At 33.6% G+C, this 57671-nt stretch carries 48 protein-coding genes (2 of these 48 only partly in view); 6 read left to right on the forward strand and 42 right to left on the reverse strand.

The window, feature by feature from the left end:
- Both EG348_RS21235 and EG348_RS21240 read left to right on the forward strand, forming a co-directional pair.
- Positions 1–336, forward strand: the 3' end of a protein-coding gene (locus tag EG348_RS21235) for an ADP-ribosyltransferase domain-containing protein (RefSeq protein WP_123984920.1). The gene continues 1731 nt to the left of window position 1, outside the view; 336 of the gene's 2067 nt are visible here — the last part of the coding sequence; its start codon lies off the left edge, out of view; its stop codon occupies positions 334–336.
- Between the two features lie 2 nt (positions 337–338).
- Positions 339–593: a hypothetical protein gene (locus EG348_RS21240; protein ID WP_123984921.1), complete on the forward strand. Its 255-nt coding sequence runs from the start codon at positions 339–341 to the stop codon at positions 591–593.
- A 119-nt stretch (positions 594–712) separates the two neighbouring features.
- On the opposite strand, the gene EG348_RS21245 is transcribed toward EG348_RS21240, so the two are convergent.
- The gene (locus EG348_RS21245) at positions 713–1705 is read right to left on the reverse strand and encodes a helix-turn-helix domain-containing protein (RefSeq protein WP_123984922.1); all 993 of its coding nucleotides are present in this window, start codon (positions 1703–1705) and stop codon (positions 713–715) included.
- A 112-nt stretch (positions 1706–1817) separates the two neighbouring features.
- Entirely contained in the window at positions 1818–3143 is a 1326-nt protein-coding gene (locus tag EG348_RS21250) for a zinc chelation protein SecC (RefSeq protein WP_123984923.1), read from the reverse strand.
- Positions 3144–3264: 121 nt separating this feature from the next.
- Between EG348_RS21250 and EG348_RS21255 the strand changes: the two genes are divergently transcribed.
- On the forward strand, positions 3265–3741 hold the full coding sequence (locus EG348_RS21255; RefSeq protein WP_123984924.1) for a hypothetical protein: 477 nt from the start codon (positions 3265–3267) through the stop codon (positions 3739–3741).
- Between the two features lie 29 nt (positions 3742–3770).
- On the opposite strand, the gene EG348_RS21260 is transcribed toward EG348_RS21255, so the two are convergent.
- The 25 genes from EG348_RS21260 to EG348_RS21380 all read right to left on the reverse strand — a co-directional run bounded on the left by EG348_RS21260 (position 3771) and on the right by EG348_RS21380 (position 39691).
- Positions 3771–5720 carry a hypothetical protein gene (locus tag EG348_RS21260; RefSeq protein WP_123984925.1) on the reverse strand — a complete coding sequence of 650 codons (1950 nt, stop codon included), beginning with the start codon at positions 5718–5720 and terminating at the stop codon, positions 3771–3773.
- A 540-nt stretch (positions 5721–6260) separates the two neighbouring features.
- Positions 6261–7190 (reverse strand): hypothetical protein, encoded by a 930-nt coding sequence (locus EG348_RS21265; RefSeq protein WP_123984926.1) that lies wholly within the window; start codon positions 7188–7190, stop codon positions 6261–6263.
- Positions 7191–7569: 379 nt separating this feature from the next.
- On the reverse strand, positions 7570–7824 hold the full coding sequence (locus tag EG348_RS21270; protein WP_123984927.1) for a hypothetical protein: 255 nt from the start codon (positions 7822–7824) through the stop codon (positions 7570–7572).
- Between the two features lie 89 nt (positions 7825–7913).
- The gene (locus EG348_RS21275) at positions 7914–8201 is read right to left on the reverse strand and encodes a hypothetical protein (RefSeq protein WP_123984928.1); all 288 of its coding nucleotides are present in this window, start codon (positions 8199–8201) and stop codon (positions 7914–7916) included.
- 206 nt (positions 8202–8407) lie between these two features.
- A complete protein-coding gene (locus tag EG348_RS21280; RefSeq protein WP_228414886.1) occupies positions 8408–9469 on the reverse strand; it encodes an MBL fold metallo-hydrolase in 1062 nt (353 codons plus the stop codon).
- A gap of 347 nt (positions 9470–9816) precedes the next feature.
- Entirely contained in the window at positions 9817–10335 is a 519-nt protein-coding gene (locus tag EG348_RS21285; RefSeq protein ID WP_123984930.1) for a DUF2911 domain-containing protein, read from the reverse strand.
- 26 nt (positions 10336–10361) lie between these two features.
- The gene (locus tag EG348_RS21290) at positions 10362–12053 is read right to left on the reverse strand and encodes a sodium:solute symporter (RefSeq protein WP_123984931.1); all 1692 of its coding nucleotides are present in this window, start codon (positions 12051–12053) and stop codon (positions 10362–10364) included.
- A 100-nt stretch (positions 12054–12153) separates the two neighbouring features.
- On the reverse strand, positions 12154–14658 hold the full coding sequence (locus EG348_RS21295; RefSeq protein WP_123984932.1) for a PIG-L family deacetylase: 2505 nt from the start codon (positions 14656–14658) through the stop codon (positions 12154–12156).
- A 650-nt stretch (positions 14659–15308) separates the two neighbouring features.
- A complete protein-coding gene (locus EG348_RS21300) occupies positions 15309–16469 on the reverse strand; it encodes an aminotransferase class I/II-fold pyridoxal phosphate-dependent enzyme (RefSeq protein ID WP_123984933.1) in 1161 nt (386 codons plus the stop codon).
- 11 nt (positions 16470–16480) lie between these two features.
- The gene (locus EG348_RS21305) at positions 16481–17083 is read right to left on the reverse strand and encodes an acetyltransferase (protein ID WP_123984934.1); all 603 of its coding nucleotides are present in this window, start codon (positions 17081–17083) and stop codon (positions 16481–16483) included.
- A gap of 23 nt (positions 17084–17106) precedes the next feature.
- Positions 17107–17712, reverse strand: coding sequence for a sugar transferase (locus tag EG348_RS21310; protein WP_123984935.1), 606 nt, complete (start codon positions 17710–17712; stop codon positions 17107–17109).
- A complete protein-coding gene (locus EG348_RS21315; RefSeq protein ID WP_123984936.1) occupies positions 17705–18874 on the reverse strand; it encodes a glycosyltransferase family 4 protein in 1170 nt (389 codons plus the stop codon). Before EG348_RS21315 ends, EG348_RS21310 begins: the two co-directional genes overlap by 8 nt.
- 1 nt (position 18875) lies before the next feature.
- The gene (locus EG348_RS21320; RefSeq protein WP_123984937.1) at positions 18876–20201 is read right to left on the reverse strand and encodes a polysaccharide pyruvyl transferase family protein; all 1326 of its coding nucleotides are present in this window, start codon (positions 20199–20201) and stop codon (positions 18876–18878) included.
- Between the two features lies 1 nt (position 20202).
- Positions 20203–21114 carry a glycosyltransferase family 2 protein gene (locus EG348_RS21325; RefSeq protein WP_123984938.1) on the reverse strand — a complete coding sequence of 304 codons (912 nt, stop codon included), beginning with the start codon at positions 21112–21114 and terminating at the stop codon, positions 20203–20205.
- On the reverse strand, positions 21114–22277 hold the full coding sequence (locus EG348_RS21330; protein ID WP_123984939.1) for a glycosyltransferase family 4 protein: 1164 nt from the start codon (positions 22275–22277) through the stop codon (positions 21114–21116). The genes EG348_RS21325 and EG348_RS21330 overlap by 1 nt, the downstream gene beginning before the upstream one ends.
- A gap of 361 nt (positions 22278–22638) precedes the next feature.
- Positions 22639–23667 carry a RimK family alpha-L-glutamate ligase gene (locus EG348_RS21335; protein ID WP_123984940.1) on the reverse strand — a complete coding sequence of 343 codons (1029 nt, stop codon included), beginning with the start codon at positions 23665–23667 and terminating at the stop codon, positions 22639–22641.
- Positions 23664–24902, reverse strand: coding sequence for an oligosaccharide flippase family protein (locus tag EG348_RS21340; protein ID WP_123984941.1), 1239 nt, complete (start codon positions 24900–24902; stop codon positions 23664–23666). The genes EG348_RS21335 and EG348_RS21340 overlap by 4 nt, the downstream gene beginning before the upstream one ends.
- Positions 24902–26002 (reverse strand): right-handed parallel beta-helix repeat-containing protein, encoded by a 1101-nt coding sequence (locus EG348_RS21345; RefSeq protein WP_123984942.1) that lies wholly within the window; start codon positions 26000–26002, stop codon positions 24902–24904. Before EG348_RS21345 ends, EG348_RS21340 begins: the two co-directional genes overlap by 1 nt.
- A complete protein-coding gene (locus tag EG348_RS21350; protein ID WP_164463332.1) occupies positions 25999–27375 on the reverse strand; it encodes a hypothetical protein in 1377 nt (458 codons plus the stop codon). Before EG348_RS21350 ends, EG348_RS21345 begins: the two co-directional genes overlap by 4 nt.
- A gap of 37 nt (positions 27376–27412) precedes the next feature.
- Positions 27413–28705 carry a nucleotide sugar dehydrogenase gene (locus EG348_RS21355; protein ID WP_123984944.1) on the reverse strand — a complete coding sequence of 431 codons (1293 nt, stop codon included), beginning with the start codon at positions 28703–28705 and terminating at the stop codon, positions 27413–27415.
- Between the two features lie 21 nt (positions 28706–28726).
- Entirely contained in the window at positions 28727–29695 is a 969-nt protein-coding gene (locus EG348_RS21360; RefSeq protein WP_164463333.1) for an SDR family oxidoreductase, read from the reverse strand.
- Positions 29696–29697: 2 nt separating this feature from the next.
- Positions 29698–32037, reverse strand: a complete 2340-nt coding sequence (locus tag EG348_RS21365) for a GumC family protein (RefSeq protein ID WP_123984946.1) — start codon at positions 32035–32037, stop codon at positions 29698–29700.
- Between the two features lie 8 nt (positions 32038–32045).
- Positions 32046–32837 carry a polysaccharide biosynthesis/export family protein gene (locus tag EG348_RS21370; protein ID WP_123984947.1) on the reverse strand — a complete coding sequence of 264 codons (792 nt, stop codon included), beginning with the start codon at positions 32835–32837 and terminating at the stop codon, positions 32046–32048.
- 466 nt (positions 32838–33303) lie between these two features.
- On the reverse strand, positions 33304–35217 hold the full coding sequence (locus EG348_RS21375) for a polysaccharide biosynthesis protein (protein ID WP_123984948.1): 1914 nt from the start codon (positions 35215–35217) through the stop codon (positions 33304–33306).
- Between the two features lie 427 nt (positions 35218–35644).
- Entirely contained in the window at positions 35645–39691 is a 4047-nt protein-coding gene (locus tag EG348_RS21380) for a T9SS type A sorting domain-containing protein (RefSeq protein ID WP_123984949.1), read from the reverse strand.
- A gap of 1112 nt (positions 39692–40803) precedes the next feature.
- On the opposite strand from EG348_RS21380, the gene EG348_RS21385 reads away from it, so the two are divergent.
- The 3 genes from EG348_RS21385 (at position 40804) to EG348_RS21395 (ending at position 42787) form a co-directional block, all read left to right on the forward strand.
- Positions 40804–41397 (forward strand): hypothetical protein, encoded by a 594-nt coding sequence (locus EG348_RS21385; RefSeq protein WP_123984950.1) that lies wholly within the window; start codon positions 40804–40806, stop codon positions 41395–41397.
- An 83-nt stretch (positions 41398–41480) separates the two neighbouring features.
- Positions 41481–42200: an ABC transporter ATP-binding protein gene (locus tag EG348_RS21390; RefSeq protein WP_123984951.1), complete on the forward strand. Its 720-nt coding sequence runs from the start codon at positions 41481–41483 to the stop codon at positions 42198–42200.
- A 149-nt stretch (positions 42201–42349) separates the two neighbouring features.
- A complete protein-coding gene (locus EG348_RS21395; RefSeq protein ID WP_123984952.1) occupies positions 42350–42787 on the forward strand; it encodes a hypothetical protein in 438 nt (145 codons plus the stop codon).
- 50 nt (positions 42788–42837) lie between these two features.
- Here the strand turns inward: EG348_RS21395 and EG348_RS21400 are convergent, their stop codons facing one another.
- From EG348_RS21400 to EG348_RS21470, 15 genes are all read right to left on the reverse strand, one after another.
- On the reverse strand, positions 42838–44781 hold the full coding sequence (locus EG348_RS21400; protein ID WP_123984953.1) for an SPFH domain-containing protein: 1944 nt from the start codon (positions 44779–44781) through the stop codon (positions 42838–42840).
- Between the two features lie 303 nt (positions 44782–45084).
- The gene (locus EG348_RS21405) at positions 45085–45888 is read right to left on the reverse strand and encodes a patatin-like phospholipase family protein (protein ID WP_123984954.1); all 804 of its coding nucleotides are present in this window, start codon (positions 45886–45888) and stop codon (positions 45085–45087) included.
- Between the two features lie 172 nt (positions 45889–46060).
- Entirely contained in the window at positions 46061–47449 is a 1389-nt protein-coding gene (gene lpdA / locus EG348_RS21410; RefSeq protein WP_072410071.1) for a dihydrolipoyl dehydrogenase, read from the reverse strand.
- A 230-nt stretch (positions 47450–47679) separates the two neighbouring features.
- Positions 47680–47940 carry a hypothetical protein gene (locus EG348_RS21415; protein WP_123984955.1) on the reverse strand — a complete coding sequence of 87 codons (261 nt, stop codon included), beginning with the start codon at positions 47938–47940 and terminating at the stop codon, positions 47680–47682.
- A gap of 109 nt (positions 47941–48049) precedes the next feature.
- Positions 48050–50707 carry a glycoside hydrolase family 3 N-terminal domain-containing protein gene (locus EG348_RS21420; protein ID WP_123984956.1) on the reverse strand — a complete coding sequence of 886 codons (2658 nt, stop codon included), beginning with the start codon at positions 50705–50707 and terminating at the stop codon, positions 48050–48052.
- On the reverse strand, positions 50707–52149 hold the full coding sequence (locus EG348_RS21425; RefSeq protein WP_123984957.1) for an alpha-L-fucosidase: 1443 nt from the start codon (positions 52147–52149) through the stop codon (positions 50707–50709). The genes EG348_RS21420 and EG348_RS21425 overlap by 1 nt, the downstream gene beginning before the upstream one ends.
- A 253-nt stretch (positions 52150–52402) precedes the next feature.
- Entirely contained in the window at positions 52403–53296 is an 894-nt protein-coding gene (locus EG348_RS21430) for a TIGR01777 family oxidoreductase (RefSeq protein ID WP_123984958.1), read from the reverse strand.
- Positions 53297–53400: 104 nt separating this feature from the next.
- On the reverse strand, positions 53401–53856 hold the full coding sequence (locus EG348_RS21435) for an SRPBCC family protein (protein ID WP_123984959.1): 456 nt from the start codon (positions 53854–53856) through the stop codon (positions 53401–53403).
- Positions 53857–53868: 12 nt separating this feature from the next.
- Positions 53869–54681, reverse strand: a complete 813-nt coding sequence (locus EG348_RS21440; protein ID WP_123984960.1) for a DCC1-like thiol-disulfide oxidoreductase family protein — start codon at positions 54679–54681, stop codon at positions 53869–53871.
- Between the two features lie 5 nt (positions 54682–54686).
- Positions 54687–55055: a hypothetical protein gene (locus tag EG348_RS21445; RefSeq protein WP_123984961.1), complete on the reverse strand. Its 369-nt coding sequence runs from the start codon at positions 55053–55055 to the stop codon at positions 54687–54689.
- An 11-nt stretch (positions 55056–55066) separates the two neighbouring features.
- Positions 55067–55486 carry a hypothetical protein gene (locus EG348_RS21450; RefSeq protein ID WP_123984962.1) on the reverse strand — a complete coding sequence of 140 codons (420 nt, stop codon included), beginning with the start codon at positions 55484–55486 and terminating at the stop codon, positions 55067–55069.
- Between the two features lie 78 nt (positions 55487–55564).
- Positions 55565–55966, reverse strand: coding sequence for a hypothetical protein (locus tag EG348_RS21455; RefSeq protein WP_123984963.1), 402 nt, complete (start codon positions 55964–55966; stop codon positions 55565–55567).
- A 7-nt stretch (positions 55967–55973) separates the two neighbouring features.
- Positions 55974–56318, reverse strand: a complete 345-nt coding sequence (locus EG348_RS21460; protein WP_123984964.1) for a hypothetical protein — start codon at positions 56316–56318, stop codon at positions 55974–55976.
- Between the two features lie 70 nt (positions 56319–56388).
- A complete protein-coding gene (locus EG348_RS21465) occupies positions 56389–56892 on the reverse strand; it encodes a GbsR/MarR family transcriptional regulator (protein ID WP_123984965.1) in 504 nt (167 codons plus the stop codon).
- Between the two features lie 247 nt (positions 56893–57139).
- Positions 57140–57671: the end of a TonB-dependent receptor plug domain-containing protein gene (locus EG348_RS21470; protein ID WP_123984966.1), read on the reverse strand. Its footprint extends 569 nt past the window's final position; 532 of the gene's 1101 nt are visible here — the last part of the coding sequence; its start codon lies beyond the right edge, outside the window — the gene reads right to left on this strand; its stop codon occupies positions 57140–57142.

Genomic DNA, 57671 nt, shown 5'->3' on the forward strand with positions numbered 1-57671 from the left:
AGCTCATCAACTTTCTACAGATTAGAAAAAATGTCTCCTGAAATGCTGAGTAAAGAATATGCAATAGGTAAGACAGTTGAAAAAAGAAGCTTCACCTCCTCTACTTATGATTATACGGCAGCAGAAGAAATGATGTTTGACGATGCAGGTTTTAACGTATTAGTAAAAATTACAGGTAAAAACGGTAAGAGCATAGAAGCTACATCAAAAATACCTGCTGAAAAGGAAATACTTTTTAAGAGTAATACAAAGTTTATAGTTGAAGAAATTAAAGAAATGCCAAGTCCAATTAGTCCAAGTGAAAATATAATGTTTATTAAATTAGTTGAAAAATAAAAATGGAAGATATTAAAGAAAAAAAACAGAGATTGGAATACCTATTGTCAAGAAATGAAGTTTTAAGAGAAAAATTATTCTTTGGCGTTCCAAAAGATTTAGATAAATTCAAAAAAGATAATGAAATTGAATACAAAGAATACTATTCCAATACAGAAGAAATTCGAAAATTGAAATTAGAATTAATGACTCCAGAAGAAAAGCTAGAATATTATCGTCAAAAGGAAATGGCTAAAGAGAAATATAAAGACTCTTAATTTAATTAAATGAATTAGTCACGATTTAATCTGACAGTTATAAAAAATGATTGGTTCTACCGTATTATCAACATGGTAAAACCAATCATTTTTATTTTAAACCACTTATCAATAAATTCCTAGTTACTAATATCCTCGTTGATTATTTTTATTTCTTTTAATTCAGTTTCACCTCTAATGGGTTCAGAATTATCTGCATACACTTCCCATTTTATTGAGCTAGATGATTGCAAAATCTCTTTATTCAAACTTAAACTCTTTACTTTAAATTTCAATCGAGGCAATATCGGGTCGTATCTTGATGGTCCATATTTCTTTATCGTGTCAAAACCTGTAAATTTTACATCTACAACGTCTCTTATAGTATTATCACCAAAGTACTCTTCAAAATCATCACCTTGCTGTCCTTTATTTTTTGAAAGAAACTTTTTATTAAATATAAAGTAAGCATTAATATAGTTGGCTAATACTTTCCCATTATTTCGAGCATACACATTTAAAAATATATTTTCTTTAATTTCTTTTTCAGGCGATTGCGGTGTTAGAAAACTCATTGTTGGGTGAGGAAAGCCGTTATTTGTAGTAACTTCATAAGTATTTATAACAATTTCAAATTCCAATTCGATTTTAGGAAACTTATTTCTATTGAGTACATCCTTAATCTCATAATCGTACATAGGCTCAGAATTGAAATTAAATCTTTTATAATATTTTCTATCATTTGCTTGGTGTACAGTGTCACTTTTAGGGATTTCGACCACATAAACAACCTCATTAGGTTCATTAATGGTTATTGGAATTATATTTATTCCTTGAATTCTTGGGGATATTCTTCCTTGTATAATCTGCTCAATCCATTCTTTTGATATAGCATTTCTGTCTATAGGATCAATTTTTTCAGGAATATGCTTGTTAATTGAATCTTCCTTAATTCCATAAATAATAACGCCTCCGTCAGAATTTGCAAATGCTGATACATCTTTTGAAATCTCATTTGCTTTTTTTTCATTTTTCTCTAAAGAACCAGAAGCTTTATAGTCAAGATGTAGGTTCTCTTCAATTTTATTATTAATTAGTTCTTGTATCTTCTCTAAATTATAATTTTCTTTCATGCTATATAATTTATAATTATAAAAATCAATTAAGATTTCTAATAGATATTGTTCAATGTTTTTATTTATCTAATTTTTGTTTCTCATCGACATGAAGAGAATTTATGTTTGACTAGTATCCTAAATATTCTATTTTAGCAAAGAAAAAAGAATCTATTATTTTCCATATTCCTCCTGATTGTCCAAATACTAAGTTTTCATTTTGTTCATTTTCATATATCATCCGCAATAATATTTCTTCTACATATTCCTTTTCATTGAATAAGATAGTAATTATTACAACTATCTCGGTTATAGCTGGCGCTTTATGATCAATCGAAACTATTTCAAAATCTTTTAATTTTTTATTCTCGAAGATCTTTCTTACCCTTCCTGCTTCCTTTCCGAAGTTTACTTCTTTTGTGAAAAATGAAATTTGTTTGGCTATAGCACCATAATTATTGTTTTGCCAATTTATTAAAAAATTTATAGCATCTTTTTCAGGAGTAAAATCTTTGTAATCACCTAATGCGCCTTTTGAAGGGAAATCCTCACCTATTATTGGTTTCCTTTCTTTCCAACAGTTCATATAATTATCCATTTCTTTAAACTTCAACTGCCGTTCTTGATATTTAATAGTACTGTTTTTTAATTCAATAAGTGATTCTTTTAAATTTTGCTTTTTATTTTCTTTAGGTGGATTTTCTTTGTTTCTTTTTAGAGCTTTTGCCCAATCATTAATTGCAAATAGAGTCAGCCAAGATTTTGCAGCTACGTATTTATTACCATACGAAATATCCCTTCCATGTAGTATGCCATTTCGATATGGAAAAAATATTTCATCAGTAGTTGTGCCTTTTCTAGTTACATTTAGTATGTCTCGTAATTTCGAAAGCCCCGTACTATGTGCAGCAATAGAATCCCAAGCTGTTAAATCTGTATTTTCGGCAAAAAAACCTTTACTTTTACTTATGTCATTGACTGTGCCATCAATTATCATCAGTAGTAAAGGTATTGCTGAATAAAATTTCTTTGCTTTTGTATCTTCATAAGCCGCATTTATCAGCTCATTTCTTTTCCGAAATTCAGGTACTCCGTAGACTGACGAAACTAGCCAACTCATCTCTTCAGATGTGTAGTAATCCGCAAGTTTTTCTTCAGCAGTATTTAAGCTACCTGATTCAGCAAGCTGAATACATTCTAACATGAGGTTATGATTTATTGACTCATGAGCAATCCAGCCTAATTCACTAAAATATTTGTTAAAACTATCTGGACTTTTAGAAATTTCTTTGAACTGTTTTTCCAGATCCTCAAAATTTTCTAAAGCTCCTAAAACATTTTTAGCAGTCTTACTAAATGGCGCAAGGAGAGATGCAATTTGTTTAATTGCTTTTCCTCCTTTTATATTATTTCTAAATTCTTCAAATGAAGAATTATCTTCAATTTTATCACTCATTCGCAGGGTTTATATGCAATTAACTAATTTTAAAATTAAGAATAAAATTAAAACAAATCAAGCTATGAACTTGAACTATTAAATATTAATTTTACGCTAAACCTTTTATATATTAATTTCTATGACCGAATCCTTAAAAGCTATAATTGAGTCATCAAAAAATAATGAATTTGAAACCGAGATTACTTTAAATCAGGTTATTCAAGCTAAAAATTTGATCAATATTGAACCAAAAAATAAAATTGACCTTTTTAGTGTCATTTGCTCAATGAATCTTATTAATGCGGCTATAAAAAGTAAAAATTTTAAAGAAATGGTGTATTATGGTATGTTAAAGCCAAAGGTTTCTCAATTTTTAAAATATATTTTAGAAAATGAAAAGTTAAAATCTGAAGTCCAATTTTATATTGATAAAGCAGACAAATGCGCTTACATAGAAATTTACGATTTACAATTTGGATTTCATAATATAACAATAGATGAAAAGTTACAAAACTTTATTGAATCACCTGGTAACAATCCAAAACCTTGGAAAGGAATACGGCTTCAAAAAGTAGCGGGGGAACTATTCAACTATGCTATAAATAATAAGATCTGAAAAGAAAAAGTAATTTATAAACAATACAGCTAATTATTAAGTTTAGAAATTGCTAAGTCATCATCAATCTTCAACAATACTAAGACTAATAATTTTAAATATATAATATAAGCATGATCATGTTTCTCGGTATTTTCTGGAGTAGCTTGAGTACCGTGCAAATAACTATTTCTCAAATCCATACCATTAGTAAAATCGCTCTTATTCAAAAAGTAATTTAAATATGCTTGCTCAGGTTTTGAAAAAAGAGAAGAACCAAAATAAATCATATCTTCAGATATCATTTTTAGAACTTCCGTTTGAAAATCAGAAGGATAGTGATAATATGAACCCGCCTCGTTTTCTCTTAAATCTTTAATTATAAAAACTCTTGGTATGTTTGTTATTTGTAGAAAGCCATCATTATCTACAATTATCAACCCTTTCTCGATAAGATAATCTAATTGAGGTTTTTGATGTTCATGATAAGAATCAAATTTAACTTTTTCATTTGCAAGCAAGTCAAAAAAAGTAGTATAATTTTTCTCTAGAAAAGGCTCAACATAGGATAGACTCATTTGATCAGAGAAAAACAAATTTGAAAGAGATAAAACTTCATTACAATTATCATTAAAGTAGATATACTTGTTAATGTTTATACTAGGAATATCTTTTAATGCAGATGGTGAAGATGATATTTGAAGAAGCTCAAAATCTATGATTCCGTCCTCAACATAAAGCTTATATTGCTTTAATAAAGATTCAAATTCAGGTGCTAGAAATCTAACTTTTTCAAAATTTGAAATTGCTGATGAAACAGAAAAAGTTGCATTCTCAGCAAAATTGTACTTGTCTTGAAAAACATTTGTGAAAATAGATTGAAAGACTTTTTCCAAGGAAATATCTAATAAATTTAGCATTTGAATATAGCCGTGAATTTGTGCTTGGGAAGTCAATTCTGACAGAAAAAAACTTGTTCCAACTTTATAATCGTTTTGAGATTGAATACCCATTAGTCTTTCAATTGCCCCTATTTGGCTTCTTTTACTGACAAGATCAATTCTATTTTGTTCATCAACATACTCAAATAAATATTTAAAATTTTTAAATAAGGAATATGGATCAGTATTTTCTTTAATAAAATCTACACTATACACATAATTAACAGTATGATTAGCATCAATTGAACCTTCTTTTATTTTATCAGCACCCTCTTTAAAGCCAACAGTAACTCCATATTTAATACCTCTATTTCCAAGTAAAAATTTCTCAGTTTCGCTTTTATTCAAGCGTTTTGCTTTTAATCTCGTTTTATCATTAATTTTAAAATCATTCTTAGTTCGTACATTTTGAATCAGTTGGACATAATTTAAATTTGTATCGTTAGAATCTACATAATTGTCTATAATAAGTTCCTTATCTTCAATACTTAGGCTTTTTGGTAGAAAACTTTTCTTATGCTGAAAACTATTTTCCTTTTCATAAAAAGACAGTAAAATTTCAGCTGTTTTTGAATACATCAACAAGAAGTTCTTTATTTCGAGATCATAAAAGTTGACCAGATTTTTATGGGTCAAAAAAATGTTGATGAGATAAGGTTCATTTGAAAGAATACTTTCAAAATTGATTTTGGATATTTGATGAAATCCATTATGACTGTCAATTAACTCCCAAAATGAAACAACATAACTATGGATAATTTTTTCATGAAAACTAATTACATTTTCATCGTTTATACTAGCTATAAATTTTCCAATAATTCTATTATAGCTATTAGCTTTTTCTTTAAAATCACTAATTTCTTCCTGTGACCATTTATTTAAATATATACCGCTATCCAAATATTTTTTGATATTGTATAGCTCTAGAACGTCATTTATATCTGAATAATTTTCTTGTGTATCACTTTTAAGTTTATTTTCACCTTTAGAAAGTTGATGACCACCTGCCATATCTTCTTTTGAATAAAATACAACTCTATTTAAATCTGCGTTTCGCATACTATTGCTTATTTTTATTTGTGATAAATATACTATAGCTTCTTGTTAATACATTATGGTTTTCCGTAATAATCTCAATTTCATTAATACTAAACTTCTATCAATTCAAAAATTTTATAGTTACATTTATCTTAAAAGTGTTCTTAAGCTATCTACAGAAGTTTTTACAGTTTTATCATTCATTAGATCTTCCACTAAGAATATTGGTGCATTACTAGTTGATAAATGTATAAATGCCATTTCCTCAAAACTTAAATCTTCAATATGCTTTGATCGAAATTGTGTAGGAGCTATCATGTTAAAAGTTATTAGTAATTATTTCAAATATACGAGAAATTTCTTTTAATCATTTATAGTTTGAACGACATACAACTTACAATTTTCTGTTTTTTTTATATTTTACTTATACATATTTGTAGTCATATTCGGAGCATATATCCAATCTTACTTTATTATATCTTTTCTAAATCATATTTCATTAAATCATCCAAATCTTTTAATAGAGGATTCATTTCGAGAAACTTTTTGAACAATCTTTTTTTAGTTACCCCCCATTTGTACTTGTTCTTCATCAAGATCTTGCAGTAATTCAGTTTTTAATTTAGTATAATAAGACTGAACAGTCTTTGGATCTTTAATAGCTACTTTCGCCACGCTTTTTATAGTCATTTTTCCATGTAAACTAAAATCCCAATTTTTCATTATTTCTAAAAGCTCTGATTGAGTTTTATTTGTTCTGTCCTGATGAACTTTTTTAATATTCAATCGCCTTTTTTCAGTTGGTGTAAAATTTTTAGATGCATCATAAATAAACCTCCTTTCAGCATTCGGGATAGGTTCAACATCATTTAGGTTTTGATAAATCTTTGCTATTGTTGTCTCAATTTCACTGTTTTCAAGGGGCGGACTCATTTTACCATAGTTAACTGCGTACAAATATTTTAGTATCAAATCTTTTTCTGCTGCTTTATTCAAAGCAATTAACTGATATGCTATGCTTTTTAGGATATTTTCCCTTTCTCCTTCTAAAATTTTTCTGAATGGCACATATATTAATGAATATTCGAGTTTAGTCGTAATTCTACAAATGATTCTGCCATAAAAAGATTGAATTCGAAAGGAGCCTTGTACTTTATAGTTACCTGGTTTTAAATTGTCAAAGCTTCTATCGTATAATCTTCTTCTCATTTTCCATACAGTCCCATTTATCATACCGTTCCATGGCTCATCATAATAGTAATCCATCTGCGTTGCTTTCGCCTCCAATCTTGTCTGAGACTTCATTGTAAAATAATCTGTTCCAGAAAAGACCCATCTATCCTGAAGATCAGGATCTGATAGTATATCCCCCACTAAATCAAAACCTGCATCTCTAAAACCTACCTTTAATAAATAGATAGGATGCGGACAAGGATGCATAATATTGACGTTGAAAATATTTCCAGATCCATCAATGTAGTTTCTTTTCATTTTAGGAAGATTATTCTCAACTATACTATCATTAAAATATCCGTCAAAACTATCCCATATATCGTCAGAACCATATTTTTTGGTGAAAATTCTCGGAAAATTATAATTTGTTTGTGGCCATTTTTTCAGTACAATACCTTCCGCAAATGAATAGATATCACCGACAATTTTTTTATAGATGGAACAGCTTATTTCATATTCGCCCTCAAGAGGAAGATTTGAATTGGATATAAGAGGAGATTTTTCTTCTAAAACAATCCTTCAGTAGTTAAGTATTTCAATACATCTGTACTCATAATTATTTTTGTACAAATTTTGACAATTGCGAGCAATTGCTGTGTTACATTAAAAAAGCCTGTTAAAATAACAGGCTTCATTTTTATGCATCTTTCAATTTCCTGAGCAGATCAGGATGTTTGCACAATAATCTTAAAATCTTTCTGCTTGCAATGTGAAATTCTGATCTCAATAATTTTTCTTCCTGTGACAGATCTCCCGATTGTAAATTAGCATCTTCGAAAACATGAAAGATCATATCTTCCAATTCTTCAGGAGAATTTCCGATAATTAAATTTTGAAGTAATGTATAAACTTCGTTTTCAGCTTTAGCAGGTTGCATTAGTTCTTTTCTCATGATTTAAATCAAATTTTCGTGAGTAATAAGAACGAACAAGTTTGATATATGCTAATACAAAATTGCGCTGTATAACGTGGGTGGTAGTTTTATTTGTGTCCAAGGTTAAGTTCTTTCAATTCAAAATAGCATTTTTCACAAACAATTTTCATATCTGAATATGCCATTAAATTATCATTCCATTCTTCTTCTTTCTGTCTTATTAGTTCACAATCGTTACACCAAGCCCATAAATCATCACCTTCTTCTAGCGCCATGTTTTCCTGAGTTTGAAATAATTCTTCAAAACCAACTTTTTTTTCGCTGAGAATGTGTTTGCAAGTGAATGCTATTCTGTTTAATTTATGCTTACAACATTCTACGTAATTATCTTCCATAATTATGAATTAAATTATCTAACTTAATTTCGTTGTCGACCAGTTCTGTTATAACTAAAAACATTTTCAATTCTATGCAATACAACATAGTCAAAAAATTACCGCCAACGGTTTGGGGCTTTGCGATGGTAGGGCAATCGAAGAACTGTCGTTGAACTTTACAGTTTCGCCCCACTATTGCAAAACCGATGTTAGTGGCAGTTTTATTAATATGTTCTGCTTTCACCATCATTTGGAATAAATATTTTTTCAGAAAGTCCAATTTTTGAAATTTCATTTTTTAATTGATCTCGTGTTGTCGGGCAATGATTTACGGCTTCTAGATGATTTGCGATTACTTGATTTGGTGCATTTTTCACAAATTTCAAAATATCGTCCATTCTCATTAATAATGGTTGAAAAATATCTAATTGAGCCGTTCCACAAGCCACAACTGAAATTTCAGGTTTCAATTGTGTCAAAACGTTGTGTACGTCTTCTGTATAGATAGTATCAGCACTTAAATAAATAGACTTTTCATTTGGTAACTCAATATAAAAGCCCATTACATTTCCCATTGGTTTTGCTACAAATCCGTATCCGTGTATTGCTGGAATGCCTTGTATTTTACCATCAAAAAGAGGACTTTCTTTCCAATAATTAACTGTTTGAGATACATTTAATCCTTTTTTTCGCAATGTTTCTTCGTCCTTTATGCTACAAATAATAGGAATTTGTTTTGAGCGAAGAAAATTCTCTGCTTCTTTGTCTAAATGGTCTGGGTGTAAATGCGTTATTAAGCAATGGGTCGTCTTTTCGACTATGTGAATTGCATTATTTGGTAAATCTACAATAGGATTTCGTTGTGGCTTAAAACGGAAAAGGGTAAATGGTGGACTAGCAGTTCCTTTTTTTCCAAGCATTCGGTCTACTAAAATTACTTTTTCTCCGGTTTCAATTACCAAAGTTGCATTTCGCAAATAATGTACAGCATCCAATAAAGAAAAATGTAGATAATCAATCTTTTCTTCAATCAATTTGTCCATTAGAATGAATGTTTCTGGAAGTCCATAAATCTTTTGAGGCATTTCTTCTGGAGAAATTCTGTAACCGATTACGAAAGGATTATGAGCATATTCTGAAACTACTTTTTTCACTTCTCGAACAATTTCCAGACTAAGTCTTAATCGATTTTCTAGAGAACCTCCCCTTTGGTCATTTCTTTTATTGAAAAAAAGGAGAGATGAAATTCTGAAGTAAAAACCCGTGTGCTCAGTGAATTTCAACACCGTCAAAACCTGCTACGATTGATCTTATGGTAGTTTCTCCAAATGCTTTGATAGTAGAGAAATCACAATTCTATTTTTTAAACTAATTCCTTTATCAAATGTTAAAGGAGAGAATAATTTATTATATTTATTCATTACTTAAAATTCTTTTTTTACTAAATATTACCAGTCTTGCAAAGTTGGGCTGATAACAATATCATTCACGCTAACATTAGAGTCCTGTCGAGGTCAATTAATGAGACAACTAATAAATAGTTGTCTCATTTTTTTATCCATAAATATCTCTTTATCAAATTTTAAACAAAAAAATCCCAAATGAACGGGATTTTAATTTTTCATATTTACATTTATTTTATCTCTACAGGAACTGAGATTTTATCCCAATCCATTGTAAATCCATTACTGTTTATTTTATAAACTAAAGTTTCCTGTGTTGCTTGTAAAGCTTTTGTTTTAACATCAACACGTAAAGCATCTTTAGCTTCTTCGTATTTATAAGCGCCCCATTGTTTTGGCTCCTTGTTAAAAATCGCAGTCCAGGTTCCGGTTTCTTTAGGGATTAAGAAAAAGCTATATTTACCTGCAGAAAGCTTTTTACCCTGAACGGTAATGTCTTTATCGGTTTCGAAAGTCGTTGCTTCATTGGCTCCCGCACGCCAAACTTTACCATAAGCTTCTAAACCACCCCATATTGTACGCCCTTTAACTGAAGGACTGCTATAGGCAATTGTAATGGTTGCGTCTTTAATTTTTCCCGTTGCAGTAGCCGCAGGGCTGGCTGGTTTTTTAGTTTCCTGTGCAAATGCATTAAAGGAGATTGCCATTGTTGCAACAAGTACGGTTGCAGATTTAATCATTGTTTTCATAATATTTTTTGTTTATTGTTGTTCGTTTACGAATTTACTGCTTTCGGCTTATAAAACAATAACCCGATTGTCGAAAATATAATTACTGCCGCTGCCCCGATTACGTTTAGCCAAAGGAAAGAAACGATATCGAACTGATAAACGGCAATTACAGCAATTTCTGATAAGATTGCAGAAATAAATACAATCGCTCCGTTGACTTTTTTATAGTAAAATGCGACAAGAAAAATCCCCAATATCGGACCGTAGAAAAGAGAACCTAATACATTGACCGCTTCAATAAGGGAACCCATCTGAGTGGCAAACATAGCTACGCCGATTGAGAAAATACCCCAAGCCAAAGTGTGCAGTCGACTGTACTTCAATTCGGTTTCATCATCAGGAATTTCTTTTTTAAATATCAAATGAACATCTTTTAATGAGCAAGCGGCAAGGGAATTCAGCGCTGCGGAAATTGAACCCCAGCTGGCCAGAAAAATGACGGCGAACAGTAAACCTATCATTCCTACAGGCAGGGTATTTTTTACGAAATAAAGGAAAATATAATTGGTATCCGTTTTCTCCGCGTTGTAGTTTGAATTATTGATTGCTTCTTCTACCCTTCCGTGCAAGTCTTTTACCTGAGTTTGTGTGTTTTTAAAATCCTCTATTCTTTCTTTAAGTTGTGGAGATTGAGTTTCTTTCAATTGTAAAATTTCTTTCGATTCTTCGTTAAATTTTACTTGCAGATTCTGATGCTCTTTTTCAAAAATCGAAGCCTGTTCAGGTTGTGTTTCCTTTAGATGTTGATAAGAGCGTTCGTTAAAATAAATCGGAGCCGGTTTTAGAGAAAAGAAAGCGAAAAGCAAAGCACCGATCAGGAGAATAGCAAATTGCATCGGAATTTTAACCAATCCGTTCAACAGCAAGCCCATTTTTGCATTGGTATTGTCTTTCGCAGTAATATATCTCCCAACCTGACTCTGATCCGTACCGAAGTAAGAAAGTGCCAGAAAAAAACCACCAATTAGCCCGCTCCAAATATTGTATTTGTCTTTCCAATCGAATTCTGTGGTGATGACATTGAGCTTTCCGGATTTTCCTGCCAAATAAAGCGCATCTTTAAAACCAATTCCATTCGGCATATTTTGAATAAGTAAATACCCTGCAAAAGCCATTGTTCCCAGAATAATGAGAAACTGTAATTTTTGGGTGTGAGCGATTGCTTTTGCTCCGCCGACATAGGTATAAATCAACAGAATACCCCCTGTTAAAACATTGGTTAAGTAAATATTCCAGTTTAAAACGCTTGACAGGATGATACTCGGAGCGTAAATGCTGATACCTGTTGATAAGCCTCTCGAAAAAAGAAAAAGCAGTGAAGTAAGTACCCTTGTTTTTTTATCAAAACGGTTCTCCAGATATTCATAGGCCGTGTAAACATTTAAGCGCTGAAAAATTGGGATGAAAGTGATACAAATAACAATCATCGCCAAAGGCAAACCAAAGTAATACTGAACGAAACGCATCCCGTCTGTATACGCCTGACCAGGTGCCGAAAGAAATGTGATGGCACTAGCCTGCGTAGCCATAATACCGATCAGCACAATGTACCAAGGCATCTTGTTATCTGCTTTAAGGTATGATTCGTTGCTTTTTTGGCCACGACCGATGAATACGCCGTAAACCACTACTGCAACCAATGTAAAAATAAGAACTGTCCAATCTATAGTACTCATGCCCAAAATTTAGTAAACAAATAATAAAATGCGATCTGCAATACTAATGCAACTGCTAATAGTATGTACCAAATATTCCAATTTTTAAGTTGATTTTTCATCAGTTTTTCTGTGCAGATAAAAAGTTTAAAAATAAACGTGCCGCCCCAACATTTCCTGCAGGCAGCTGTCTGAAAAATGCCAACGGAGTATAAATAAAATTACCCTTCCCGTATTTGGCATATAAAGTTGATCCCTGCAAAGGCTGTTCACCTGTATCGTGCATTTCAAAAAGTGGTTCATACGCTGCATCCCATTGATCAGGGAAATAGGCGCCACGCTCCTGTACCCAACCTTTAAAATCATCCGCAGTAATTTTGTTCGGAAAGTTCAGTAATTTATGATTAGGATTTAAAAATTTAACCTCAGCATTTTCTTCGGTAACCCGCTTATTGGCAATCGTAAAATTATACATTCCCAATTGGTCAACCGTTGTATCTTGGTTGGTGTTATACTGCATCACCAAATTACCTCCGGCTTTTACATAAGACCATAAAAAAGGCATCCAACGACCCAACTTTTTCTCTGTGTTATTAGCACGAACACCCAATACGATAGCATCATATTGCGACAGCTTGTTTTGACTAACATTTGCTCCGGATTCATTTAAGCTGCCATAAAAATCTTCGTCTTTCAAGACATCTACCTGAATACCTGCAATGCGCAGAAACTCAGGAATGAAATCGCCCGCACCTTGTATGTAACCTACTTTTTTAACCTTCGCCTGAATATCGCCTTTCATGACAGTTACAGTTGCAGGCGTAAAATATTGTAAGGAAGGTAAATGCGGGTACTGAATTAATACCTGTTTTTTATTATAAGTAACTTCGTCTGCAATAAAATTGGCATCCAATTGCAAACGGGATGAGTTTATTGTGGCAAGCTTCGTTTTTGGAATAACGTAATCTATGGTAATATCTTTTCCATTGAGCGAACTTACATCAGCGCCGCCTAATCGTTCTCCTTTATACATAAGGTTTAGAACACCTTTATTAAAATTTTTGTTAGAATTAACTTTAAAATTTAAACTTAAATGCAAGTCTTCATTTTCTTTGGCTACATAAAGAGGTTGTGTAAATTTCAGTTCCAATGCAGGAACAATGCGCAACGCTTCTACCACATCACCACGTACCGGATCTAATTTCTTGAAAGATAAAGGAAGTTTAACCTGAAACTTTTCTGAACCTATTTTTAAATCAAGCAAAACATTCAGTGGTGATTCTGCTTCGGGCAAACCGATTAAAGTATTATTTGGAACAGAGAAAGTTGCTGCATTTGTAGGAGATTTTGCCAACCAGTAAGGTTCTGTGAGTGCTGCATCTGCAGGAATCTGAATTTTATGTTCAATGGTAATTAAAGAATCTTTTGAGAGTTTTCTGTTGAAAATTTCTGACTGATTTAACCATTTTACATTGTCTAAAACGACAGGATTTTCAGCTCTTGAAATCAGATTTAATCTGAAATTGTAGTTATCCCCTTCAACAGCTTCAGCCTGATTGGTAACTACCTCGCCCATAAACCCCGCACAGCTTAAAATGATATTGTCGAGTGCAGTAATTTTATCCTTTTTTAGATCTAAATCTTGTAGCGCCATTACCTTTTTTCGCAAAACAAGCAAAGCGGGCAAGCTCAAGTCAGGTTGATTAAAATTGAAACCGGAAATAATTTTGTCCAGTGAATTGTCAATATCTGTGTTTCCTTTTGTAGTCCATGTTTTAACTATTCCATCAAAAAGTGTTGCTTTTGCTGGCTCACCGGCAACGTGACTAAAATATTCAGTTTTGATCCCGGCTACAGACTGTGTTCCCGCACCCTGACTTTTATGTAAACTTCTGCTTAATCCTGCCAATTCACCATAGCCCATTCCCAATTGCGCATCATATTGCCCAACGGTAACTTTCAATTGATTTTCAGCTGTAGTATTGACCGCGCCAAATCGGAAAGTATTCCACAATACGCGTTTTGGCTGCCATATAGTAACATATTTTAGTTGATTTGGAAAAGCTGTTTTATCGCCTGCCAGCTTAAAAGCTTTTTCCGCAACCACAGCCGAAGCTGCATGTTGTCCGTGACCTGCCGCAGCAGTAGGAGGAAAACGACAAATGATCACATCAGGACGGAATTTACGGATGACCCAAACTACGTCAGCGATAATGCTGTCTTCATTCCATTGTTTAAAGGTATCGGTCGTATTTTTAGAGAATCCGAAATCAATCGCCCGAGTAAAAAACTGCTGGGCGCCGTCTAACTTTCTTGCCTCTAAAAGCTCATGCGTTCTGATTAAACCCAATGCTGCCCCCTGCTCTGTGCCTAATAAATTCTGACCACCATCACCTCTGGTTAAAGACAAATAGCCCGTTTCTACATTTTGATCGTTGATTAACCAAGATAGCAACCCTGTATTTTCATCATCAGGATGAGCCGCAAGATATAAAACTTTAGGCAGTTGTTTCAGTGTTTTGAGTTCGCGGTAAATTTCAGATGATTTTGAGGGCCGAACCTGTTGGGCCGAACAAAAAACCGAAAAAAAGCCAAGGATAAATACAATGATTACTTTTTTGAACATTTGAATTTGCTTTTCGGGGCAAATATAAGTAAATCGTTTTTCTTTCAACCTTAAAAGAAAAGCAATGAGCAACTCAAAACATTCTATTATATTCTTCGTAAAATCTTTGTGTGAAGGTAAAAGACAATCAAAGCAAAATAAAGATCAACTATGTTAATTTCTATTGTTTTTAATGCTTAAAATTAAATCGCAAGAAGTTTCACCTATAAGAAAATTATCGGATAAAAACAGGTTTATAATTCTTATTTAATTTGACTCAGACGAACCAGGTCATTGATAAACGTGTTTGAAAATATACTCGTCTTGGTCACAAAACCGACATTTGAAGTTTCAACTCTCGTATGTCGGTTGTTTTTATTTTTTAATCCACTATTTCTTTCAATGAGACGACTTCTCCTTACTTTTAATACTTCGCACATCTTCGCGGCAGGAAACACACTAGCATATTCTTGATAAGTTTATACTTTGTGTCTCCTCCCCCAAAAAGATGCCTGCGACCTTTTTTAAAATACCTCGTTCAAGCTTTGTTTCTTCACAAATTTTTTCTGATCTTTTTCATACTCTTAAATATTTAGAGTATGAGAATCATTCCCTAACAAAGGGTAAAATTATAATCTATCAAACTAATGATAGCTAAATGCCAAATAAAATTATCGTAAAACTGAATGTTTCTTTTTATTTGGAAAGACTTCTGTCATAACTTTGGCAATTCTTTCTCTCTCATTATCCGATAAATTAGATCCTGAAGGTAGACATAAGCTATTTCCAAACAGGTTTTCAGCTACTTTTCCGCCATAATACGGTGCATCCTGGAATATTGGCTGCAGATGCATTGGCTTCCAGATAGGTCTGGACTCGATGCCTTCTTCCAGAAATGACAAACGCAAATCTTCACAAGTACGTAATGTCTTTGTTTCATCTATTGTAATAACAGATAGCCAGTGATTACTATAAAAATCAGCACTTGGCTCTGAAAACAAATCTACTCCGTCTATATCTTTACAGATCTCTGCATAAAACTTATGCATCTTTCTACGGCCTTGTACTCTATCATTCAAGACTTCCATTTGTCCTCTTCCGATACCTGCACTGATATTACTCATTCTGTAATTATACCCTATCTGAGAATGCTGATAATGTGGAGCATCATCCCTGGCCTGTGTAGAGAGAAATACCGCCTGATCCTTATCTTCCTGAGAGTGACATACCAATGCACCACCTCCTGAAGTAGTAATAATTTTATTACCATTGAATGATAAAATACCGAAATATCCGAAAGTACCACAAGCTTTTCCTTTATATTTGGAACCTAATGATTCGGCAGCATCCTCAATTAAGGGAATGTTGTATTCTCTGGCAACTGATAAAATTTCATCCATTTTTGCCGGCATCCCGTAAAGATGAACTACGATAATCGCTTTCGGTTTTTTTCCTTTTGCAATTCTATCTTCGATGGCTTCCTTTAAAGCTACCGGGCACATATTCCATGTATCTTTTTCTGAGTCTATAAAGACAGGAGTAGCTCCAAGATAGGCAATAGGATTGGCAGAGGCAGAAAATGTCATAGACTGACAGATCACCTCATCACCATGACCAACATTGCATTCGATTAACGCAAGATGTAAAGCGGCAGTTCCTGCAGAAAGTGCAGCTACTTTTACATTTTCATTTAAGAACATTTCCAAATCTTGTTCAAAACCATCAACATTTGGTCCTAAAGGCGCTATCCAATTTGTGTCAAAAGCCTCATTAATGTACTTCAATTCGTTTCCTCCCATATGGGGAGAGGATAACCAAACTTTTGATTTCATATTTTACTCTTCTAAATTTTTAAACTTCTACTTTTTATTATTTTACCGGGGTTGCCTACTACCGTACAACCATCCGGGATATCACTGATGATGACAGATCCGGCACCAATCGTACACCATTTTCCGATGTTTATCCCTTGTATGACATTCACCCCAATTCCAATATGGGTTCCTTCACCGACATGTACTCCTCCGGCCAATGCAGCATTCGGGGATATGTGTACAAAATCTTCGATGATACAATCGTGATCGATAGAAGCGTTTGTATTGATAATACAGTGCTTTCCTATCTTTACTACTGCATTTATAGTAACACCGGGCATCACGATAGTTCCTTCTCCCATCTTTACTCTTTTAGACACAATCGCCTTTGGATGAAGGAGTGTCATATAGTTGAACAGCTGATCCTGATCAACAATACTTTTTCTCACTCTGTTATTGCCTATAGAAATAAGTACTTCTATATCATGTGACGGAATTTCGTGAAGAACAGTATAATTCAGCACTTTATCTTCCGACAGATATTCATCGATGTAAGCATCAATTTTATACCCGCATTCTTCAGCGACTTCCGCCACTACTTTACCATGACCACTTGCTCCGTATAAATACATATTCTATCTACATTTAATTTAAATTAATTATTTCCCTTGAAAGCTTCTACCGTAGCTTGTTGCGCTTGGTTTATGCCTTCTTTTTTTATTACTTTTTTTAAAGTAAGGAACATCACTTTGCAATCTGTTGCAAACGATACATTATCTATGTACCAAATATCTAATTCAAATTTCATCGTCCAGGAAATGGCATTTCTACCATTCACCTGCGCCCAGCCTGTGATCCCCGGACGTATATTGTGTCTTCTTTTCTGAGATTCATTATATAAAGGAAGATATTGCGGCAACAGAGGTCTCGGACCTATCAGCGCCATGTCTCCTTTCAATACATTTATCAATTGTGGAAGCTCATCCAGGGAAGTCTGACGTATAAAACTTCCTATAGGTGTTAAGCGTTCCGAATCAGGGAGATAATTGCCCTGTACGTCTTTTTTGTCATTCATTGTCTTAAACTTGATGATATTGAATATCTTCTCGTTTAAGCCCGGTCGTGCCTGAACAAAGAATGGTTTACCCTGATTTGCGAAATACAGTAAGATCGTGACTACAATAAAAACAGGTGATAATACCATAAGTGCTGTTAATGCAATCAGAAAATCTATAACTCTTTTAAAAAAAAATTTATACACGAAAGTCTTTTTCTTTAATTAGTTTTTTATATTCACTCAATATGGCATTCCAAACTTCTGATTGCTCGTAACGAGATTCAATCATTGGTCGGGCATTCATTTTTAATTTTTTGTAATACTCTGTATCCGATTTCATTCTTTCCATTGCTTCGCTAAGCTTTTCACTATTTTTAACCGGAACTATCACTCCATTTTCACCTTCCACAATAATTTCGTTGCATCCGTTGATATCAGAAACTATACTTGGTAATCCCATTGCTCCCGCCTGCATCACTACATTTGGAAAGCCTTCACGATAACTTGGAAAAGCCAATACATCAGAAATCGCGAAATAAGGGCGAACATCCTTCTGAAAACCTGCATCTATAATGTCAAGATTGTTCTTAATTTCATTTAAAATATCTTCTGGCAACGGGTCTAATTCCTGTTCCAAAGGACCAACCAATAATAATTTAAATCGATGCTCTGCATTTTTTGTCTTATTTAGAAGAGAAAAAGCTTTAACCAATTCATTAATTCCTTTATCTCCCACCAAACGACCTACAAATACAAAAACAAAGTCTCCATTTTTAATATTTAATTCTTGCCTTAAAAGCTCCTTCTGAGCTTCGGAAACCTGGTCGGGTGAAAAATGTTCCAGATCAATCCCATTCACATTGCCATTCCCGATAACTTTTAAAGACTTTGAAGTTATTTTGTAATTAATTAAATCTTTTTTCACTCCTTCACCTTCCGGATAAATATGGGTGGCAGCCGAACATAATAACTGATCCATACCAATAAGAAGTTTCTTCACCGGCCCCTTCCTTGTGGGGAAAATAAGCCCAGTAAATGTGTGTATTCTTATAGGTACTCCCGCCATTTTCCCTGAAAGCATCGTTAAAAGCCCTGCTTTAGGCGTTATGGAATGTACAATGACCGGTTTTTCTTTTTTTAAAATTTTATATAATTTATAGAGTGAAGTCAAATCTTTTAAAGGGCTGATTCCCCTTTCCATATTTACTTCAATCGTTTTTATCCCTTCTCTCTGTTTTACTTCATCAAGCAATTGACCTTCAGAAGATATTCCTACAATATCATAAAATTCACTTAAGAACTTCAGTTGTCCTTTTAATAAAACATTTAAAGACAATGGTATTGTTGATGTCCGAACTATTTTCATATTAATACAAGGATTGAATATCTTTTATTAACCTGTTTCTACTGTCTGTCACCAAACTCATTGACTGATCCAACTGTGATTTTATAGTGTCATATTCTGAAATGGCCTTATCAAACATAGTAATCAGCAAATCCGACTGTACATCCTGAATCTGAACCACGTAATCATCCAAATTAAAATCTCCCATGATACCCAAAGCCTTATTACCACCGTATCCGATCGCAATGGAAGGAACTAAAGATGTCAATGAAAAGATAATCGAGTGAAAACGCGTTCCTATGAAGAAATAAAAGTTGGAATACAGTGCTTTCAATGTATCGCAAGGTAAATTTTCATTAATCCAGATGATATTCGGATCCTGAACCTTTTCAAGCAAATCTTTGATGGCGTTACGGTCGTCTTCATGAGAATTTGGTCCTAATGACTGATTACATAAAGCGACTTTGTATCCTTTACTCAACATATGTTTTGTAAGATCAACAACCGAGTCGATGTATTTTTTGTATAACCCTTCAGGATTTGATAAGCCAGGAAAACGCCAAGGCCTGATCGTAACTCCGACAATCTTATCTTCTGTTGTTAAATTATATTTCTCTAAAATCTTCAAAGCTTCTTCCTGACTTCCTTTTTCCAAGAAAAAACCAAGATCCATTTCTACAGGGATATTTTTTTCTAATAATTCTCCTAAACTTTTGGATGAAACATTCTCACGCGCATAAACTAAGTCCAGTTGATTGAATACTGTACGAACTTGTTGTTTCACCGTTAATCCTATAAACGGTCCATACGAATTAGGTAAAAAGACAACTTTCTTCCCTAATGCCTTCGCCAGTCTTACATAGAATAAAAAATACCACATTAAATAAGGCGCCGTTTTCTCACCATAAGCATGAATAAAACCTCCACCTTTTACAAAAATGGTTTTTGCATCATGAAACTGTTTTACCGTCTGATAGGTTTTATCATCAAAGTTTTTCTTAACTTTTTCAAGATCATTGCAGATTTTAATTAAATGTCTTGTATTCTTAAAATCCATTCCTGCATTTCTGATCTGCTTTAAAAGTTCAAATTTTGACTCTTTAATATGCTCTCCAGATTTATGCTGCCCTCTGCGGGGGTGTTTTAAAATATTATTTAATAATTTAAAGCCGTGTTCTTCAGACTGTTTGCACAACAATGCTCTTTCTTCTGCATTATCACCGGCATCCAAAATATATACCTCGTCATAAAGCCCGGTATCTTTGGCCAACCTCCAGCTTTCCCAGACCAATGCCTGATCACCTTTATTCAAATCTGTTACTCCGGGTACTATTATAGCATTATTCATTCTATATCAATTTTCCTTGTTTTATCCTTTGCGCATTTTGCTTTACCTTATAGTTGATGTATACATTCAGCAGTATTCCGAAAGGAATGGCGATGAGGGTATAAGTTTTGTTGGGGGAACCTTTAAAAAAATTCCATTTTTTGGCAAAAACACATGAGGATATATAATGTACTGAGTTCTTTAGTACTACTTTTTTATTAATCCCATACTTCATTTTCATTTTTCTGTATTCAATGAATGAATTGGGATTCTCTTTATATCTTTTGTATAATCCGTTGGACAATCCGTCCTGTTGGTATTCTATAATACAGTATATGTCATTTGAAAGAAGAAATTTATAATCCTGATCAATCAATGGAAATATCCAGCTTACTTCATGAAAAATCTCATTTTCAAAATATGGGTAAGGCAGATATTTTTTGTATTTTTCGGTATCAAAAATATATTTCTTGTCTCCTTTAATTTTATAATGATCTACTAAATCAGAATAGGTAGATTCTTTGATATCCGGTAAATGCTCACCTGCTACAGAACCGTCTTCATAAGCATCCAAACCGATAATTCCTGCAGAATTGCTTTTCTTATTGGTTTTCCAGAATTTTAATATTTTCCGTATCCCATCGTCAGGCATATAATCATCGGAATCTATACAGGTAAATAATTCAGTATCAATATAATCTAAGGCTAAAATCTGGGCTGCAAGTTTCCCTTTATTTTTCTGATAATGATATTGTATTTCGATCTTGCCTTCTTCTATCCAATTTTCAACTTGGGAAGCAGTATTATCGCTTGAGCCGTCGTCTACAATGATCCACTTAAAATCCGGATTGCTTTGATTGCACAAAGAGTCGTAAAGCCTTTTAAGAGTCTTTTCTCTGTTAAAGGTTGGGGTAAAAACTGTAATCGACTTCATTATTGACCCAGTTTTTTAAATATTTTATCAAACTCTTCAACCTGATTCTTTTTACCGTAATTATTGACAATCAACGATTTTCCATTGTTTGCAATGAATTCGTATAATTTTCTGTCATGATAAAGTTTACAGACGTATTCATAATAATCATCTACGTTATTATGAGTTGTGATATATCCTGTAAAATTGTGTAAAATGTAATCCGTAACGCCGCCTACAGGATTGGCAATAACCGGCATTTCAAAAGCCAATGCTTCCATGATGACACGCGGTAAACCTTCAGTATCAGACGGATGAATCAAAATATCACTATTTTTAAAAATACTGTAAGGATCTTTTTGATTCAAAAGAATCTCTACATTGTCATCAAGTTTAAACTGACTAATTTCATTACGGATCTTTTTCAAAAAATTCTCTGAAACGGGCGTATCATAAACTGCTCCCATTAAGATTATTTTAAAATTAATGTTGTTCTCTTTTAATCTTTTTGCCAAAGAAATAGACACATCCTGCCCTTTTGCCGGTAAAAAACCACCGCAATGCAAAATGACCATCGGATCATTATCCTTACGTTCTTCTCTGCTGTTTTTATATTGTTCAACTTTTGTTAAATCAATAGCATTTGGAACGACAAAAATCTTTTCTAAAGGAGCTAAACCTCCCGTATAGATCGCCTGTCTTGTGGATTGAGACACTCCGATAAAGTAATCGGAATTATACTTAAACATTAATTTTTTAAGAAAACCAATAGAATTATAAGCGAACCAGCCTCTTGCGAAATAGGCGATCTTATAATCCTTCCCTTTTTTTAAGATAGAGTTGGTTTTAATATTATTGATAATTACTACATCAGGTTTAAAGGTCTTCTGAAAATTATTAAATTCTTTTTTCAGTCTAAACCAATCCAATAGAAATAAAGTGATATTTACAAATATCTTAACCGGATTTTTGGAGCTGAAAATTGCAATGGGGGTATCATTTTTCTTTAATATCTTGATAGAGATACCATTAGCTTTTACATCATCAATAAATTCGTTGCAATTACCCCAGAAATCTACGATAACCGAATTATGCCCCTCTTCATTTAGTCTTTTAGCCAATTCTATAGTACTTTTACGAGCACCACCATGAATTTGAACGGCTTCAAGGAAAATTATATTCATTTTTTATATCACTTTAGTAATAATCAGATAAAAATTGAGGTTATAGTTTTTTTAAAGCTTGAATGAATAAATAATTACAATATTTTCAGAGTTATTAAGCTCTATAATGCTGCTCTTATTTTCATTAATTAAGAAGATTTCTTTTCAAATCTGTGTGGTCCGGCATCAATAGTGATAAGGTAAATTATATTTAGGAAACAAAACAATTTCACAAACGTAATGCTATAAAATTATATTTTTGATTCATATATTTCTTTATCTAAAACAAATATACAAAAAAAACAATATATCACAACTGATAGAATAAATTAACGTTTTAATTATTCTTAACACACTGATTGCTATGAAGAAAATTATTATTTCATGAAAAATCTTTTAAAAAATTATGAATAATTTCGTATTCTAAATTGACCTTAGATTCATTCCAATTCAAGGCTGTATCATAAAATCCTAAACACTGATCATAAACATAAGGCTGAAATCCGTAACTGATTTCTACCACTAATGGCTTATCCTTAGTATCAAATATAAAATCATACGCCACACATATCATATTAAGCTGTTTAGCTGCTTTAAAAGCTATTTCTACTGCATCCAAATTGAACGCACCCGGTGCAAACTCAAGCATTCCGCTGCCGGAAGCTCTAAAATCATTATCTCTTGTATTTCTTTTCAGATAAAAACATTTATCACCAATAACAATGAGCCTTATATCGTACGTCAGATTAGGAATAAACTCTTGAAAATAAACGTAGTTTCTCTGTTTTGGAAAGACTTTGTATTGTTTGTCCACAAAAATGCCTTTAAAACCCCATTTTACCACTCTCAGAAAATTATGTTGCGTTTTCTGTCTCCAGAACCTTTCGATAGTATCAGTAAAAACCGTCCAAGAATCGAAGGCTGCGAAACCACTTCCAAATGCCTGTTTTACTATCTTTCTCGCCTGTTCATTTGTTCTCACAAGCTTTACATTGATTGATCCTGCGCCTCCTTTTAATTTAAAAACTTTCGGGAACAATGTATTTTCTATATACTTTTCAGCTTCTTTCTGATGATAAAAAACATCTGCTTTTACCAATGGGATATCGAGTGCTTCCAAAAGATACTTTTGTGCCACTTTATCATCAAAATGCCAGTACGTATCTTCATTAGGAAACGTCTTTATACCGATCTGGTTGATAGACCTGAATAAAGTTTTTGCATGGAGCATATCCTCAAAATAATTCTGATTAAAGTGCCACATAAAATGCGTTACCTTATTCTCTTTTATCTGCTTAATAATATCGTTATCAAAAGCATTTAATAGCACATAAGGTATCTTCTTCTCTTCCAGATATTCAATCCAGCGATCAGAAAAACTTCCTTTACGATGATGTATTCCTATCTTCATTTCTTTCTGTTAAAAAATTTATAATATAATCCTCCACCCATCACACATCTTGCTAAAGACAAATTGATAGCAGCTCCCAATACAGAGTAAAAATGTATCAACGGATAGGCTAAAACAAACCCCAAAAGAGAAGCAAATAATGTGTTTTTCATTACCAGCTTATCTTCACGGTGTATGATAAAATAATTAAGTCCGAAAATATTATACAGTGTATAACCGAGCAGCCCTATCGCTAATATTAATAGTACCCAAAAGGCATTATCGTAGCTTATATTCAAATACCAGAAGATTACTTTATTTAAAGCTAAAACCCCGATTATCATTACACTTATGGTAACCAACATCATTTTTTTATACCATTGAAATGCATCTTTTTTGCGATTTAAGAATGGGAAAAAAACACGGGAAAGAATTTCAATTAACGTTACAATCAGATTTACTACCGTTAAAATAGCCTGATAAATACCCACCAATTTGGCTGTTCCTAAAATTCCCAATAAGAAAGTGCTGGTATTATTGTATAACGTTGGCACAAACTGATTGATGAAAATCGGCGAATTAATTTTAATCGTTTTAATGACTGTTTTATAGGGCAGAAGGATAAATTTCAGCTTATATTTCTTTACTAATAAATATTGCCCCACTAAACCAGCTCCAATATATCCGGCACTCTGCAAGAGTGGATAGATCCAGAAATCACTTTCTTTTTTAATGAAAATAAAAACACATAACGTGAAAAAAAGTTTAATTCCTAAATTTAAATATGTGATATAACGCATTTTTTCAATGCCCTGAAAAAACCATTCAGGAAATAATACGTATCCTAATAAAAGTAAGCTTGTATAGAAATAAATTTCTTTGTTTTCCCAAAACGGAGGATATAAAAAGACTGCTATAGCAATTAAAATCCAGGAAAGTAATAAGAACAGCGTTTTAATGGTTAAAACTTTACTGTAAATAATATTCAGCTTTTTCGGACTGTCTCTATTGAGAGCCACATCACGGGTCGCTGTAATTCTAAAGCTAAAATCAGTCAGCGCCGTAAAATAAGCGATCAACGATGCCGAAAAAACAATAACTCCATATTTTTCGAAACCTATTACTCTTAAAATATAAGGCAGAGTGGCCAATGGAAGCAACATCCCTATTAACTGCAATGCAGATAATGAAACGAAGTTTTCCAACAGCGCTTTTTTGTCCTTAGTATTAAAAATATTTTTTATTTTGTTGATCATTATTTTAAAGTAATCGTTTCGGCATTATTCTTAAACTTTTGACCATAGCCAGTTGCGCTTTTTGATGCTGTATTTCCTATTTTCTTCAAATCTATATTCACATTTACCTGATGCGGAGCTCCTTTAAATGATCTGAATTTTGCTGTAGAATTATTTTGTGAAGAAAAGTTACTTACACTGATATTTCCATCTAACTTAGGAAAACCCTGATCAAATTTATCTCTGGTTACCGCCATTCCAAAGCCTATTTTAGAACCGTTATCTCTAAAATTGTTTATTGTAATGGAAATTGCTTTTTGTTGTTTACCAACCATATTTCCGGGTGAAATTATGATTCCGTAGTTGCCGTTATTTTGGGTTTCTATGTTAGTTAGCTTAACATTTTTAACGTCGTAAGCATTGCTGTCCGGCTCAATATCAATTCCCGCCTGAGGATTGGTTCCTGATGTATTGGCGATGTAAGCATTTTCTACAACCAAATTGGTTACTCCTCCGATAGTTAATCCGTTTCTGCGGTTGTCTTTTAAGATGGTATTCTTAAGCGTTATATCTGAAGAATTTCTATTGTTTCTGCCACCTATACAAATCCCGTCGCCCCAAGTGCTTTCGATGGAAGATCCGATGATATTGATATTTGTGGATGATAAAATGTATATCCCCATTCCCCATTCTCCGGTAGTCGACAAATGTTTATGTTTATCTCCGATCAGACTCGGATAATAAATATCTACATTCTGAATATTGAATAAATTAAGGATTCCGTTACGGTCTTTACTATTCGGTTTCATAATCAACTTTGAATTCTTCTGAAAAAGAATTTTTTGATTTGATTTTAATGTTAACCCATTTTCGTTAACCAAAATCGGAAAATCCGGCATAACAAGCGTAGAATTTTCGTTGATTCCTTTTTGAATTAAATCCGTATAGTCTTTATCGCCTTTGTTGGAATATCCTTTTGGCAGATACAATGTAAGATCTTTTGCCGCTTTAAAGTCTCCACTTTTGACAGTCGAATAACCTGAAAAACGGTCTTTAACATAATATTGAGAACTTCCAAAAAAATATATCAATACGAAAAATAACAATATTACCTTTTTCATTTTGCTGAATTTAATTTATTAATCATTGTAAAAAATGGTATAAATACAACCAAGTTGATAAACAGTGTCGCAGAAAGGGAACCAATATTAATCATCATTGAAGTTGCACAGCCCAATGCTAGAATAACATATAAAAAGAACAATACCGGCGACTGTGTAGAATACGCTTTTGCCTCAAATTTAAAAGCCAAAATGCTCAGTATAAATATATATATGTAAAAGAAATAAATAGAAAAATGGTACAATCCTGCTACCGACACCGGCACAATCTGATCTCTCGAACGCCCAGCTCCGTAAATCTGATTATTGAATTTAATGTTGGTCTTATAATTATCATTTGAAAATTTAGACAACACAGGAATGTTTTGCGTAATATCAGAAACAAAGTAATAATACTGGTCAAAAACACTTACCTGATTCTTTTTGTAGGAATCATATCCGATCGCATAATTGCCGACTCCTCCAAAATAAGCATTCAATTGATGAAGGCTGAAAAAACCTCCCACATCAGCTTTTTTTGCATTTCCGGAAAACTTCGCCAATGAAGCCAACATTAATATAAGTCCAAAGAAAACAGACGTATAAGTGACTACTTTTCTCTTATAAGTCGGGTAAAAATAAATCAATAAAAGTACCAAAGGAAATGTAGCATATACAATACTGAATCTACTAATCCCAATAATAATCGTGGCATTTATTATTACAACAAATACCGACAGCATAAGCTTTGTCCTTTGTTTTACCTTAAATGAATTGATTACTGAAAAGATAAAAACAACGATATATGCCCTCATCACCGGAAACATGATACTTACCAACGGAGAAACACTCTCCAGATCACCGGAAACTTTAAGCTTCAAATACTTTGCAATATCCCATACAAAACTTAACTTCTGTAGAAAGCTTCTGTTGGTTACAATAATCAATATAAAAAGTAAAAACAGACCGGTATTAATTGTATTTAACTTTAAAAAATTTAATTGTCTGGTCTTTTCTTTTATCTCTTTCGAATATGTACAGATATGATAAGCAATTAAGATAAATAACAGCTCGACAAGCATCATCGAAACCGCGTAAGGTTCGTTGACGGTTGTACTCCCGAATCTCAGTTTATCATCAGTTAAAAAAAGGCATGGAATAACAATATATCGTATAATCTGCTGAACAGTAATGATCCAGAAAATAAAATACGACTTAAGCTTTACAAATATATCTGAAATAAATAATGCAAAAAATCCCAGCCCTATCGGTAAAAAATACACATCTGAATATGAGGTGTTCGTCATCTTTCCATAGATCACAAAACCTATGAAAAAAAACAAAAAGCTTACAATGAATAAAGCTAATTTTGGTGACAATCTATTTACCTCCATACCCAACTAATACTTCTACTCTCTTAACTATACTGTATTACAGTCTAGAATCACATTCTTCTAAAATTCCCTTTACATCATAAATCACTCCTCCTTCTTTTAGATACTTACGTAAATCCAAATTCATGAACTCATTATGTGCAACAGTAAGAATAATCGCATCAAACTTTTCATCGGGAATCTCATTAACAACCGTAAGACCATACTCATGTTTTACTTCCGCAGGATCTGCCCAAGGATCAAAAGTCGTCACTTGTAACGCATAATCCTCAAGCCCGGTAATTACATCTACCGCTTTTGTATTACGTACATCAGGACAGTTTTCTTTAAACGTTATTCCTAAGTTTAAAACTTTAGCATCATTGATGGTAAGCTTCTTTTTAATCATCGTTTTCACCAACTGTGAAGCTACATACTGCCCCATAGAATCGTTAAGACGACGTCCAGCCAGTATGATTTCCGGGTGATAGCCGTTTTCTTGTGCTTTTTGCGCTAGGTAATAAGGATCTACTCCAATACAGTGACCACCTACTAATCCGGGCTTGAAGGGTAAAAAGTTCCACTTCGTTCCGGCAGCTTTTAATACGGCGTGAGTATCAATTTCCAAAAGATTGAAAATCTTTGCTAATTCATTAACAAAAGCGATATTGATATCTCTTTGTGAATTTTCAATTACTTTGGCAGCTTCTGCAATCTTGATTGTTGGTGCCAAATGAGTTCCAGCAATGATCACAGATTTATATAAACCATCTACTACTTCTCCAATTTCGGGTGTTGAACCAGAAGTCACTTTTAAGATTTTTTCTACAGTATGTTCCTTATCTCCCGGATTAATACGTTCCGGAGAATATCCTGCGAAAAAGTCTTCGTTAAATTTCATTCCTGAAACTTTTTCCAGAACAGGAATACATTCTTCTTCAGTAGCACCAGGATATACGGTAGATTCATAAATTACAATATCTCCTTTAGACAATACCTTACCTACAGTTTCTGAAGCTTTATATAAAGGCGTCAGATCGGGACGGTTATGTTTATCAACCGGAGTTGGAACTGTAATAATGTAAATGTTTGCCTCCTTAATATCGTTGATATCATAAGAGCAGTACAATCCATTTTTATCGGCTTGATTAAAAGGGTTTTCCTGTGTTAATATAGGCTTCAATACTTCGGGTTCTACCTCTAAAGTACTGTCTACCCCTATATTCAGTTCCTCAATCCTTTTTTTATTGATATCGAAACCTACAACCGGATACTTGGTTGCAAATAATCTACCCAAAGGCAGACCTACGTATCCTAATCCGATAACGGCAATCTTAAATTGTTTTTCCACAAAGATTCGGTTTAAAAATATTTATTTTAAATTTTCCCAGTACCAACTGATAGCTTCCTGTAAGCCTTGTTCTATAGTATGGGTAGGCTGATATCCTAATAATTTTTCTGCTTTTTCAACCGAAGCTAACGAGTGCGGTATATCACCGACACGGTTCGGACCATGCGTAGCATCAATCCCGGCAATTTTTTCATCGAATTCACTTAAATATTTTTTAAGGTATCCAATAAGATCATTCAATGTTGTACGATCACCTACCGCTGTATTATACACTGTATTGATTGCTTCCGGGTTTTCTGTCAACATTGCCAGTTCATTCATCTGAATGACATTATCAATGTAAGTGAAGTCACGCGAATAATCTCCTGTTCCATTGATTTTGGGAGATTCATTATTCATAAATTGTTTTATAAACAAAGGAATCACGGCTGCATACGCTCCGTTGGGATCCTGTCTGCGTCCGAATACGTTGAAATATCTTAAACCGATACACTGCATTCCGTATGTTTTTGAGAATACGTCAGCGTATAGTTCATTTACATATTTGGTAATGGCATATGGCGATAATGGTTTCCCGATTACGTCCTCTACTTTAGGTAATGAAGCAGAGTCACCATAAGTTGATGATGAAGCAGCATATACAAAACGTTTTACGTTGGCATCACGCGCCGCGATCAACATATTTAAAAATCCTGAAACATTCACATCATTACTTGTGATAGGATTTTTAATAGATCTTGGAACAGAGCCTAATGCCGCCTCATGCAATACATAATCTACATTTTCAACTGCTTTTTGGCAAGTTTCCAAATCGCGTATATCTCCTTCAATTAATTTATAATTTGGGTTTTGAAGAAAAGGCTCGACATTATGACGGTGACCTGTTTCAAAATTATCTAAACAAACTACAAAATAGCCTTTGTTTAGAAAATATTCCGTTAAGTTAGAACCGATAAAACCAGCTCCGCCTGTAATTAAAATTTTATGCATTTCTATGATTTAAACATTTTCTTCCACCAACTTTTCTTATCATTTTGACCGTAGCCATATCCGTAGCTATAGTTATATCCATAGCCGCCTGCGCGCTTCGAAACATCGTTAATGATAAAAGATACATTCGTTAATTTAGATTCCTTCACCTGATCATTGGCAAAATCTACCAGTATATTTCTTGATATTCCGGATCTTACTACATATAAAGTTGCATCTGCAGCATCAGCAATACTTAATGTATCCGAAACCAGCATAAGCGGTGCAGAGTCAATAATAATATAAGCATATTGAGACGACATCTCCGAAATAAGCTTCTGATATCTTCCATTTGAAAGCAGTTCCTGAGGATTTGGAGGAATTGTTCCTGCATAAATGACATCACATGCAGGATTGGTTGTTGATGTATGGATAAGATCGTCTACATCTACCGAATCATCATATAAATATTCTGTAAGACCTTTTCTTTTCGTCGGTTCGCTATCATATCTCTGGATCTGCGGATTACGAATATCCGAACCAATCAAAAGAGCTCTTCCGTTTTTATTGGCTAAAGTAAGAGCAAGATTTACGGATACAAGGGTTTTTCCCTCACCTTTTACCGAAGAAGTCACCATAATAACTTTGGCAGAATCTTTTACCGGTAAAACAAATTTAAGGTTGGAAACAAGGACCCTGAATGCTTCCGCCAACTCTGAAAAGTCGTTTTTCTGAACCAAATGGTTTTCTTTATCTTTAAGTGATGGTATATCAACCAATACTCCCAGCCCGGAACGTTCTTTAATATCATCTCTTGTATAGATTTTGTCATCAAAACCAAATAACAAATAGAAAATTGCAAAAGGAATTAATAATCCTAAGAAAAAGGCTCCCGGAAGGATAATACCTCTTTTAGGCGATACCGGAGTATCTTCTGTAAATGCAGGATTTACAATTTTGGCTTTCGGTACATCTACCGATAGGTTGATTGCATTTTCTTCTCTTTTTTGCAATAAGAATAAAAATAACTGCTCTTTAAGGTTTTGCTGACGCTCAATTCCCCTGTATACTTTAGATTGACCGGGAACTTTTTCTATAACATTATTACTGGTTGTGATTTGATTTTGAAGTTGAGAAATACCAGCCTGTACGGTTTCTTTCTGCTCACGAATGTTATCACGGATAACATCTTTCAATGAAGCAATTTCTCTGTTCATTTCAATGACAGCAGGGTTTTCATTGGTTGCCTGCTTAAGTGTCTTATTTCTAGTGATAAGAAGCTGATTGTATTGAGAAATCGATTGCTCCAATGAAGGATTCAACCCCAGATTAGACGGCATAAGCTGATTGTTACTTTTTGAAGCTTCTGCAGTAAGAGAGTTCAAAAGATCAAGCTGTGTCTGCTGAAGAAGAAGAGTCTTAGTATTCTCACTTGTATTCTGAAGTGCTAATTCTGCCTGCGCCTGCAAATCAACGATACGATTGCGGTTTTGAAAATCTTCTTTCTGATTTTCTACCCCGGAAAGATCTTTGGTAATAACCTCTAGTCTTTTATCAATAAATTTCTGAGTATTCTCAGCCTGTAAATTTTTATCTTTTTGGCCATCTAAATTATACTGTTTGGTCACTTCGTTAAGAATAGCCTCTGATTTTTCCGGAAGAGATCCTATAAGGCTAATATCCATCAACATTGCCTTTTCATCCGGTAAATTTACCTGTATCTTTTTTTCGAGTCTTTTTACCTTCTCAATCGGATTCCAAAAAATAATTTTATATTCTGATTTAAAAGCAAGAACAGGATTTCTTTGTAAAACTACTGTTCCAAAATCCAGTTGCAAAGGAATATTGAATTTCCCTTTAAAACTTCCTTTCTTCTCACTCTTAAGGATAAACTCATCGCCCTTTACACCTGTTACCGTGTATTGAGAAGATACAAATTTTTTATTATCTTTATTATAAGTGACTATTTTTGCGGTGATAGGAGCATTGCCAAACAGCTGCGAATCTTTAATTTCCCCTGAATTGTAATATTCTACATTCAGATTAAGATTTTGTACTACCTGCATCAGTATTGGTCGTGAATTCACAACCGCAGCTTCGCTTTTTAACTCATCAGCATTCCCAAGGCCTATTCCGAGATTATCAAGGTCGGCTAGCGCTGAGGAAAGATCATTTTGTTTTTTATCAAATTTAAGGGTAGTTTTAGACTGATACTGAGGTACACTGTATCTAAGGTAAATATAAGCACCTGTTACAAAGACTAAAATAGAGGCAATAAACCAAGGCCATTTATACAGGTATTGAGAAACAGTTTTCCTTATGTTTAATTTTTCGTCCTTTGTTTGAAATTCTATCTGCTGCATATTTCTTATTATCTTGTTAAAGCAACAATAAGCGTCCCCGCCGTTAGTAATGCGCCAATAATCTGGAACGTTAAAGCTCTGTTAGGATTAGTGTTTGCAAGAACTTGCTTATTTTTATCCGGCTGCACATATAATATGTCGTTTTGCTTTATATAGTAATAAGGCGAACTTACAATATCCGATCTGGTAAGATCAATCTGAACAATCTGATCAACCCCATCATCTCCTGTACGGATAAGTTTAACATTGGTACGATCTCCATAATCAGTCATATCACCCGCTAAACCTAATGCCTGAAAAATATTGATCTTTTGGGAAACACTTTGCTTCTGCCCAGGATCTTTCACTTCTCCTAAAATACTTACATTGAAGTTTTTCAGGGTAATTGACACCATAGGATCTGCAAGATATCTCTTCAGACGAGACTCAAGGTCTTGTTTTAGCTGCACCTGAGTCATTCCTTTAACGTATACATTTCCTAATACCGGAAAATATATATTTCCTTCTTCATTTACTAAATACTCACTTGGCTGTACATACTGATTTATTCCGGTACCCGAATCACTTCCTACCTTGTTTGTCGTATTAAGATTAAAAGGTTTTACTGCAATTTCGTCAAGTGCAGAAACAAGAATCAGAAGAACGTCCCCTTCCTGAATATGCAACCCTTGAAACTTCGCCTTGTTAACCTCTTCCGTCATGTCATGATTTGACATGTATACCATATTCTGCTTTGGCTTACATGATAGTAAAGTAACCGATAACAGCATTAAATATATAATAATTGTAATTTTCTTCATATGATATTCATTCTACGTCTTGTAAGCTTGTAAGTTTCTAGGCATACTTAAAAGTAGCCGGTCTTATTTTTTTTGATCGATATTAAATATATTTCACTGCAAATCTATCATTGATAAAAAGAAAAAAAACTACTACAAACTCACTTCTCGATCGTAAAAGTTTTAAATAAAAGCATAAAAAACATTATGCCGTATAATTGCAGTATCCTTGATAATATCCTTGATACTAAAATCAAAAAATTAGAGTCTACATTCATCTTTAAAAAAAAGACTTTAAGGCTCAATTTTGAAAATGTACAAGATCCAGCTATTTATATTTTTATCTTAATAAGACTTATCACTTACAAGTGAAAAGTATTTTATTTTAATGTTAATTCTTTTTCTAGCAATTTTCATTCCGATTTTAGGTAAAACAGTAAAAATATTTGTTTATTTTTAATTTATATATAGTATAATTTTAACTATGTTACTGATACACTTTATTTTCCGTTACTTTATCCAACACTTCAAATTCTGAATTATTACTTATAAATTCCGGAACTATGGTCTTTAAAATTTTAACCACCTGCAATCCGTCTTTCTTTATAGCTGCCCGCATAATTTGTTTGCACAAAAATTCTATATCTTCAAAGTCCATCAACGGGTCTTTCGATATCATGATTTTCTCATGATGTGTAGGAATCGTTGTAGAATTGTCGGTCAAAAGCTCCTCATATAGCTTTTCACCAGGTCTTAAGCCAATAAAATCAATTTTAATATCAACATCAGGGGTATACCCTGACAATTTTATCATTCTCTTTGCCAGATCAAGAATTTTGATTGGTTTACCCATGTCAAAAACATAGATCTCACCTCCCTGCCCCATTGTTCCTGCTTGAAGCACCAACTCGCATGCTTCAGGAATAGTCATAAAATAGCGGATGATATCGGGATGCGTAATCGTAACAGGGCCACCTTTTGCAATTTGTTTCCTGAAATGTGGTATTACCGAACCGTTGGAGCCCAGCACATTCCCAAAACGTGTCGTAATAAACTTTGTACAATTATCATTGCAGTTTTGTAAAGACTGTACAAAAAGTTCGGCTGCTCTTTTTGAAGCCCCCATAACATTGGTAGGATTCACAGCCTTATCTGTGGAGACCATCACAAAGCGGTTAACATTAAATTTTTTGGATAATAAAGCTAAATTTCTGGTTCCTGCAATATTTACAAAAATAGCTTCGTGCGGATTATCTTCTATAAGAGGTACATGCTTGTAGGCTGCCGCATGATAAACTATTGAAAATTGATGATCCTCAAATAATTTTTCAAGTCTATAACTATTTGAAATATCTGCCAGTATAAATTTGAATCTTTGGTTTGGGAATCTTTCCAACAATTCAAGCTTCAGTTCATGTAAAGGAGATTCGGCCTGATCGACTACAACAATAATTGATGAATTCAACTGGGCAACCTGTCTTACAATTTCACTTCCTATAGAGCCGGCACCTCCTGTTACCAAAACACTTTTATTAAAATGACGGCTTCTTACATCTTCACTTTTTATTTTAATAGGTGTACGGTCGAGTAAATCTTCAATCTGAATCGGGCGTATTTCTCCAATAATTCCGCCTTCATTTATTTTATTAATTACAGGTACTTTTAACACTTTCAACCCTTTGTCTAATGCGAGAGCCGTCCATTCTTCCATATCCGCCTTCGTCAACACTTCTTTAATTAAAATAGCATCAAATTGCTTTGTCAAATGAGTACTTGTAAGAAATTCCTTTTTACTAAAAATTTTATGTCCAAGTAACACAGCTTTTTTACAATCCGATCTTGTATTAAGAAATCCTGCTAATTGATAAGGATGTGTTGGATTGTGAATAATGGCATTTGCTAATGATACAGATTCATCTTCTATTCCTACGACAGCAATTCTTATTTTGGATGAAGTATTCTTAGCACCTATAAATAAACTGAAAAACTGCTTAGTAAGCATCCTGAAAAAAAACATCAGAAAAATAGAAATGAAAAAAAACAAGAAAAGTCCCGGATATAAATACACTGATTTACCTAATACCGATTCTGAAATAAAATTTAGCCCCAACAATACAAAAAGTGTACTACCCGATGACCATACAATTTTAAAAAAATCAAAAAAAGTAGAATGCCTTACAATCCCTGCATATGTTTTGAATAAAAACATAAATAAAACGTTAACAGCGATAACTGCCAGTATTTTTTCTTTACGATATTCAATAAAATTAATTTTTACATTCAGATTTTTTAAGAGCAAATGTGAAATTAAGATAGAAAAAGAAATGATTGAAATATCGATAAAAAAAACTACCCATCTAGGTATATATCTTAACTCTTTGATTTTAAAAACATTCCCCATACTACAAATAGACCAAAAATATTAATCTTATTTAATTCATCATTTGGTGGCTTGTTTTATTTGACAAAGATAAATAATTATTATTAATATTTTCACTCTCATATGTTAATTTCATTTAAAATATGATTTCAATAGGTAATTTTTTTTCAAAAAAAGATACAAAATTTAGACAGTAACGTCCATGAATTCTTAGATATAGCAATTCAAATTTTAGCATAACTGTAATAATAATTAAGATTTTAAAATTGCAGGAATACACTTTGAATTTTCTACCGAACGGTTCGATATATCGTCTTGAATAATACATCCAAAATGATACTCTTTAAATAAAAACAGTGTATAAGAATACTCTTACACACTGTTTATCAATTATTTATCACCTTATCATTTTGATAAGATTTCTTACTTTAAAAGTTTTTTCTTAACACTAACGTTTGATTACTTTCACTGTTTTCACCGTATTACCAGCAGTATTTACCTGAACCAGATAAACTCCTGATGCAAATCCTGAGAAATCAACCGTTCCTTTCGTATCATTAATAACTTTAGTCGTTACCAGCTGTCCTGCTGCACTGTAAACTGTAACTGAAACAATCTTTTCATTATATGAAACATTCAGGTAATCCTGTACCGGATTCGGGAACACTTTCAGATTATCATTCTTTGATAGTGTTGAAGTTTCATCCACTGCTAATGTACTTACAGGACATACAACAGGAACGAAAATTCTCTTTTGAACATATGTACCATCTCCTATTTGACCAGAACTATTATGCCCACATCCTGATAAAAATCCATTATTATCTATTACAAATGTATTGAATGAACCTCCTATAACAGTTTGTCTGTTAGTGGAATTTCCTATTTGCATTGGAGTATATTTAAAGTCTGTAGTTCCGTCTCCCAATTGTCCAACATCATTTAATCCCCATGTCCAAAGTGTTCCATCGGTTTTTATTCCTAAAGAAGTATAAAAATTGTTAGCATCAATACTTTTCCAATTTGTAGATGATCCAATTTGTATAGGACTTGTTTTACTCGTTGTAGTTCCGTCACCTAATTGCCCATAAGTATTAATTCCCCAAGCCCATAAGGTTCCATCGGTTTTTATTCCTAACGAATAATTAAGTCCGCCAACAATACTTTTCCAATTTGTAGCTGTTCCAATTTGTGTTGGAGTAGATTTATTTACTAAAGTTCCATCACCTAATTGTCCATTACTATTAAGTCCCCAAGCCCATAATGTTCCATTAGTCTTGATGGCAACAGTATGCTGTACTCCAGGTGCTACCATTTTCCAATCATTTGCTGTTCCTATTTGTGTTGGAACAGAAATATTTACTGCAGTTCCATCTCCTAACTGTCCGTTATCATTAAGTCCCCAAGCCCAAAGTGTTCCATTGGATTTTATAGCCACTGTATAATTGTCTCCAGTTGTAATACTTGTCCAATCATTTGCTGTTCCTATTTGTGTTGGAGTAGATTTATTTACTAAAGTTCCATCACCTAATTGTCCGTTATTATTATATCCCCAAGCCCATAATGTTCCATTTGTTTTTAATGCTATAGAGTGAAATTTACCAGCAGATACTTTTGACCAATTATTTGCTACTCCAATTTGTGTTGGAGTAATCTTTTGTATATTCGTTCCATCTCCTAACTGTCCATAATTATTGCCTCCCCATGCCCATAATGTTCCATCGGTCTTTATTCCTAATGAATAAGTATCTCCGGGACTAAAGTTTTGCCAACAACCTGTTGTAGATGTAGGAAGTGTAGTAAATGATCCTCCCGGTATCCAATTAACTTGGCTGCTGGATCCACAATTAGAACTTACCCACCAATAGTAAATGGTATTAGGTAATAAATTTGTCAAATTTGCCGTTGTGGAAGATGTAGTTCCATCTATACCACCAATCGTTGAATTTGTACTGTAAAGATACTGATAACCTCCGCTAGGAGCCGATGTCGGTGCCACCCAATTAAGAGTAGCTGATGAAGAAGTTATATTAGAGCTGTACAATTGACTTGGAGGATTACAACTTCCCGATGTCGGACAAGTGATAGAAGTGAATGAAGTTTTATACACTGTAGTACCATCTCCTAATTGTCCTCCTGCGTTATTTCCAGTAGCTTTCAAAAAAGCATCATTATCTATAGCTAGAGTATGAGTTGAACCCGCAGAAACCATGCTAAAGTCGGTAGCATTTCCTACAGAAATTGAGTTTGAACTATTCATAGTACCGTTACCGAACTCTCCAGAATCGTTTCGCCCGCAAAAAAATATATTTCCAGGTGTTATTGTACCTACCGTATAATACGATCCTGCATCAATACTTTTAATCTGATCAAATACTGCAGTTGGTGTAGATCTGTTGGTATTGGTACCATCACCAAGTTGTCCCTCGTTATTTCTTCCCCAAGTATAGAGAGATCCATTTGCATTGCTTGCTACAGAATGATAAGATCCCGCTGCAATATTTGTCCAACTCGTATCAGTTCCTATTTGTATAGGTATTATTTTATTTACCGTTGTACCGTCACCTAACTGGCCATACTGATTGTATCCCCAAGCCCAAAGTGTTCCATTGGTTTTTATGGCGAGAGAAAACTCAGTACCAGTTGCGATACTACGCCAATTAGTTGCTGTTCCTATTTGTGTAGGTACAACTTTAGTTACCATCGTTCCGTCACCTAATTGCCCACTACTATTAGACCCCCAAGCCCAAAGTGTTCCGTTTGTTTTTATGGCTAATGTATGAGCGCTTGTTATATCTACCTCTGCCCAGTCGGTAGCGGTTCCTATTTGTGTAGGAGTATTTCTGTCGACCGTAGTTCCGTCTCCCAGTTGACCTGCCCAGTTGTAGCCCCAAGCCCAAAGTGTTCCATCTGTTTTTATTGCAATTGAATACAGAGCACCTGCAACAACTTTTCTCCAATTATTGGCAGTTCCTATCTGGGTTGGGACATTTTTAGGAACCGTAGTTCCGTCACCTAACTGGCCATACTGATTGATTCCCCATGCCCAAAGTGTTCCATCTGTTTTTATTCCCAAAGAATGGGTACCGCCTGCACTAATTTTTTGCCAACAACCCGCAGGAGGAAGTGTTGTAAAAGATCCTCCGGGAATCCAAGCGCTTTGGTTGGATCCGCAATTAGACATCACCCACCAGTAGTAAGTAGTATTAGGTAATAAATTGGTTGCATTGGCTGTTGTTAAAACAGTATTCCCATTGGCTGCTCCCATAGTTGGAGACGTACCATATGCATATACATATCCTCCGGTAGGCGCTGTTGCTGAAGGTGACCAATTCAAGGTAGCTGTTGTAGAAGTAATATTTGAAGTATACAACTGACTTGGAGGATTACAACTTGTAATACAGGCAACCGGAACAAATGAATATCTCTGAGTAGTCGTACCATCACCTATTTGCCCTGAATCATTAGCTCCACAGCCTGACAAATATCCATCTACATTTATAAATAGTGTATTTTTTCTGCCTCCGACAATCATTTGTCCATTGCTTACAGTTCCGATATATGCTGGTGAATTTTGATTCGTTCCTGTACCGTTTCCTAATTGTCCAAAACTATTATCTCCACATGTATAGGTATTTCCGTTAGAAAGAATGAACATAGAATGTCCGTTACCTGCTGCAATACTTTTAACCCCTGTAGTAATTACAGTAGGAGTATTTTTATTAGTATTGGTATAATCACCTAACTGGCCGAAATCATTTTGTCCCCAAACAAAAAGATTACTACTGGTTTTATAAGCTAACGAATGGTTAAGACCTGCAGCAATATCTTGCCAATCTGTTGCGATTCCAATTTGAATCGGGTTAGATTTGCTTGTATTGGTACCATCACCTAACTGTCCTGCTCCGTTACTTCCCCAAGCCCAAAGCGTTCCATTGGTTTTTATGCCTAGTGTATGATATCCTCCCAGTACAACTTTTCGCCAGTTCGTAGCTGTACCAACTTGAGTCGGAGTCGTAATATCAGCGGTAATTCCGCCTCCCAATTGTGCAGTTCCATTATTTCCCCATCCCCAAAGTGTTCCGTTTGTTTTTATGGCGACTGTCTGAGCAATTCCGGCACTTACACTTTGCCAATTGGTGGCAGTTCCTATTTGCGTCGGAATATTTCTACTTATTGTAGTTCCGTCACCTAATTGGCTGCTGCCATTAAATCCCCAAGCCCAAAGTGTTCCATCGGTTTTTATAGCAACGGTATGCGAGCTACCAGCCACTACTTTTGTCCAATTATTTGCAGTTCCTATCTGCGTTGGTTTATTTCTACTTGTTGTAGTTCCGTCGCCTAGCTGGCCATTACCGTTAAGACCCCATGCCCACAATGTTCCGTCTTTTTTTATTCCTACAGAATGGCTGAAACCAGAGCTCACGCTTTGCCAACACTGGGCAAATGACTGTAAGCTGATTAACAGCATTAATAAATAAAGAATTTTCTTCATGTTTTAGTTTTAATATTGTCCTACTCGTTTAGCTTTTCGGTTTCGCTTCGTTTGAATGGTTTCGGAACTCCATAAAAAATGAGTCTCGATCAATGAATGAACGCAGATTTAAAAATATTTTCGTTGATAAAAATGTGGTATCGTCACTGGTAAAATCTAAATTTTCTTTGGTATCACAAAAATTTACATCTAATTTTAGGAAATAGTTAAATAGGCCCTATTAATTAAATATGACTTGTTGTTCTAAAGAAATTTTAAGAAATTACGATTGTTTTAAATTGTTGGATACAATTAGGATTGACGAATTAATAAAATACGGTGTAGTTTTCTTCATTTTCATGATTTAATTAGTTTTCTTTTTTAGGTTTTAGTTTTTTAGTTAAAAACAACAAGGTCATCAACGATGATTTTATGTTGCCGTTTGCAAAAATATATCTTTCTTATGGACTATCAAATAGTTGACAGAAAATAGTAGTATTTTTTTTCCATACGATGTTGCTACATTTTACAGAACGAATCAGAATCAAACTTTTTTAGGAGCAAAAAGATGGCAGATGACATCAAATTTTACTAAAATGAGATGTATCATAGATAAGGTTGAATATTTTAGCTAAATTTGCTCCTTCATTTTTTAAATATCACACATGAAAAAAAAATTAATTTACAATTTTCCCGTTCTTTGGCAAAAGCCTGCAAAACGACAGTCATTAATTTTGAAATACCTAATTCAAATAGTTTAAAAGTATTCTTATTAAAAAATGGTTTATCTTAATACTTCAAACGCATAATTAACATTTATTTTAAATTAGAATTCATTTACGTGAATAAAATTGGTTAACAACTGTCTTTTAATACATTATAGATTAAAACAGATGTATGATATCTCAGACAGCTTCTTAGCATAATCTAAAACCATAACCTTTATAAAACCCTCACAAATAAAGGAATATAGGCAATAAACACAGTATAATGAAATGCATAGCATTCATGGTATCTAGACTATGGATATTAAAAAAAAATGCTACTTTTGCTCACAGGAATAAAAATTGTTTTTTTAGCGTTTTTATTAGTAATTTAGATATACCAAATTATAAAACATTAAAAATCATCACATGAAAAAAATAATTCTACTATTTACTTGCATGTTCGGTATTTCGGTATTTTCACAGATAAAAGTCTTGAAAAACGAAACTTTAGTGGAAATTGGTAAAGATAATTCCGTTGGTTTATATAAAAAAGAAGATAAATTCACGATCAACTACCAGGATCTTAACACCGCTAATCTAAATACTTTCAGATCTTTTTCATTTCAAAATATGAATAAAGATGTTGAAGGCTTATATAAAATGATCACCGACGGATTTATTGATTCTCCGGCAGGAAATATTGTATTGGAACTTCCTAATGATATTATTGAGCTTCATTATGAGAAAAACTTCGGACAGCCAACTGTTCAGTTTATTCAATATATCAATAAGAATAAAAAATATGTTGGGAAATCGCAATTTCTAAACAAAAAACAGGTTGATAAGCTTTTTGGAAAAACAAACGGCAAATCTGCATTGTACGAGAGATCTGTAGCAAAAACAAATTCTACAATGGGTACAACAAGCTATAATTCTTCAACGAGTACAGCAACCCCTTTAAATGACACTCCCGCAAAGGCACAATCTTCTTCGCCTAAAAGCAAGAAATATAAAAAATAATCAATCTTTACAAAACATAATTAAACTCATTCTTCCCGGATGAGTTTTTTATTTCTATTTTTGTAAAAACATTGTTTTCATTTATGTCACTTCAAATAAGCAATCTGACCAAAAAATTTGGTGAACAAACCGCACTTAACAATATTAATATCTCAATTGATAAAAGCGAGATCATCGGTCTTCTCGGTCCTAATGGAGCAGGAAAATCTACTTTAATGAAATCTATCGTTGGTGCATTGAAAATAGATGAAGGTGAAATAATTTTCAATGGAAAAAACATTTCCGAACACGAGATCGAAAGCAAGAAAAACATTGGTTTCTTACCTGAAAACAATCCGTTATACCTGGAAATGTACGTGAAAGAATACCTGCGGTTTGTTGCAAATATTCATAAAATTTCTGAAAAAAGAGTTGATGAAGTGATTGATTTAGTTGGAATTACTCCTGAAAAATCTAAGAAAATCAGTCAGCTTTCTAAAGGGTACAAACAAAGAGTTGGTTTGGCACAAGCCATTATTCATCAACCTGATTTATTGATTTTAGATGAACCTACCAATGGTTTGGATCCCAATCAAATTATTGAAATAAGAAATGTTGTAAAGGAAATCGGCAAAGAAAAAACAGTTTTACTTTCTACACACATCATGCAGGAAGTTGAAGCGCTTTGTTCGCGTGTGATTCTTATTCACAAAGGAAATATTCTTCAGGACTGCCCGATTGATGAGTTTAAAGGCAAATTCGGAAGTCTGGAAGAGGCTTTCGCAAGCTATACACAAACGGAAACAGTAAGCATAACAGAATAACTTAATCAAATATAAAATCCTGCAATGTGTAGGATTTTTTCATTTAGAATATTTCCTCAGATTCAATAGATCTATAGAATTTTCATTGATGAAAACTCGGGGATTGGCATTAAATTTGACAATATCCAAGTAAATCAAAACTCATTACAATGATCAAAAAAATTTTACTGGGAGCATTTTGTATCTCCCAATTTTCATTAGCCTATGCTGCCGAATTTAAAAATGAATTACCAATAACATCAACGGTCTCTGCAAATTATCAAAAAGCACCTAAAACCGTAATCATTAAAACTAAAAAGTTTAAAATAAGAATTGATAAACAACCCAACGGTAAATATTTGTACCAATCTTGGGCTGCCAATGCAAAAATCACTTCGAAGCCAAGTATGATCATTCCAGACGGAGAATTGATTCCTGATGGTACTGGTGGTAACTATTATTATGAATTTGTAAATAATGCTTTCACTTATCAGGTTTGGAGAAATTATTTAACCGATTCAGCGAAAAAGGCACCTTATACTCTAAGAGTTGATGACAATACAGGAAAAACGATCGTCAATCAAGACGGACAAGTCGTAAAAAATTAATAAAAAACTCCCACTTTAAAGTGGGAGTTTTTGTTTTTTATATGTTAATTTTATTGTTCAGGAGCTTCATCAGATTTAACTTCAATTACTTTTGAACCATCATCATTTCTCTTTTGAAGCTGCTCAAGAAGCTGTAAGCCTAACAATCCGCTGATCCCTCCATTGGCTGCATCTCCACCTCCACCGATAAGAACGTCAGGCATTATTTTTACGTTTTGAGATGCGATGTTTTCCATGATCTTCAATTGGGTAAAGTTGTTTCCGCCCATTGCTTCTACAGATAATTTATAAGACTCTGCATTAGATTTACCGATTGCCAATATTTTCTCAGCTTCTGCATTACCCGTTAAAGAAATCTGCTCGGCATTTGCTTTGGCTAATAATTCTATTTTTTCAGATTCTGCCTTGGCTAAAAGTCTTGTTTTTTCGGCTTCACCGGTTGCGAGTAATTTCAATCTGTCTCCTTCCGCGTTGGCCTGAAGACGTACAGAATTGGCATCACCAGTCGCTTTTTTCACGGAAGCATCTGCAACACGCTCTGCAATCCAAACACCCTGATCAGCTTTTACAATTTCTTTCTGCATATCTGCAACCGCAGTTTCTTTTTCTAAACTTTGTCGGGTTTCCTGTGCTAACATTTCTGTTTCGTAGGTGATTTTCTGTTCTTCCGCCAACTTTCTGTCTGTCAATGTTTTCATCAGGCTTTCAGGAGGAACAATCGCACCAATCAAAGTATCTACCGCATTTACGTTATATTGATCCAAAACACTGCTAATATGTTCTTTTGCAGACTGTTGTCTTTCTTTACGGGTTCCCAAAAACGCAATCACATCGCTATCCTGCGCAGAGTTTCTGAAATAGTTCCCAATCGTAGGTTCCAAAACCTGACTTACCAAATTGATCATATTTCCGAAACGGGCAATCACTTTTGGAGCTTCATAAGTCGGAATATGAATAATTTGAGAAACATCTAGGTTAAAAGGGAACCCATCTTTACTTCTTACCGTAATTGTTGAAAGGTTTTTGTCTAACTGGTGAGATTCACTTCTTTCATACGCCCAGTTTAAAACCAAATTGGTGGTAGGAACAAGCTCAACCTTCATAATATAAGGATTAATAGGATATTTTCCGGGACCGATTGGCTCTGACCAAACTCCTTTATGACCTTTTTCAACAATGTTTCCATGTTTAAAATCAACACCGCTTAAATCTTTACCCTCTGCGCCTACATAACTTATAATTACACCGACGTATCCGATCGGGATTTCTGTCATGTGTACCATTTCGACTTTTGTAAACCATGGATTTAAGAAATATGAACCCGCTAAAATCACCTGTTCCTGAAGACCTTTGTAACCTCCATTGTTCAAAAAGGTATCAACGTCCTGAAATTTGTTGTGAGCTTCAACAATTTTACCTGCAATCTGGCCTTCTTCCAAAGGATTACCTTCCATTGTCGTTATGACTCCCACCGCATTGTCAGGAATTTGAGTCATATCAGTTAAATCAATATCAAACAACAAGGTATTAATTCTATAAGAACCTGGCGCAACAATGGCAGTTTGGCGCCCTTTTCTACCTCCGTTTTTAAGAAATGCCTCTGCATCCTGGAAAGAGTCACAGTTTACCTTTCTTGCTAAAATACGTCCGGTTTCTAATTCAGTTCCGTCTTTAGCCAGAATTAATCCTAATTTTCCGGTAGGAATCACGGTAAATGGCTGAAATTGAATCGTGTATTGCCAGATCCATTTACCAAAATAAATTCCCGGTGCCAATGTCTGAGCCTGAAAACCAGCCTCACCATTGGTTGCAATAATCCTCCCTTCCGGAAGTTCCTGCTTACCAACCAGCACGAATTTTTTGGTCACTAAACCAATTCTGTCTTCGGGAACAATTACCAATCCGAAGAAAACTCTCAAAATAATTTTGTAAAAAATTACGCATAAAAGCACAATGATAGCCGGAATCATCCAGCCCTGAAACGATAGTTCCATAATTTATTTGTTTAAAAATTTAGTTTAAATAGTAGAAATGACCGATAGCCCCTATTTTTTTTAATAAAAAAAATACGGATAGAATCATGTAATTGAATTCTTTCGAAAAATTTAAGAAAGTGTAGGAGGAGAAGTATTAAAAATCGTGAATATGATTTCTGATACTTTCAAAAGAAAAAACTTGAAGTTTGTTTGTTCCATCTTATTTGTGAAGGACTAAGATCCTTTTTGCTGTACAAATGTACGGAAGAAAATATTATTGATATTACAAAAAATCAAAATATTTTTTGAAAATAATGTAATTTACAGACAATCAATATTATTTTTTGCAAAAACATTTTGTGCGCTTTCAAAACTGTCCTTTGCTGCATTATATCCTATATTAAAAATCTCTTCCAAACGGTCTTTTTTACGTTCGAAAGTTCCATAACTTGAAAGATCCTGTGAAGATATAAACCAATCACAATATTCGAATTTTGCTTTCTCAACTCTGTAAGAAAGAAGATCGTAAGATCGTGATACGATTGCTTTTATGGTCTTTAAATCATTAATATCAATATTATGTGGCGGAGATACAAAAACGCCAATCAGTCGATCACATTCATCTCTGATAACGTCTGCGGGAAAGTTATTTAAAACTCCTCCGTCACAATACATTTCTTCCCCTAAAATATATGGCGTGGTAACTCCCGGAATAGAACATGAGGCAATAACAGCATCAGTTACCTTAAAACTATTATCAAAAATTTTCTGAGTTCCGGAAACCAATTCTGTTGCTACGATTTTCACTTCTTTATCTAAATCTCCAATTTTCATATCCTGAAAAATCGGTCTTAAATAATTATTGAAGATCACCGAAGAAACCAATCCCGGCTGATTGAAGGCAAAATGTTTCCAGTTGAAAAAATAGATAGACTGGAAAAAATCTAAAATCTCCTCAGGTGTTTTTCCCACTGCATGAAGACTTCCGACAATGGAACCCGCGCTACAGCATGCTAAAACATCTATATTGATATTTTTTTCTTTCAAGAATTTTAAAACTCCTGCATGGGCAATGCCCTTCGTTCCGCCACCGGATAAAACCAATCCTGTTTTTTCAAAATTCATAGAATAAAATTAAGAAATCGTAAGGAGAAAATGAGATTAATTTTTCTAAAAATGTGAATTTTAAAATTATTTTAATAATTCTTTCATTTATCTTAAAAATATAAATATTTCATGCATAAAAAACCACAGACAAAAATCTGTGGTTTACTTTTATATTGTATGTGTTCTTAGATTAGATATGAATAACTTCACCATAAGCAGCAGCTGCAGCTTCCATGATAGCCTCAGAAACTGTTGGATGCGGGTGGATAGATTTGATGATCTCGTGACCTGTAGTTTCTAGTTTTCTAGCAACAACAGCTTCAGCAACCATATCTGTAACACCTTCACCAATCATGTGACAACCTAACCATTCGCCATATTTAGCATCGAAAATCACTTTGATGAAACCATCTGTATTTCCGTTTGCAGTAGCTTTTCCACTTGCAGAAAGAGGGAATTTACCAACTTTGATTTCGTAACCTTTTTCTTTAGCCTGCTTTTCTGTAAGACCTACAGAAGCAACTTCAGGGTGACAGTAAGTACATCCAGGGATATTACCGTAGTCGATCTTCTCAACGTGTAGTCCTTTGATTTTCTCAACACAAGTAATACCTTCAGCAGAAGCAACGTGAGCCAAAGCCTGAGTTGGGATGATATCTCCGATCGCATAGTAACCTGGAACAGAAGTTTCGTACCATTCGTTTACCAAAACTCTACCTTTATCTGTTTGGATTCCAACTTCTTCAAGACCTATGTTCTCGATGTTTGCAGCAATACCAACAGCAGATAATAAGATATCAGCTTCAAGAGTAATAGTTCCAGTAGCTGTTTTCACAGTAGCTTTAACCCCTTCTCCACTTGTATCAACGCTTTCAACAGAAGCATTTGTCATAATTTCGATCCCTGTCTTTTTCAAAGATTTTTCTAAGTGCTTAGAGATATCTTCATCTTCCACAGGAACGATGTTTGGCATAAATTCAACAACAGTTACTTTCGTTCCCATTGTGTTATAGAAGTCAGCAAACTCAACCCCAATAGCTCCAGAACCTACAACAATCATAGATTTTGGCTGCTCAGGAAGAGATAATGCCTGTCTGTATCCGATTACTTTTTTACCGTCTTGAGGTAAGTTTGGTAATTCTCTAGAACGTGCTCCAGTTGCAATAATGATATTGCTTGCAGCATATTCAGTTACTTTACCGTCTTTATCTGTAACAGAAACTTTTTTATCTTTTAAAACTTTAGCAGTTCCTAGAATAACATCGATTTTGTTCTTTTTCATTAAGAACTCAATCCCTTTACTCATTTTATTAGCAACGCCACGGCTTCTTTGAATTACATTCGGGAACTCAAAACTTGGCTCCACTTTATTCAAACCATAATCTTCTGCATGGTTGATATAATGAAAAACCTGAGCAGATTTCAACAAAGCTTTCGTTGGAATACATCCCCAGTTAAGGCAGATCCCTCCTAAGTTTTCTTTCTCGATAATTGCAGTTTTGAAACCCAATTGTGCTGCTCTGATAGCTGTAACATATCCACCAGGACCACTTCCGATGACAATAATATCGTAGTTCATTAGCTTAAAAATTTTAATGCGAATTTAAGGAAAAATATTGGATGTATCATGTTTCTTAAAATTCGTGAGGCAATGCATAATAAAGAGCAATTTCACTACATTAACAATAAAAAAAGAGAACATACAATACGTTCTCTTTAATAAAATTATATTTTAAATTAAAATTTAGCAAAACTGAATTTATAGAATTAAACTATTTCAATTTTAATAATTTCAAGAAATGTTTATTATTACATTTTTTTCAGTAATCTTTTTTGACTTCTATATTTTTCATTTAAAGCCTTTAATTGCTCCTGTTTCATTTTTTTTGAAGCAACCGGATGATTCAAAATCAACTTCTTTTCCTGATTATATCTTTTGTCCAGCTCACGTGATTTGGTATTAATCAATTCACTTTTTGAAGGATGAGGCGGTGGCGTAGGATGTTTTTGTGCTGAAACATTCATTGATAATCCTACTAATAAAATTGTTGATATAAATAACTTGTTCATAATATTTACTTTTAAGAATGACTTGAATTTCTTTAATAAAATCAATTAAGTTCATTCAGGTTTGAAGTAAATATTACATATATCATACCAACATTTTCTGTGCAATAACTTATTGAACCTCAACATTCTGTTTTAACGAAAGATTTTTCGAAGAATTTCCAACCATAATTCTGTATGTTCCTTTTTCTACAATCCAGTTCATTTTTTCGTCTAAAAATTTTAATTCCTGAATTGGAACTTCAATTGAAATTTGCCTTGTTTCTCCCGGTTTTAATTCTACTTTTTGAAAACCTTTCAACTCAAGAATCGGTCTGGAAACCGAAGCCAACAAATCTTTTACATATAATTGAACGACTTCACTTCCTGCTTTCGATCCTGTATTTTTAACCTGAACTTCAGCAATAATCGTTTCGTTTTCAGAATATTTTGTTTTATTCAATTGTAAATCAGAGATTTCAAAAGTCGTATAACTCAATCCAAAACCAAACGGGTACAATGGTTCACCGCTTAAATCATAATAATCATTTCCTCTTCCTGTCGGATGATGATTGTACGTCAAAGGCAGCTGCCCTTCCTCAATTGGAACCGTAATCGGCAATTTTCCGGATGGATTTTCTGCTCCGAAAAGCACTTTTGCAACGGCATTTCCGCCTTCTTCGCCGGGATACCAAACATCTAAAATTGCTCCAACTTTATCTTTCCAATCCGTAGTTTTTATCGCAGAACCGCCGACCAAAACGACTGTTGTAGGTTTATTTAATTTTGAAACTTCCTGAATAAATTGTTCCTGATTTCCGGGCAGACTTAATGAAGAGCGATCCTGAAATTCACCTTCATGAATTCCCGCTGCAACAATGATGTAATCTGTATTTTGAGCCAATTTTAAAGCAGCATCATAATCTTTTTGATAGTCATTTAAGCCATAATTCCAGATCAGTTCAATGTTTGCTTCACCTCTGTTTTCATGAAACTCAATGACAATATCGGATTTTTCACCTTTCACAAAATCTACATCAACAGTTTTGGTTGAATAACTCAACTTTTCCCAATTGTCAATCAACAATTTTCCATTCACATATAATCTGAAACCATCATTTCCACGCAAACCAAGCATATATTTTCCGGAATTTGGAGCTTCTAATGTTCCAGTCCAGCGAACACTATAATTATCTGGCTGTAGTTTTTTAGGATTTGGAGAATATAAAGTCCATTTAAAATTCAATTGTTCGTCCTGCTTTTCAAAAGCGGGTTTTCCTTTTAAATCAGAATTGGAAAAATAAGTTCCTTTCAAACCTTTTTGATTTTCTGAAGATAAAAATTCGGTTGGAACGGTCACAAAATTCTTCAAATTCCAGTCAATTCCTTTTGAATAATTTACTTCAATATTTTTATCTTTAGTAAAATTTTTAATTCCATCCAAAATACTCACTTTCTTATTTCCCGGTCCGGAATAACCGCCCAATCTTGCATCAACAGCATCAGTTCCAACTACTAAAATCTTTTTATAATTTTCAGAAATCGGAAGCGTTTGATTATTATTTTGAAGCAAAACAAAAGACTCAATGGCTGTTTTTTCTGCTAATGGTTTGTGATTTAATTTCTTTAATTCCGAGATAGCTGCGTTAGAAACATAAGGATTTTCAAACAAACCTAGTTCAAACTTTGCTCTTAAAACTCTCGAAACCGCATCATCAATTCTTTCCTGAGGAATTCTTCCATCTAAAAACGGTGGAATAAACAATTTATAATGTTGATATTCTGTCTGGAAAATCACGTCAAGTCCATCGTTGATCGCCTGTGCAGAAGCATCATCATAATCTTTTGCCGTAAAATGCAGAACATTTGCTCCACCTACCGCACTTGCATCACTGATCACGAAACCTTTGAAATTCCATTCATTTTTCAATTTTTCGGTCAATAACCAATGATTTGCCGTTGAAGGTCGCCCATCCAACAAATTATACGAAGTCATCACCGAGCGACTTTTCCCTTGTTTAAAGGCTTTTTGAAAAGGAATCAAATGCGTTTCTTCCAAATATCTTTTGCTCCAATGAATTGGATATGAATCTCTTCCACCTTCTCCGACATTCGCTAAAAAATGTTTTGGAGTGGTAATAATTCCTTGATTTTCAAACGAACTCACAAAATTTACACCCATCACTGAAGTCAGAAACGGATCTTCGCCATACGTTTCCTCCGTTCTACCCCATCGAACATCACTTGCCAAATTCACAACCGGTGTCAAGATTTGACGAATCCCCCTCAATCTTGATTCTTTTGCAATAGCTGTCGAAACTTCCTTCATTAACTTAGGATTGAAGGTTGCCGACAACCCAATCGCCTGCGGAAATGCCGTTGCTCCTTCACGCATCAAACCATGCAAAGCCTCATCAAAAGGGATAATTGGAATCCCCAATCGGGATTCTTCCACAAAATATTTTTGGATAACATTGATTTTTTTCGCCAATCTCTCTGCATCTTCATTCGCATTATATTTCAACAATTGTCCGGCAACGCCACCTCCCTGATTTCCTGCACTTACCTGCAATCCGAAAATTCCGTGAGAATATTGCCCTTTCGGAACATTGTCCAAATCTCCGGAAATCATGAAACATTGCCAGAATTTTTCTTCGGGAGTCATCCGTTTCAGTAAGTCCTGAACTCTGGCTTCAATAGGCTGTTTTGGATCTTTGTATAAAGGTTTTTGAGCAGAAATGAATACTGAACTCAATAATGAAATTCCAATTAATTTTAATTTAAACTCCATTATTGTACTATTTGAATTACAGTTGAATATTTTAATTGCGTTCCTTCTTTTGGTAAATTTACTTCAATAGAATTTCCTGTTTTTTTCCATTGAATTTTTGAGGAAATTCCTAATATTTTCAATGATTTTGGCTTAAAATTTTCAGGAATTGTAAAACTTAGTATTGATAGAGCTTGATAATTTGTTTTTTCATCCAAGTGAAAAATATTCATTGTTTTTCCGTCTTTGCTTTGCGTATAATAAAAATTCCCGTCATTAAAAGGTGCCAAAGCTCTTGTTGCAAAAACTGCAGACTGATTTTTATCCATCCAAGTTGAGATTTCTTTTAATCTTTCATAAACAATGACATCGTAATCTCCGTTGGGTCCGGGAGCGATATTCATCAGGTAATTTCCACCTCTGGAAATGATTTTAACTAATGTTTCAATAATTTTCTGAGAAGATTTGTAATTGTCATTCGGAACATAAGAAAACGAATCTCCCATCGTGATACAGCTCTCCCACGGGATCGAAAGCCCTTGCTCAGGAACGGCTTGTTCGGGCGTTACATAATTTTCCCATTTTCCGGAAACGGTGCGGTCTACAACGATAATTCCGGGTTGATTTTTTCGAGCCATCGTCCCGATTTTATCCATATCAATATCTTGTTCAACCTTGATTGTTCTTTGCCATTCCACTTTTGGATCGATGGTGTTGAAAGGACGAACCCAGCCTCCATCTAGCCAAAGAATATCGATTTTACCGTAGTTTGAAGTGATTTCATTTAACTGATTAAATGTAAACTTTTTGAAGTTTTCCCATCTTTCCGGATATTTTTTTGGATCATAATTCACATTTCTGTCTTTCGGCGGAAAATATGACCACCAATAATCATCAGAATGCCAATCGGGTTTTGAGAAATAAGCTCCGATTTTGAAACCTTCCTTTCTAAATGTATTGAAAATCTCTTTCGTCACATCCGCTTTCGGATTTTTGGAAAAAGGTGTTTTTGAAGAAGTAATTTTATAATCAGACTGTTGCGTATCAAACATGGTAAAACCGTCGTGATGTTTTGTCGTAAAGACCACATATTTCATTCCTGCTTTTTTTACAGCATCTGCCCATTTTTGAGGATTAAATTGAGTCGGATTGAAAGTCGTCTGAAGATTTTCATAGTTTTTGACGTATTCATTGTAAGATTTTCCGTGTTCGGGTTTACGTTGTGTCCATGATTCATCTTCGGGACATAAGCTCCAACTTTCGACAATTCCCCATTGGCTGTACGTTCCCCAATGCATGAAAAGCCCGAATTTTAAATCCTGCCAGTTCTCAAGATTTTGTACAACAAGTGGATCATTCGGTTTTTGGTAGCCTTCCGAAATATTGTGAGCCTGTGAAAAAAAAGTAGATGATATGAGGAATGATGAAAGAAATATGGTTTTTGCTTTTTTGGTAATCAACATTGACGTTTAGTTTTCGCTAATTTAATCATCATTTGATAAATTAGCAAACCATTCATTTTATGGCATTTTAAGCTCTAAAAATTTTAAAACACTTATGCTATTTTAAATTAATATAATTCTGTTGATATAGACACGTTATGATTTAAGTTTTGGCTAAAGCCAAATCGCATGTTGTTTTTCTAAACGGGCTAAAGCCCGTTCCTATTGATCTTTTATTTGTGTTTATCTGTGAAAACATTTGTACTTTTTGTGTTTAAATCAAATTTTTAAATGCATTTTCTATATTTGGATAAGAAAATTCAAATCCGGTTTTGATTAATTTTTCAGGATAAACGTTTCTGCTTTTTAATAATAATTCGGTTTCTGTTTTTAAAAAAATTGAAGCGATTTCCAACTGCCAAACCAGCGCATTTAATCCAAATGGAATTTTCATTTCTTTTCTTAATTTCATCATAAATTCTTCGTTAGACAAAGGATTTGGAGCAGTTACGTTGATTACTCCAGACATATTTTCGTTATCAATAATATGTTGGATCGCTTTGCAAAAATCATCAATGTGAATCCAGCTTACATTTTGCTTTCCTCGTCCTTGTTTTCCTCCCAACCCTAATTTTGTGATCAATTTTAATTTCGGAAAAGCACCACCATTGTTACCCAAAACTATTGAAGTTCTTAAAGCAACTTTTCGTACATTTTCATTTTTAACAGTAAAAAATTCTTTTTCCCAGCTTTTGCAAATATTCATAGAAAAATCATCGCCAATAATTCCATTTTCTTCTGTATTTAATTGTGTCTCTGAGTGAGTGTAAATTGTCGCTGAACTTGCATTCAGCCAAACTTTAGGTTTATTGATACATTGATCAACAGCTTGTTGAAGCACTTTTGTACTGTTGATCCTTGAAGAATAAATTTCCTGCTTGTTTTTCTCTGTGTATCGACAATCGACAGATTTTCCTGTGAGATTGATTACAACATCGGAATTTTCAACCCAATTTTTCCATTCGCCTAAAGTTTTGGCATCCCAATGAATTTCGTTTTTACGTTTCGGATTTCGAGTTAAAATATAAACTTCATTTTCTTTTTCTGTAAAATATTTTTCAAGATTTTTTCCGAGAAAACCGGTTCCGGCAGCGATGATTATTTTCATTTTGGTTTTTTAATTGTTAGTTGTAATTCGTTAGTTTTGAATGTTTAGATCCTTCGACTGCTTCGCGCTCAGGATGACAACGCTAATATTGACTTTTTTATGCTTTAATTATTATTTTCTGCGGTGACTTTTATAAGTTTATTTCTTTCTAAAAGAAAATTTTTCATATAATTTTTAAGAAAAAAATAATTAAAAAGCTTTCCGATGATTCCAAATGGAGATTCGAATTCGAAAATGTCGGTCATTATTGTGTTTTTACCTTCTTGGTTAAAAATATGTTGATGTTTTAAAGACTTAAATGTTCCTTTTAACATGATATCCGTGAATTGATAAGGTTTTTCCATGCTGACAATCTTTGAAGTGTGCGTTTGATAAATGCCTAAATGTTTTGCCCGCCAAGTCACTGTTTCACCTTCTTCAATTAATCCTGAAATTCGACCAGCAATCGCTTTTTCACCTGTTTTGAAAGTTGATTTTTGATGTAAATCAATGTCTCTTGCTAAGTCGAAAACGGTGTGAATATCGGCTTGGATAATTGTTTCTAAATAGATTCTGGACATTTTTATCTGTTTTTAAAAATTTAACCCAATAATTATTGCCAAAGCCGTCATTCTGAAAAGTGTCCAGGAAATTGTTGGAAGATAATTTAATTTTAAAATTTTACATCTTCTGATATGTTCCAGAAACATAATTAATACAACACTTCCGAAATAAATAATGCTGAAAGTTGGATTTAAGTTAATGAATAAAGCAGGAATTAAAAGTATTGTTCCAATCATTGAAACGGTCATCATATTACCAAGATAATTCCAAAATTTTTCTTTTAAATAAGCTTTTAAAAATAAGGTCTGCCAAGCAATTTGACCTAGACAAACTATAAATTCTCTCAAAAAATTATGTTCTAAATTCAATCCTAATTTTGCTGTAAACAAACTCAAAATATAAGCTGAGAAAAATATGACGAAAGTAATGTATACGATTCTATATTTCAAATTAAAATCAGGGATACAAGATTGGTCTGTATCATCTTTTTTTGATGGAATAATCTGTTTTCGATTGTAAGAAACAAAAGAATACAGTTTTTTGAAAAACCAATACAGAGGTTGTATTCTGGCAATTTTTTCTAATAATGGAAAGGAATTTCCAATGATTAATAATAAACTGTCTAATCCGTAAACCACTTCGTTTTTGTTGTGATCGACTAAAGCTATTTCGTTTTTTGCACGTTTGAAATCTATCAGACTTTTATTCTTCAATGACAATTCTGTAAAGGCTTCTCTTCCGTTTTCATCAAGCATTCCGCATTTTGTAAAACCTTTTGAATAGATGTTGCACATCGGACATTCATTGTCGTATATGAGGGTGTGATTTTGTAGCGTTTTCATTTGTGTTATTTTTGATATTTATATAATTTGTAATTGTCGTAGACATATAGAATAGCTAAGAAAGGGCTGTATAAAAGAGATACAATTAAAATAGTTCCAAAAAAATTGGTGACTTCATGATTATTCTTAAACATAAACATTATTAAGAATGAAATCCAGACAGGCATTATAAAAAGTCCATAAATGATGTAGCTTATAGATTTTTTTCTCTTTTGAAAAATTTTGACTAAAAAACTAATTAATTGAGGAATTCCTACTATAAAATAAAATGGCATTATTCCCCAACCTACTGCTATTCCTACAAATATTGAAAGTAATCCCCCGACAAGAAAATAAACCTGAATGTAGAAATCATTTTTAATGAAAGTTTTCATGGTTATTGACTTTAATGGTTTATATTTTCATTGATCACTTCCTCATTATTATTAGCATCAAAAAAACTAATACATAAGGATTGTAAAATAAGAATAGGAGAAAGAATGAGCCAGGTGAAAACCAATATTTCAAAAATATCTTTCAAACTTTTTACATAAAATACACAAGCAAGTATCCATATAAAAACGCCTATAACTACGTATGTTGAAAGAAACATATAAACCTTTCTAGAATCTGTCCTTATATATTTTTTATTGAAAAACTTAATAATGTTTAAAGTATACTGTACAATTGCAATAAGAAAAAATTCAATGATTATTGCAAAAGCAAGAAATTCTTTCTCTGTCAATATGGCGATAAAAAGCGTTAATACAAATAATAAGATTACTCCTTGTTGGATTTTTGAATCGTATGTTAAAATAGTTTTCATGGCTATGAATTTTAAAGGTTTAAAAAATCGCCTCGTGTTCGTTTATTCTGAAATTTGAAAGTGAAATACATCCAAATTTTAAAGATCAATGTTTTCATTTTGAATTTGTTTTTCTTTGTTCATGGCGTGTTTACGACCTTTCAAGAAAAGTAACAGGTTTAAAAGCATCATTACGCCAAGATAAATTGAGAATCCACCGATTTTTCGACTTACTGCGACTACCAATCTTTCAACCGTTTCTATTTGGAAAAACTCAATGATACATAAAGCAAAACCAATATTTAAAAGGTAAAAACCAATTTTAAACAGTGAATTTGTTGCCATTGCTATGTCTTCTTTCTGGTGAAAAATATCAATCATAAATGTCTTTGAATTTTTGAACAGAAATTGAGAAACCAAAACTGTAAGAGCGATTACAATTGGTAAGTAGATCATGTACGCTTGGAAATTGTACGTTTGGGTAAGGATAGTTGCAGTCATGATAATTTTATTTTATTGTTAATTTTTTTCTTAAAATGTAAAGCATAAGAATATTCGTAAAATGTAAAAAACAAAGAATCAAAATGATGTATCCAATACGCCTAAAAACAGTTGCTAAAACTTCTTCCATGCTTGTTATTTTGCCCCAAGAACTCAAGCTGATAGCGATATAGCCGAGATTGACCAAATAATAACTCCCTAAAAGTATTCTGTTGACCGTCAAACAAAAATCTTTGTCTTTGATCAGATATTCCAAATACACTTTTCCGGAATTAAAACATCTTCTGCCCACATCGATCGTGATGTACGAACTGATAGAAAGAAAAAGCATGTATGAAATTATATTGAACATTTTATAAATATTATAGTTTCAATAATTTTTGAAAGTTCATTTAAAATAAAAAAGGATTTTGAAGTCCTTTCTATTTTAATAAGTTGGTAATCTTTCCGACCAGCCAGTGATCATCACTTTTGATTGCGAGATCCATAATATTGTTGATTTTCCCTGTTACAGAGCTGAAATCATCCATTAATTTGATAAATTCTTTGGCTCCTTCAGAATCTTTGTCTTCAATATTTTTAAGTTCTTCTAAAAAGGAAATTACAGGCTCGATTTCTCTTTTTCTGCGTTCTTTTGTAATCTGTTTGAATAAATACCAAACATCTTTTTCAGCTACAAAGTATTCTTTTCTCTCACCTTTTACGAATTCTTTTTTCACAATTCCCCAATCCATCAAAGCTCGAAGATTCATATTCGCATTTCCTCTTGAAATTTCAAGTTGCTCCATCACCTCATCCGTAGAAAGTGCTTTACCACTTGCTAAAAGTAAAGCGTGAACCTGCGCCATCGTACGGTTGATTCCCCAATTCGTTGCGAATGTTCCCCAAGTCTGAATGTATTTTTCTTTAGCTTCTGAAAGTTGCATTTTGTTTTACTTTTAATTTCTATTACAAATGTAATAATAATTTTCGAACTTTCAATAATATTTGAAAGTTTATTTTAAAATTTTAGCTCCTACTTAACCAAAAAAGATCTTTGTGTAATTTTTGCACAAAGATCTTCAATATATCAAGTATTAATTTTTCATTTTAGGCTCAATTTTAGTTTTAATTCCTTCATTCCGGAACTTAGATATATTATTGCTTGATAGGAATATATATGATTTTAAAAAATTACGGTTTCTCTTTCTTTTCTAAAGATTTTTTTTCAATTAGCTTTTTTCTCTTTAAAATATCTTTAGTTTCTACTACAATAGCTCCGTTTATAGCTTTACTTCCATAGATTGCGGTTGCTTTTTCACCTTTCAGAACAGTCATTGTATCAATCATATCAGGATTTAAGCTTTTGAATTTTGCAACATCAAAAACAGCTCCGTTGATGATGTATAAAGGATTTGAATCTTCTTTGACCGAACTTACTCCTCGGATAACAATCGCATTATTGGAATCAATTTTCCCTGATGCCATATTAATCGTCAACCCTGAAACAGAGCCCTGAAGAGAGTTTACAGCATATTTATTTCCCACCTTTTCTGCCATCATTGGCACTGATGCAACATTTCGCTTTATATTCGACTTGTTATACCCTATAACTTCAGGATCAACTCCATTATCAGGTGTGATAGATTCGGCATCGGATGCTTCGAGTAAAGAATTTAATGAAGATTTACTCGGTTTATTTTCAATTTCAACAGAAGAAACTGAC

The organism is Chryseobacterium sp. G0201 (assembly GCF_003815655.1).
Lineage (GTDB): Bacteria > Bacteroidota > Bacteroidia > Flavobacteriales > Weeksellaceae > Chryseobacterium.

Bases quoted from the DNA above. Each gene is read 5' to 3' on its own strand.
- EG348_RS21240 (WP_123984921.1), top strand. From the start codon at position 339: ATGGAAGATATTAAAGAAAAAAAACAGAGATTGGAATACCTATTGTCA.
- EG348_RS21245 (WP_123984922.1), bottom strand. From the start codon at position 1,705: ATGAAAGAAAATTATAATTTAGAGAAGATACAAGAACTAATTAATAAT.
- EG348_RS21250 (WP_123984923.1), bottom strand. From the start codon at position 3,143: ATGAGTGATAAAATTGAAGATAATTCTTCATTTGAAGAATTTAGAAAT.
- EG348_RS21255 (WP_123984924.1), top strand. From the start codon at position 3,265: ATGACCGAATCCTTAAAAGCTATAATTGAGTCATCAAAAAATAATGAA.
- EG348_RS21260 (WP_123984925.1), bottom strand. From the start codon at position 5,720: ATGCGAAACGCAGATTTAAATAGAGTTGTATTTTATTCAAAAGAAGAT.
- EG348_RS21265 (WP_123984926.1), bottom strand. From the start codon at position 7,190: ATGAAAAGAAACTACATTGATGGATCTGGAAATATTTTCAACGTCAAT.
- EG348_RS21270 (WP_123984927.1), bottom strand. From the start codon at position 7,824: ATGAGAAAAGAACTAATGCAACCTGCTAAAGCTGAAAACGAAGTTTAT.
- EG348_RS21275 (WP_123984928.1), bottom strand. From the start codon at position 8,201: ATGGAAGATAATTACGTAGAATGTTGTAAGCATAAATTAAACAGAATA.
- EG348_RS21285 (WP_123984930.1), bottom strand. From the start codon at position 10,335: ATGAAAACAATGATTAAATCTGCAACCGTACTTGTTGCAACAATGGCA.
- EG348_RS21290 (WP_123984931.1), bottom strand. From the start codon at position 12,053: ATGAGTACTATAGATTGGACAGTTCTTATTTTTACATTGGTTGCAGTA.
- EG348_RS21295 (WP_123984932.1), bottom strand. From the start codon at position 14,658: ATGTTCAAAAAAGTAATCATTGTATTTATCCTTGGCTTTTTTTCGGTT.
- EG348_RS21300 (WP_123984933.1), bottom strand. From the start codon at position 16,469: ATGAAATCAAAAGTTTGGTTATCCTCTCCCCATATGGGAGGAAACGAA.
- EG348_RS21305 (WP_123984934.1), bottom strand. From the start codon at position 17,083: ATGTATTTATACGGAGCAAGTGGTCATGGTAAAGTAGTGGCGGAAGTC.
- EG348_RS21315 (WP_123984936.1), bottom strand. From the start codon at position 18,874: ATGAAAATAGTTCGGACATCAACAATACCATTGTCTTTAAATGTTTTA.
- EG348_RS21320 (WP_123984937.1), bottom strand. From the start codon at position 20,201: ATGAATAATGCTATAATAGTACCCGGAGTAACAGATTTGAATAAAGGT.
- EG348_RS21325 (WP_123984938.1), bottom strand. From the start codon at position 21,114: ATGAAGTCGATTACAGTTTTTACCCCAACCTTTAACAGAGAAAAGACT.
- EG348_RS21330 (WP_123984939.1), bottom strand. From the start codon at position 22,277: ATGAATATAATTTTCCTTGAAGCCGTTCAAATTCATGGTGGTGCTCGT.
- EG348_RS21335 (WP_123984940.1), bottom strand. From the start codon at position 23,667: ATGAAGATAGGAATACATCATCGTAAAGGAAGTTTTTCTGATCGCTGG.
- EG348_RS21340 (WP_123984941.1), bottom strand. From the start codon at position 24,902: ATGATCAACAAAATAAAAAATATTTTTAATACTAAGGACAAAAAAGCG.
- EG348_RS21345 (WP_123984942.1), bottom strand. From the start codon at position 26,002: ATGAAAAAGGTAATATTGTTATTTTTCGTATTGATATATTTTTTTGGA.
- EG348_RS21350 (WP_164463332.1), bottom strand. From the start codon at position 27,375: ATGGAGGTAAATAGATTGTCACCAAAATTAGCTTTATTCATTGTAAGC.
- EG348_RS21360 (WP_164463333.1), bottom strand. From the start codon at position 29,695: ATGCATAAAATTTTAATTACAGGCGGAGCTGGTTTTATCGGTTCTAAC.
- EG348_RS21365 (WP_123984946.1), bottom strand. From the start codon at position 32,037: ATGCAGCAGATAGAATTTCAAACAAAGGACGAAAAATTAAACATAAGG.
- EG348_RS21370 (WP_123984947.1), bottom strand. From the start codon at position 32,837: ATGAAGAAAATTACAATTATTATATATTTAATGCTGTTATCGGTTACT.
- EG348_RS21375 (WP_123984948.1), bottom strand. From the start codon at position 35,217: ATGGGGAATGTTTTTAAAATCAAAGAGTTAAGATATATACCTAGATGG.
- EG348_RS21380 (WP_123984949.1), bottom strand. From the start codon at position 39,691: ATGAAGAAAATTCTTTATTTATTAATGCTGTTAATCAGCTTACAGTCA.
- EG348_RS21385 (WP_123984950.1), top strand. From the start codon at position 40,804: ATGAAAAAAATAATTCTACTATTTACTTGCATGTTCGGTATTTCGGTA.
- EG348_RS21390 (WP_123984951.1), top strand. From the start codon at position 41,481: ATGTCACTTCAAATAAGCAATCTGACCAAAAAATTTGGTGAACAAACC.
- EG348_RS21395 (WP_123984952.1), top strand. From the start codon at position 42,350: ATGATCAAAAAAATTTTACTGGGAGCATTTTGTATCTCCCAATTTTCA.
- EG348_RS21400 (WP_123984953.1), bottom strand. From the start codon at position 44,781: ATGGAACTATCGTTTCAGGGCTGGATGATTCCGGCTATCATTGTGCTT.
- EG348_RS21405 (WP_123984954.1), bottom strand. From the start codon at position 45,888: ATGAATTTTGAAAAAACAGGATTGGTTTTATCCGGTGGCGGAACGAAG.
- lpdA (WP_072410071.1), bottom strand. From the start codon at position 47,449: ATGAACTACGATATTATTGTCATCGGAAGTGGTCCTGGTGGATATGTT.
- EG348_RS21415 (WP_123984955.1), bottom strand. From the start codon at position 47,940: ATGAACAAGTTATTTATATCAACAATTTTATTAGTAGGATTATCAATG.
- EG348_RS21420 (WP_123984956.1), bottom strand. From the start codon at position 50,707: ATGGAGTTTAAATTAAAATTAATTGGAATTTCATTATTGAGTTCAGTA.
- EG348_RS21425 (WP_123984957.1), bottom strand. From the start codon at position 52,149: ATGTTGATTACCAAAAAAGCAAAAACCATATTTCTTTCATCATTCCTC.
- EG348_RS21430 (WP_123984958.1), bottom strand. From the start codon at position 53,296: ATGAAAATAATCATCGCTGCCGGAACCGGTTTTCTCGGAAAAAATCTT.
- EG348_RS21435 (WP_123984959.1), bottom strand. From the start codon at position 53,856: ATGTCCAGAATCTATTTAGAAACAATTATCCAAGCCGATATTCACACC.
- EG348_RS21440 (WP_123984960.1), bottom strand. From the start codon at position 54,681: ATGAAAACGCTACAAAATCACACCCTCATATACGACAATGAATGTCCG.
- EG348_RS21445 (WP_123984961.1), bottom strand. From the start codon at position 55,055: ATGAAAACTTTCATTAAAAATGATTTCTACATTCAGGTTTATTTTCTT.
- EG348_RS21450 (WP_123984962.1), bottom strand. From the start codon at position 55,486: ATGAAAACTATTTTAACATACGATTCAAAAATCCAACAAGGAGTAATC.
- EG348_RS21455 (WP_123984963.1), bottom strand. From the start codon at position 55,966: ATGACTGCAACTATCCTTACCCAAACGTACAATTTCCAAGCGTACATG.
- EG348_RS21460 (WP_123984964.1), bottom strand. From the start codon at position 56,318: ATGTTCAATATAATTTCATACATGCTTTTTCTTTCTATCAGTTCGTAC.
- EG348_RS21465 (WP_123984965.1), bottom strand. From the start codon at position 56,892: ATGCAACTTTCAGAAGCTAAAGAAAAATACATTCAGACTTGGGGAACA.